This window comes from Streptomyces sp. NBC_00224, from assembly GCF_041435195.1.
Lineage (GTDB): Bacteria > Actinomycetota > Actinomycetes > Streptomycetales > Streptomycetaceae > Streptomyces.
Map to the genome: position 1 here is coordinate 167,416 of NZ_CP108107.1, position 52,835 is coordinate 220,250.

The following is a 52,835-nucleotide window of genomic DNA, read 5'->3' on the forward strand; positions in this document are numbered from 1 at the left end:
ACCTACGCGCCCCAGGTGGACGCCGGACGCTACCCGGGCGACGACGCCACCGTCGACGTGCAGATCGCGGCCATCGACCATCTCATCCACGCCGCGGCGGCCCGCGGCATCGACAACGCCCTGCCCGAACTCCTGAAGTCCGCCATGGAACGGACCAGGGCTGCGGGCCACGGCTCCGACAGCTACGCGAGCGTGATCGAGGTCCTGAAGAACCCGGCGGACCACACATGACCTGACACCGACAGCCGCCGCTCATCCCGCGCCGGACCCGACGGGAACGGAGTCACCGGCATCCTGGTGCCGGTTTCGAACCCGACTCCGTGGAGGTCCAACCTGCCCACGGTCCGGGCTGCTGAAGCACCTGCATTCAGGCGGCGTCCTATCGGCGGAAGTGGGCGCGGTGTTCGTGCAGGAAGGCGTCGACGGTACGGGGCGGGCGGCCGAGGATGTCGGTGACAGTGGTGGTGGGGGTTTCGGGTCTGGTAACGGCGAGTTGCTGGATCTCCGTCACGTGGTCGGCGAGCCAGGTGGGCATGTGGGCGCTGTGGATGAGGTTGTCGCGCAGTTCGTCCGGGGCGAGGTTGACGTAGCGGACCTGATTGCCCGTCAGGGTGGTCAGTCGTGACGCGAGTTCGGGGTGGGAGACGGCTTCGGGTCCGGTCAGGGAGTAGGTGCCGCCGACGATGTCGGGTCTGGTGAGGGCGGCGGCGGCGACGTCGCCGATGTCGCGGCAGTCGATGTAGTTGCAGGGTGCGTCGCCCATCGTGCCGAGGATGACGCCCTGGGCGACGGTGGGGGCCAGGCGTAGGAGGTTTTGCGTGAACGCGTAGGGGCGCAAGATGGTGTGGGGGAGGCCGCTGGCGCGCAGGTGTTCCTCGACGGCGTGGTGTCCGCGGGAGATGGCGACCGGGGAGTCGGGTTCGGCGGCGGGTGCGGAGATCTTGACGATGTGTCCGATGCCGGTGTGGGCGGCGATGTTGATGACGCGGGTTTCGAGTTCGACCTGTGCGGGGCTGTTGGCCATGGCGAGGAAGAGCTGGCTGGCGCCCTTGAAGGCGGTGCGCAGGGAGTGGGGGTCGGTGGCGTCGGCGTACTGGATCTCGACGGGCGGTTGGTGTGCGCCGGTTATGCCGGGGATCGGCCTGTGCGGGGTGCGGGTCAGTGCGCGGACGGGTGTGCCGAGTGTCAGGAGGCTGTGGAGCAGGGCATTTCCGGTTGCACCGGTCGCTCCCATGACAACGATCATCGTGTGCTCATTCCTTGGTGACTTCCCGGCGGCGGGTGCTGCCGGGGTGGGCTCGGTCGGGCTTGGGCTCGGTTGGGCTTGGGCACGTGGGGTGGGCGGGCCCGATGCAGGGGTGGGCTATACCGGGGATGCTGTGGCGGTGCTGCGCCAGCGCAGGGTGACGATGGCGGTGGCGAGGGCTGCGGAGACGGGCAGGTCGATGCGCAGGCGCTCCAGCCACGGGGTGGCGGGGACCGGGGTGTGGGCGGGTAGCCATTGGGCGGTGAACCATCCCAGCAGGGCCGCCGCGCCGGCGGCGATGATGACGAGTGCGGCGGTCAGGGCGACGCGCGGCGTGGTGGTGGTCCACCGTCGGGGCTGCCCTCCGTGCCGCAGCCAGGTGCCGGCCAGGAACGCCACCACGGCGGAGGTGCCGGCGATGGAGGTGCAGGCGGCCACGGCCAGGTCCTGCTGCCCGGTGACGACTCCGGCGGTACCGGCCATCAGCGCGGGGGCGGCATAGGCGGTCAGCACCTCGCGCCACAAGGTGAACGGCCGGGAGGCTGCCCGGTTTCGGCTGGTTCTGTCCTTCGTTGCGGGCATGCTTGGCCTCTTTCTCGTTCGTGTGAGGGAAGCGAAGAGTTGGGGTGGGGAGCGGCAGGCCTACTCCGCCAATATAATTAGGCAGCTAACTATTGCCTCGTAGAAAGGGCCCTGCCCGGTGGGCGGGGCCAAACCGGCCGAGAGTAAGAGTCAGTCGGCGGCCAGGGCCGCGCTGCCGCGCACCACACGGGCGAGCAGATCCAGGAACACCGCACGCTCCTCGACGGAAAGCCCGCCCACCATCGCCTCCAGCCGCCCGAAATGCTCGGACGCCATGTCACGCAGGCGCTGCGCGCCGCGCGCGGTCAGGACGGCCACCGTGCCCCGGCCGTCCTCCGTGGACGGGCGGCGGGCGATCAGGCCCTCGCGCTCAAGGCCGTCCAGCAGGCCGGTGACCGTGGCCCTGGAGACATCGAGGTCGAGCGCGAGGCGCGAGGGGGATTTCTCCCCGCCGTGGTCTTCGAGGTCGGCGAGCAGGCGGTAGCGCCCCGTCGACAGGCCGAACTTGGCGAAGTGCGCCTCGGCCGCCCGGCCGACCCTCGCGCCCGCCGAGATCAGCCGTACCGCGACCAGCACCGCCTGCGGATCGACCTCCAGGCCGTAGTGCTCGACCTGTCGTCGGGCCTGGTCCAGCGTGGGGGCCTCGCCATCGATGTCTGCCCTCGTCATGCAAGTAATATGGCGGCTAATCACTCTGACTGTCAAGGGCGATCTGCTACGGCAAGCGCGACCGCATCCAGCAGTCCTTTCGCCAGGGTCAGGAGGACCAGTGACGCCAGGGGGTGGGTGAGTGGCTTCGTGTGGTGTGGTGGTGGACGGCCGCAGGCCAACGGCCTTGTGGGCCGGGGCCTTCCGGCCGGCCGAATGCGCGACCAGACAGCAGTGAAGGCCGAGGGAATCTGCGACCTGTTCGAGCAGTATCCCCAGGTCAGGGCCAAGGTCGACGCGGGCTAGCGCGGACTTGCCAAGCAGTTCCCCGACCAGGTCCAAGCCCCGCCGCTCAAAACGAAGAAGGGCGCCCCACCCGAAGACATCACAGCCTGGGACTCGGCCCGCCATCAGCAGTCCTCGGAGCGCATCTGCGTCGAGCACGCCAACGCTGAACACAAGCAGTGGCCAACCCTCCAGCGCTACGGCACGACGAACCTCGACGAACTGAGCGAGTCCTTCCACGACTGCTTCACCAGCGGAGACCCCGGGTGCGTGGGCGACATGCTGTTCGGCGGTACCACCCGCGACCACCGCTGACCAGCGGGTTCCGAGAAAGCGGCGATCTCGGAGTTGCGGGCCCCAGCCGTTTCAGGCCGCGTTGGTGGGGTTGGTCGTCTGGGTGGTGCGGCGGTGTTCGGCGTTGATGCGTTGGGCTTCTTGGAGTTGGTCTTCGAGGATGATGATGCGGCAGGCGGCTTCGATGGGGGTGCCCTGGTCGACGAGTTCGCGGGCGCGGGCGGCGATGCGCAGTTGGTAGCGGGAGTAGCGGCGGTGTCCGCCTTCGGAGCGCAGTGGGGTGATGAGGCGGGCGTCTCCGATGGCGCGGAGGAAGCCCTGGGTGGTGCCGAGTATTTCGGCGGCCCGGCCCATGGTGTAGGCGGGGTAGTCGTCGTCGTCGAGACGGCCGTAGGAGTCGTCTGCTGTCATCTGCACCTCTCTGGGGTTCCTGTGGTGTCTGTGGTGTCCGTGGAACGCGTTGAGGGGCCCTGGTGCCATTTGGCACCAGGGCCCCGAAGGAACTACTACACCATCTGCCGGCCCTAGTGCCGCACCGGCCTTCTGTGTCCGCAGAGCCGGCCGACATGCTGCCGGGGCTGCGGGGATCGCGGTTGCTTGACCGGAGACCACCTCACTATCGATGTCCTGCGGTACCCGGGCTCAAGGCTTCCGCCCGGGCGATCCTGATGGCGCTCGGCTCCTCCGTTCTTCCCTCTGAACCAATCACTTACCAAACGGGGTACTGCGAACTGCTTGCACTGCTGATACCGCGTACTGCACTAACTGGTACTGCCACTGCGTCAACTGCCGTACTGCTCACGGCGGCCCCTGATCACTGCGGGCCACCCGGTCCGGTCGTCAGCCCCGTCGCCGTCCTGCGACAACCTGGCTTCGCGACTCCACCACCGCACCGTCCTGCCAACTACACCTACAAGTACTGCTCCCCGGCAGTTCGTCTCTGCCGGGCCCTGCTTGTCTCTCTGGGCTACGAGAGAAACCATAACCACACCACCGACGAATGTCTACTCCGGCGAAGATAGATTTCCGCATGTTCGAAAACGAGGTAATCGCCCTCGAACAGAGACGCAGGCAGGGCGCAGGGGCGGCCGACGACGGGGTGTCAGCCGAAGATCGCGGTGGGTTCGCCGGTGAACCAGGTGTTGTCGATGCGGAGCCGGCGGATGACCCAGCGCTCCCCGTCGCGGACCAGGTCGACGTCGTACGGGTTCTTCAGCAGTGCGTGCGTGGTGGGGTCGGCGGTGAGCAGGTGCTGGGCTTCCACCAGGGCGGTGAGCCGGGCGGTGTCACCGTCGACGGTGATCCGCACGTTGGTGATCTGGTGGGTGGTGTCCACCCGGCCGGTGAACATGGCCAGGATGGTGGTGACGATCGTGTCGCGCCCCGACATCAGCGGCGGCTCGGCACCCCACCTGGCGGCGGCCGGACGGAAGTCCAGCTCGGCGTCGGCGGCGAAGGCCGAGGCGAAGAGCTCCTTGTCCTTGAGGTCCTGGCCGAGACCGAAGCGGTAGAGCGCGTCGGTGATCTCCGTACGGTCCCGGAGCTCCGCGACCACTGCGGCGTCGTCGTGGGCCGGGGTGGTGAGGGCGCGGTCGTGGGTGACGTACATGATGTTCTCCTGTGCGGGTCGGGCGGTGTTCCAACGCCTTTGATCCTGCTGCGGGCCGGAGGGGGCATCAATGCGCACCTGCGCAACGATCGTTAAGCCCCAGTTGACGAGGGATGACGAGGGATGACGAGGGATGACGAGGGAAGGGCGCGGCGATGCTGGAGCGACACGAGCTGGAGGCGTTCCTGACACTCGCCGAGGAACTGCACTTCGGTCGCACCGCCGAGCGGCTGCACCTGTCCACGGCCCGGGTCAGCCAGACCATCGCCAAGCTGGAGCGCCGCATCGGCGTGCCGCTGTTCCACCGCACCAGTCGCCGGGTGGAACTGTCCGCGGTGGGGCGACAGTTGTACGAGGAGGTGCGGCCCGCCTGGGGCCTGATCACCGACGCGTTCGCGCGGGCCGTCGACGCCGGGCGCGGTCTGACCGGGCTGCTGCGGGTCGCCTTCAACGGACCGGCGGCGGGCCAGCTGCTGGTCGGCGCCACGCAGGTGTTCCGTGGCCGGCACCCCGACTGCGAGGTCCAGATCCGTGAGGTGCACCTGCCGGACGTCCTGCCGTGGCTGCACAGTGGCGAGGCGGACATCGCGCTGACCTGTCATCCGATGCGCGAGGAGGGAATCGCCATGGGGCCGGTCCTGGTACGGGAGGCACGCATGCTCGCCGTACCGATGGGGCATCCGTTCGCCCGCCGCACGACCGTCTCCGTCGAGGAGCTGGCTCGCGTGACCGTGCTGCAGATGCCCGAGACGCTGCCGCAGTCCCTGCGCGACGATCGCTCACCGCGCCGGACACCCTCCACAAGGCCCGTCGGACTCGGCCCGTCGGCCACGACGTTCAACGAAATGCTGACGCAAGTCGGCGCGGGGGAGGGCGTCTTCGCCGTCAGCGCCCACGCGAGGCGCTACTTCGCCCGCCCCGACATCGTCTATGTGCCCTTCGCGGATGCCGCACCAGTGGAATGGGGCCTGGTATGGCTCGCTGACGGCGCCACCGCCCGTATCCGCGCTTTCAGCGAGGCCGCACTCGACGTGGTCCAGGGGGCCGAGCTGTCCCCCTGACCGTGCCGAACATCCGCTCCGCGGAGTCCGCCACGGCGGTCAGCCGCGTACGTGCAGCCCGAAACCCGTGCGGCCCGCGGGCTCCAGTCCCTCTTTCAGGTGCAGCGAGGGGATCTCGTAGTCGCCGAAGTTCTGCCGCCGGAACGCGATCGGCTCGGTCGACTCCAGGGTGAGCAGGCGCTGCTCCCAGGCCTTGGCGACGTCCGGGTACTCCTCGTTGGTCATCCGGTCGCTGCCGTGCAGCACGAACGGCGGCAGCACATCGATGCCGGGGTAGTAGAGGATGCCGTGGTGGATCGGGAACAGCAGGTCCTCGATGGGGCCGTTGATCCCGCGGGCGGCGTAGTGCGACTCCGGGCCGCCGACGGTCACCGACAGCAGCGCCCTCTTGCCCGCGAGGGTGCCCTCGCCGAAGCGCTCGCCGTACTTGGTGGCGCTGTGCTCGCCGACGCCGTACGCGAAGCGGTAGGTGAACACCCGGTCCACCCAGCCCTTGAGGATCGCGGGCATCGAGTACCACCACAGCGGGAACTGGAAGATGATCGTGTCGGCCCACAGCAGCTTCTCCTGCTCGGCGAGGACGTCCGGGGTGAGTGTCCCGGCCTCGAAGGCGCGGCCCGAGTCCCGGGCGACCCGCAGCGGACTCGATGCGTCGGGGCCGTAGTCCGCGGCGTCCACGGCCGCCTTCCAGTTCATCGCGTACAGATCACTCACCCGTACCTCGTGCCCGGCGGCCTCCAATGTGGACACCGCGAGGTCCTTCAGCGAGCTGTTGAGCGACTTCGGCTCCGGGTGGGCGTGGACGATCAGCGTCTTCATGGGAACTCCTTGGGATCGGATGCCTTCGATTGCCTTCGACTGCTTTCGATCCTGGGCGCTGCGGCGCCCGGCGTTCAGGGGCGCCGCTTCCATCGGACGGGACTTCCTGGTATTGGCAGGGCCACCCTTCACAGGCAGCGGCGCGGCCATACTGGGGGGCATGGACGATCTTGCGGGTTTCCTGCGGACCCGGCGTTCCCGGGTCGACCCGGCGGCCGTCGGCATACCCACCGACAGCCGCCGCCGAGTCGAAGGGCTGCGCCGAGAAGAGGTCGCGCACCTGTCCGGAGTCAGCGTCGACTACTACGTACGCCTGGAGCAGGGCCGCGCGACCCAGCCCTCCGAGCAGGTCCTCGACGCGCTCGCCGGCGTCCTCGGCCTCGACGAGACCGAACGCGGGCACCTCTACCGGCTCGCCCGGCAGCGCCGCCGCCGCGCGAAGGCGCCGGGCGGGCGGGTCCGGCCGGAGGTGCTGCGCGTCCTCGACCTGGTCGCCGGCGCACCCGCGCTGATCATGGACCACCGCCTGGACGTGCTCGCCGGGAACCGCCTCGCCGGGCTCCTCTTCGGCCGGCCGATGCCGGGCCTGAACACCGCCCGGCACCTCTTCCTTGAGGAGGCCGAGCGCGGCCTCTACGCGGACTGGGAGACATGCACCCTCGACGTGGTCGGGCACCTGCGCCTGGCCGCCGGCCAATACCCCGACGACCCCCGCCTGGCCTCGCTCATCGGCGAACTGGCGATGGGCAGCGAGCGCTTCCGCCGCCTGTGGGCCCGCGCGGACGTGCGCGCCCGCACCCATGGACGCAAGGCGTACCGGCACCCGCTGGTCGGCCTCCTCGAACTGCACCAGGAGAACTTCGCGCTACCGGAGGAATCCGGCATGGAGCTGGTGGTGCTGTCCGCGGCCCCCGCCAGCCCCGCCGAGGACGGGCTGCGCCTGCTCGCGGGCCTGGGCGCGGACAGCGGTGCCGCGCATCCCGCGGTGAACGCTCGGGTCCGCGAGTGACTTCAGCGGGTGCGGATATGGCTGACCTGCGGCGATGGGCTACTCGGCAGGTTGCGCGGCCCCGGGGAGTCCTGGTGAGCCCATGGCCTCGGCGAGCGTGATTCGTCGCCCTCGTTGGTGCCCTGAACGATGAGTTCGCGGATGAACTCGGCGAGGGCGACGAAGACGTGGAAGACGAGTCGGCCGCCGGGGGTGGTGGTGTCGAGTGCCTCGTGGAGCGAGGTGAAACCGATGCCGCGCTTGCGCAGGCCGGAGCCGTTGGCTTTCGAGCCGTCAGAGCCCGTAGCGCTCGGGTTTCGGGGTGCGGGACATCAGCAACTCAGCGGCTTGCGCGGCGGTGAGCTGCCCGTTGATGACGCCAACGACGACCTCAGTGATGGGCATCTCCACGCCGTGCCTTTGGGCCAAGGAGAGAAGCGCTGTGGACGACTTGACGCCCTCGGCGGTCTGGGTGGTGGCCGCGGTTGCCTGTGCGAGACTCAGGCCTTCGCCCAGATACCGACCGAAGGTCCGGTTGCGGGAGAGCGGCGAAGAGCAGGTCGCGATCAGGTCGCCCACCCCAGCCAGTCCGGAGAACGAGATCGGGTCGGCGCCGAGTACCGCGCCGAGCCGGGCGGTCTCCGCAAGTCCCCGGGTCATCAGCACGGCGGTCGCGTTGTCGCCGAGGCCCAGCCCACCTGCCAGGCCGACGGCCAGGGCAATGACGTTCTTGACCGCGCCGCCGAGCTCGCAGCCCACGATGTCCGTGTTGGTGTACGGGCGGAAGTACGAGGTGAGGAACGCGCCTTGTAGCCGCTCGGCCACCATGTGGTCGGGGCAGGCGATGACGGAGGCGGCAGGCCGACGGGCGGCGACCTCCCGGGCCAGGTTCGGTCCGGAGAGCACCGCGACGCGTTCGGCGGGTAGGCCTGCCACCTGGCGGATCACCTGCGACATGCGCAGGCCGCTGTCGGTCTCGATGCCCTTCATCAGGCTGACCACGATGGTGGACGGGCCGATCAGGGGCGCCCATGCGGCGAGGTTGGCGCGAAGGGTCTGCGCGGGAATCGACACCACCGCGATGTCGGCTCCGGCGAGCGCCTGGGCGGGGTCCGTGGTCGCGCGCAGCGAGGCGGGCAGGTCGATGTCGGGCAGGTAGTCGGGGTTCACGTGGCGGGTGTTGATCGCGTCGGCGATCTCGCTGCGGCGGGCATGGACGGTGACGTCGGTGCTGGCGTCGGCGAGTACGGCCGCGACCGTTGTGCCCCACGAACCGGCTGAAAGGACCGCCGCCTTCATCGTCTTCGTCTTCCTCTCGTCGGTGACGTACGGAGCCTATAGACCCGCGGGTCCCTGAGGCTGCGGGCGGCGCAGGGTCAGCGTCAGAGCCCGGCGGCCTGCGAGGCGGTCAAGCATGCGGTGCGCCTCGCCGAGCATGTTCTGGGCTTGCGTGTCGCCCAGCTCGCGGCGCAGCTCGTCTGCGTGCGCGATCCACAGCCGGTACAGGCGGGCCCACATGGCAGGCTCGCCGGGCCTCTCGTCCACGTACTCGACGGTGAAGCCCGCGGCCTGCTCCTGCTCGGTGACGGTGGTGGTGTCGCGGCGTACGGCGCGGGTGAGGACGGCGCGGCCGCCGGGCTTGAGGATCCGGTGCATCTCCCGCAGAGCCGCCGCGCGGTCCGCGGCGCAGCTGAGGGCGTCCACGCAGATCACCCCGTCCGCCTGGGCGTCGGGCAAGCCGGACGCCTCCAGCGTTCCCACGGCGAAGGCCGCCTGGCCCGGGGGGACGAAGGTGCATCTGCGGGTGGTGGCGAGCTGGATGGCGACCGGGGAGAGGTCGATGCCGATCAACCGCACGGCCAGGGCGCGAGCGAGCCACAGGCCTACCCCGCCGCTCCCGCACCCCATGTCCACGAGGAGTTGGCCGGGCCCCAGACGCAGGCGGCCCACGAGCGTGGCGAGCAGCCGCCAGTCGCACGAGCTGTCCGCGGCGACTTCGGTGGCGTAGGCGTCTCCCATGGCCTCGGCGTACAGCGCGGCCACCAGGCAGGTGCGGGACCGTGCGCGGTGGAAAGCGTCGAAGCCCGCCCGGAGGTGGTGCTCGGTGGTGCTGTTCACCGGGGCACCGCCTTGCGGATTCTGGAGCGTGCGCCGGGACAGATGACCTTGACGGCGGCTACCCGGTCGTCGGCAGCGGACAAGATCAGGCGGATGGGTTCGTGCCCGGTGACCTGGTGGATGCGGCGGGCGACGCGGGCGCTCTGCTTGGGGAAGGAGGCGGCGAACCGCAGAGGCGCGGCGTCGGCCGCCCACGCTGGCCACGGCATGTGCGGCCCTGGGGAGGAGGTGAAGCGGGGCGGGCCGGTGGTGGCGTCGTGGTGGGAGGGCAGGTCGTCGCGGGTCCCGGCGATGGAGGTGAGGCGGGACTGCACGGCCTCGGTGATGGCACGGGAGAGCGCGATGTGCGGAGTCCCGTGGCATCCGCTCCCGGCGAAGACAGCCGCCGGGTAGTCCTCGCACCACACGAACGCCAGGCACACCGGGACGGCGTAAGCGTTGTCCACGGCCGCGATTTCGACCGCCACGCCTGCTTGCCGGAGTCGGTCGAGGAGCGTGCGACAGTACGGATCGTCGACCGAAGCGGGGTCGATCAGCTGACGGTGGGTGCCGCCTTTGATCTCATCGGCGAACAGGGCGTCGCGCTCGACGACTTCGTACAGGGCGTGCAGCAGTGCTTCGGGGCGGGTGGTGCCGCAGGCCAGGCCGGTGCTGGTGGCGCGGAACAGGTCCGGCTCCCACAGCGGCCGGCACCCGTGGCGGCGCACCAAACCCAGGGGCACCGGCACCTGGCGCCCGCTGATCAGTCCGGTGCCGTACATCCACTCCAGCTGCACCTTCTCCGCGCCAGTCAGGGCCTCGCCGCTCACCTTCACCGGCAGGGCCGCCAGCGGGTAGGGCAGGTCGATGTCGGCGGCGGCCGCCCGCAACTCGACTGTCCGGGGCTGCTCGACGTGCCATAGCTCGATGGCTTCCATCACGGCGGAGGTCTTCGCCAGCAGGTCGGTGGCGCCCTTGCCCTGGGTGGCGACCAGGGTTTTGGCGGCGGGGCGGATCGCCGTCCACACCGGCAGACCCAGATGGTCGAGGCCGGTCAGCCGGGCGACGCGGGTGATCCCGTAGCGTCGCAGCAGGGGCTTTAAGACCGCCCACGTCTCCTCCGGGCTTCGCGCCCGTACCGTCCCGTCCAGCGTCAGCACGTCATCGGGCATCGGTCAGCTTCCTTGTCTGCTCCTGGTCGTGGACGAGCCCGGCCATGAAGACCTTCAGCTCCTCGGTCGCATGCGCGCTGCTCCGGAATCCCCGAGAGGCCGCCGCCTCCTCCAGACGGGCGGGCGCTATGTCCCACAGGCGCAGCAGCACCCGGCGCGTCGTGTCCTCGTCCACGGCCTGCGGACAGAACCCGGCTTGGGCACGGCGGGCGGTGTCGTTGCACGCCGTATACCGGGTGATGGCTGCCCGGTCGGCGGCCGTCTCCCGCTCCAGCAGGCGCGCCACCGTCCCGCTGTCACGCAGGTCCGGCTGAGGGCGGAAGAGGACATGCGCGGGCGGGGCGCCCTCAGGTGCCACGCTCCGGATCCGCTCCGCCAGTGGCATCCCCCGCGTCCCGTCACCGGGGTGGCGGGAGAGGTGGTCCAAGAAGCCGGACCACACCTGTGGGAAGACGGGATCGAACAGCTGCTGGTAGGCCACGCGCTGAGCGGTGTGAAGGAGCACGCCGTCGACGTTCTGCGTGGCGAATGCGTTGCCCCACCGCCGGAAGTAGCCGCTCTCCCCCGCCCCCGTCGTCGAGCGCCAGAGCGGCAGCGGGCCGGCCAGCGCCACCTGGACGGCTTCGAGCGCGTCGTCGCGCTTGACGTCGGCGAAGAACGGATCCGCGGCCTTGTGTTCTTCGAGCCAGGCCGCCAGCGTTCGCGCGCCGCGTCTGCGGCAGACGGCCAGGACCGCGGCGACCGTGCGCTGCGGGTAGTAGACCGCCCGCGCAGCCTCCAACAGCGCGGCTGCGGCCTCGCGCGTCACCACCCTCTCACCGACGGCGAGCCTGAAGGCCTGACGGACGTTCACCAGTGGCCAGGTCAGCGCCCGCAGATCACCGTCCGGTGCCTGGCCGACCGCCACCTCGTCGTCCCCGTCGATCTCTCCTCGCCGGTAGGCGCGGAAGACGCGGCCCACTCCGGTCATCCCGAACCGGTGGAGCTCGGCCGCGCGCAGCGCCCCCACGGACGCGGCCCCGATCACGCGGACGCCCCGGTCGAGCAGGCCCACGAGTTCCTTGTGGCGTACGGCGGGGGCCTGGTGCCAGGCCCCGTCGATGACCACCACCGTGTCTTCGCTGACGATCGCCGGGTCGAACAGGTCCCCGTGGCGCACCGGCTGCAACACCCGGATGCGGGGCGTGGCCAGGACCGGCTCCGCGCGGCCCAGGGTCGGGCCGACGTACACGTGGATCACCGTGCAGCACCACCTTCGAAACGGGCCTGCGGTGCCGGAGGGACCTCGTCTCCGGCACCGCAGGGCCGATGGGAGGGTCAGGGACCCTCGTCCTCCACGTCCTCGATGCGCACCACGCCCGACAGCGCAACGATCGAGATGACGCCGCCCGGCGCGTCCACCACGACGGGCCCCTGCAGGGCTTGTTCGGACTTGGACTGCTCCATGGATTCCTCCTCTCGTAGGGCGCGGACCGGATGCCCGCGCCCTATGGGTGATGGATGCCGCCCCCTCGGGGGAAGGGGCGGGAAGGGGGCCACCGGATCCGCAGCGGGCGGGCCCCTCCGGCGCCGCCCCGGCGAAAAAGGGTCGCCGGGGCGGCAACGCTCCGCGCCGGAGGGTGGAGAGCGGCGCCGGCGCGGAGCCGTCTCAGGTCCGCGACACCGCGTATCGCAACAGCTGTTCCACCGCGCCAGCCCGCCGCAGTGCCGACCGGACGGGCACGCGCCAGGGTCCTGGCGAGCCGGATGTCGCGGGAGATGGTCGTGGGGGAAGGGGGCGTTCCCTGCTGTTCGGGTGTGGCGGTCATCGGGGTCCTTCCGCAGGCTTCGGCGTGGCTCTCGGGCCCGCGCGCCGTACGCAGTAAGTAACCGCCGTTACCGGTGGGCCGGCCATGACCAACCGTCGGTGGCCTGCTTGCACGCACCCTGTCGTATTGACCGCTTCTTTACCCGTTGAGGGTGGGTCTCCGGTTCTACGGTGGAGCCATGGACCGCAAGCGCAACGCGGCGCTGATCCGCTGGATGGCCAAGTACACGATGACGACCCGCGAGTTCTCGGACGCCCTCAACGGCTACATCGGGGAACTGACCGGCCGCCAGGGGATCGTCACCGAGCGCACCGTCCTCAAGTGGCGTGCGGGCGAGATCCGCTGGCCCCAGACCGTCCAGCGCGCCGCGATCCAGGCCGTCACCGGGCAGGCGCCCTCCGACTTAGGGTTCGTCGCCCCCACGCGCAGCACCCGACGGCAGAAGGAGGGCTCGGCCGTGCACCGTCGCCGTTTCGTCACTGTCACCACCGGAACGGCCCTCGGCGCCCTCATGCCCGTCCCCGTCAAGGGCCCAAGCCCGCGCGTCGGCGCCCCGGATGTGGAGCTGCTGACCGCCAAGCTCGCGGCGGTCGTGGCGTCCGACAACCGGCACGGCGGCACTACGAAAGTCGAAGTCCGCGCCGCCCAGCTCGCCCGCCAGACCCTTGCCCTTCAACAGCACGGCACCGTCACTTCCCGGGTCCGCGGGCAGCTGTACTCGCTTGCCGCCGCGTTCACCTCCTCCGCCATGTGGGCCGCCATCGACGGCCACCGCCTGGACGCCGCGCAACAGCACATGCAACAAGCCGTCACCCTGGCCGGCCTGTCCGGCGATACCGCCATCGTCTTCCGCGTCTGGGGGCACGCCGGAGCGCTCTACCGCCACCTCGGCCGCTACACCGACGCCCTCGCCGCCGACGACGCCGCCCGCTCCACCAGCATCGTGCGCCGCGACCCGCTCTACGCCTCCCTCGCCCACGCCCGCACCGCCGTCCACCATGGCGACCTGCGCGACCACAACGCCGTCAAGCGCAGCATCGGCCACGCCCACGATGCCCTCACCCGCGCCGACACCACGGCCCCGCGACCGCCCTGGATGCTGTTCTACGACCAGGCCGAACTGGAACTCCTCGGACTCATCGCGCACGTCTCCCTCCACCACTGGGCCGACGCCGAAGCCCACGCCCACCGCCACCTCGCCCTGCTGCGCCCCGACCTTGTACGCAACCGCTCCCTGGCCCTGGCCCACATGGCCCGCGCCCAGCTCGAACAAGGCGCCCTCGAAGCAGCCGTCTCCTCCGCACACGCCATCCCGCCCGACGCCTGGCACGGCCGGACTGGAAAGCTCGTCAAAGGCTTCACCGGCCGCCTGTCCGGCCTCACCTCCAACGACCCGGCGGCCCGGTCCTGGGCCGACTACACCCGAGAGAAAGGCATGTTCACGTGACCGTTGAGCTGCGCCACTACCGCGATGTCGAAGAAGTCCGGAACACGATCGTGGACATCCACGTCGAAGTACGGCAACGGGACTTCAAGCTCGTCGGCGACTTCTATAGCGCGGAGCGGTTCAACGACCGGCTGACCAACCACAGCTCGGCACCCGGCTGGGAGGCCGTCATCGCCTGCGACGACGGCACACCGGCCGGATTCGCCTACGCCACCCCCCTCGGCCCCAAAACCCGCTGGTGGTCCGCCATGACCACACCATTGCCCGACGGCTACACCGAGGAGAACGGCACCCGCACCCTCGCGCTCAACGAGATCGTCATACGCCGCACCTGGCGCGGCACCGGCCTCGCCCACCGCATCCACGAGGACCTGCTGACCGGTCGCACCGAGGAACGAGCGACGCTGCTGGTCAACCCGAAGGCCGGCGATGGGAAAGTCCAGGCCGTCTACGAGCGGTGGGGCTACGAGAGGATCGGCGACCAGCAGCCCTTCCCCGACTCTCCCGTCTTCGCCGCCATGATGCGATCCTTGCACTAAGGGTTCGAAACTGGCAGGAACCGTGCCACGAGCCACCCACGAGGGGATCGCTACTCCGGCACGACGCCTTGCACGGCGTCGGCTTCGCTGCGCAGGGTCCGCCATGCAGCGCGGACCCGCTGCTCAGGAGTTGCCTCGTTCAGGATGCGCTTCATCTCGGCGACCTGGAGCTGGACCTGGATGGAGCGGAACGTCAGGTCACCGGCAGCGGTCTCATCCACGGTCGCGATTTCCTCTATGCGCCGTTGGTAGCCGTTGGCGAGAAGGAGGCCCAGACGGTCAACTGCCTGGGCGTCGGGCAGGACGCCCCACTCATCCGCTTGCGGCGCTGCGGCAGATGCTGGCCGCAGGACCTTGTTCGTGCTCCGGTCGATGACCTCGCCCCAGTACTCTGCCGCGACCGTGCCGGGGCTGACATACCAGCTATCCGGCTCTCCCCACGGCTCCAGGGCTCCGGCGTTGGGTACCAGGTGTCTCCACATCCTCCAGTAGCGGATGCCCCCCTCCGGGGCCACGGTTATGCGGATCTGTGTGCGTCCCGGGTCGCTCAAAGCGGTGTCCGCCGGGTTCGTACTGTCTGTGAGCCACAGCAGCGGCATGGCGCAGTCGATGTGCTCGGCAGCCAGGGATGTCGGCCGTATTTGCCCGGCGGCGGCGATCTCCTTCCAGGAGGCGAGGCTGGTGTAGTGGAAGAGCACGTGGGGTTCCGTCACGGGTGACAGTCTCCCGGACGCGCAATGCTCACCAGGACTTCGCCGTGGAAACCCGTCGGCCTCTCCGGCCTCGGCGGCAAGTTGGGCAGTGGTGTCGTTGTGGTAGCCGAGCATGCGGTCGATGACTGGAGCCAGGGCCATGACGGAGCCTCAAGAGCCTTACCCGACCGACGTGGACGAAGTCGAGCGCCCTGCCTGCAGGTGACGACCTCGTCCAACGACTCGCCATCGGACCCGGCGGCGGTACCGAAGGGGTCAACCCGGCCGACCCGTCAGTGGCCGGACCCGGCCCGGCCGGTGCCGGAGCCGGTGGCTGTCCGACGGATCGCGTCGAGCAGCGAGGCCTGGTCCAGCACCGGATCGTCGGACGGTGCGCCGCCCTCGCGCACCGCACGCGCGAAGGCGCTGACCGCCGCGGCCACCTGGTCCTCGGGCGCGAGGGCGATCTCCTCGGTGCGGGTGCCGCGCTCCAGACGCAGTACGGGCCGGTGGTCGGCGGGGGGTGTGAAGGCACGGTCCACCGTGATCCGGCCCTCGGAGCCGCGCAGTTCGTACCCCGAATGGTAGGCGTGCCCGATCCCGAACGTCAGATGGGCGACGGCGCCCGCCTCACTCCGCAGGAGCGCGGCCCCCGAGGTATCGACCTCGCGGCCGGGGTCGGACATGAGGACCGCCCCGGCGACCGTGAGAGGGGAGCCGAGCAGGTACAGAGCCGCCCGCACCGGATAGACGCCGACGTCCCACAACGCGCCGCCGCCGAGCGCCGCCCGGTAGCGGATGTCGTGCTCGGGCCGGGCCGGGACGGCGAACGAGGCTTGCAGCGAGCGTGTCTGACCGATCGCGCCGTCGCGGACCAGCGCGCGCACCGCGGCGTGCTGTCCGTGGTGCACGAACAGCACGTTCTCCACGAGGGCCAGACCGCGGGCCGACGCGAGCCGCAGGAGCTCGGCCGTACGCACCTGGCTGGTGGTCAGCGGCTTTTCCGCCAGTACGTGTTTACCGGCGCGCAGAGCCGCCTCCACCCAGACGTCGTGGAGCGCGGCGGGCAGCGGCACGTACACGGCGTCGACATCGTCGCGTGCCAGCAACGCGTCGTATCCGTGCACGGCCGCGCACCCGAAGCGCCGCGCCGTCTCGTTCGCCTTGTGGGCGTCCCGGCTGGCGACGGCGATCAGCTCCACGTCCGCCGAGGCGGCCATGGCGGGGAGCATCCGGCGCAGCGCGATGTCCGCGCAGCCGAGGACGGCGACCCGTACGCGGGACGTCACGGGCATGCGCGCCTGCCTTCGTGGAGCGGGGAACGGCCGGCCATCAGCCGCGACTCGCGATGAACTCCTTCACCGTGGAGACGACGTAGTCGATCATCTCGTCGGTGATGGCGGGGTAGACGCCGATCCAGAAGGTCTGGTCGGTGATGATGTCGCTGTTCGTCAGGTCACCGACGACGCGGTGCCGCTGGTCCTGGTAGGCCGGGTGGCGGGTCAGGTTGCCGGCGAACAGACGCCGCGTGCCGATCTTGCGCTCCTCCAGGTGGTCGACGAACTCGGCGCGGCTGAACGGCGCTTCGCGGTCGACGGTGATCGCGAAGCCGAACCAGCTCGGGTCGCTGCGGTCGGTGGCCTCGGGCAGCAGCAGGTGCGGGACGCCGTCGAGGCCCTCGCGCAGACGGCGCCAGTTGTGCCGGCGCGCGTCGCAGAAGTCGTCCAGCTTGGCCAGCTGCGTCAGGCCCAGCGCCGCCTGGATGTCGGTCGCCTTCAGGTTGTAACCGACGTGGGAGAAGATGTACTTGTGGTCGTAGCCCTCCGGCAGGCTGCCCATCTGGTACTTGAAGCGCTTGAGGCACTTGTCGTTCTCGCCCGGCTCGCACCAGCAGTCGCGGCCCCAGTCGCGCAGCGACTCCACGATCCGGGCCAGCGCCAGGTTCGAGGTGAGGACGCAGCCGCCCTCGCCCATCGTGAGGTGGTGCGCGGGATAGAAGCTGACCGTGGTCATGTCGCCGAAGGTGCCGGTCAGCTGGCCGTCGTACGTGGAGCCCACCGCGTCGCAGTTGTCCTCGATCAGGAACAGCCCCCGGTCGGCGGCCAGTTGGGCGATCTCGGCGACCTCGAAGGGGTTGCCGAGGGCGTGCGCGATGATGATGGCCCGGGTACGCGGGCCGATTGCCTGCTCCACCCGGGCGGCGGTGGTGTTGTACGTGCCGAGCTCGACGTCGACGAAGACGGGAGTGAGGCCGTTCTGCAGAATGGGGTTGACGGTGGTGGGAAACCCGGCGGCGACCGTGATGATCTCGTCGCCCGGCCGCAGCCGCTCGTCCTCCAGCACGTGCGAGGTCAGTGCGGACACCGCCAGCAGGTTCGCGGAGGACCCGGAGTTCGTCAGATGCGCCTTACGGCGCTTCATCTTGCGGGCGAAGGACGACTCGAACTTGCGGGAGCTGACGCCCGCGGCGATCCGCATCTCCAGCGCCGCCTCGACCAGCGCGACCCGGTCCTCCTCCTCCAGGACCGCGCCGGACGGCCAGATCTCGGTCACGCCGGGAACGAAGCCGCCCTGCGGCTGGGTGTCCTGGTGGAACTTGCGGACCTCGTCGAGCACGAGGTTCTTGTGAGCGCTCACGTGCGCGTCCTTTCTTGCTCCGGCAGCCGGACGGCCGCGAGCAGATCTGTCAGTGATGTGTCCAGGTCCACGGCGGGCTGCCAGCCGAGAAGGCGCCGCGCCCGCGAGATGTCCAGCTGCTGCCATTCCAGGTCCGCGCGCAGTACGCGGGCGTCCTGGCCCGGCCCGGCCCGGCCGGGCACCGGCGGCGGCCGGTGCTCGGTCAGCCGCACGGGCCGGTCCGCCAGGGATATGAGCCGTTCGACCAGCCGGCGTACGGGTACGGCCTCGCCCCGGGCGATGTTGATGACGCGGCCGGTGACCTCGCCGGCCGGGGCGGTCGCCGCGAGCACGGCGGCGGCCGCGACGTCCCGGACGTCCACGAAGTCGCGCTGAGCGCGCAGCGGCGCGAGCCGCAGCTCCGCCCGCTCGGCGCCGTCGTGGGCGGGCTCCGGTGCGGCGAGGCGGTGCGCGACCGTTCCCAGGAGGCTGTTGGCCGGCACGCCCGGTCCCGTGGCGTTGGCGACCCGCAGCACCACGGCGGCGAGCCCCCGCTCGCGGACGGTGTCCAGCACCGCCTCGGTGGCGGCGAGCTTGGTGCGCCCGTACACCGAGACGGGCGCGCACACGGCGTCCTCGGCGGTGCTGGTGCCCGGCTCGCTCGGCCCGTACTCGTGGGAGCTGCCCAGCTGGACGAGGCGGGCCGGGGTCGCCAGCGCCGCCGTCGCACGGGCGAGCCGCTCGGCGAAGCGGGCGTTGAGGGACCACATGCGGTCCTCCTCGGCCTGCCACACCACACCGGCCGCGTTCACGATCACCTGGGGTGCCACGTCGGCCAGCAGCGCCGCCACGTCCTGTGTCGGCGCACCGAGTTCGTGGTGCAGATGCACCAGGCCGTCGTCGCCGGGCCGCGTCCGGGACCGGCCGCGCGAGACGCAGACGACACGGTGCCCCGCGGCGCGGAACGCGGCACACAGATGCCCGCCCATGAATCCGGTGCCGCCCAGCACCAGGGCCGTGGGGGCCATCAGGGTCTGTTCCCCTTCAGCGGCTTCCACCAGGCGGGGTTGTCGCGGTACCAGGCGAAGGTGTCGGCGAGCCCCTGCTCGAAGGAGACGCGGGGGGCGTACCCCAGCTCTTCCCTGATCTTCGTGTCGTCCAGGGCGTAGCGCAGATCGTGGCCCAGGCGGTCGGCGACGCGACGGATCACGGAGCTGTCGGCGCCGCCCAGTTCCACCAGGCGCTCCGCGATCTCGCGGTTCGTCCGCTCGTTGCCGCCGCCCACGTTGTAGACCTCGCCGGCCGCCCCGTTCAGGAGCACCAGGCAGATGGCCCGGCAGTGGTCGTCGACGTGCAGCCACTCCCGGATGTTCAGGCCGTCGCCGTACAGCGGGAGCGGGATGCCCTCGATGAGGTTGGTGACGAACAGCGGGATGAGCTTCTCGGGGTGCTGGTACGGGCCGTAGTTGTTGGAGCAGCGGGTGATCGACAGATTGAGGCCGTGGGTGCGCCAGTAGGCCCGGGCGATCAGGTCGGAGGCGGCCTTGGAGGCGGCGTACGGGGAGTTGGGCAGCAGCGGTTCCTGCTCCGTCCAGGAGCCGGAGTCGATGGAGCCGTACACCTCGTCGGTGGAGACGTGCACGACCCGCTCCACGCCGGTGCGCCGGCACGCCTCGAAGACGTTCTGGCTGCCCTCCGCGTTGGTGCGGACGAACACGTTCGCGTCGTCGATGGAGCGGTCCACGTGCGACTCGGCGGCGAAGTGCACCACCGCGTCGTGCCCGGGGAGCAGGTCAAGCAGCAGCGGAAGATCGAGGATGTCGCCCTGGACGAAGTCGAGGCGCGGGTCGGCGGCGGGCAGGTTGGCGCGGTTGCCGGCGTAGCTGAGCGAGTCGAGGACGGTGACCGCAGCGCCTTCGAGCCCGGGGTAGCCGTCTTCGAGCAGGGTGCGGACGAAGTGGGAACCGATGAAGCCGGCCCCACCGGTGACGAGCACTCTCACCGCGTCTCCTTCTTCACGAGGGCACCTGTCCGGCACCGGGCTGCAGTCATCGTTGAGGTCTCCTCGTCGGGTTCGATCTGCGGAGGGACGAGCCGGGGGCTCACCGGGGCGCGGCGGCTGTGCCGTGGCGCGCCCCGGCCGCCGGGTTCAGCGGACGGCGAGCTTCTCCAGGACGCTCGCCACCTCGGCCGGTGCGGGAAGCACGGCCATCTCGTGTGCGAGGACGCCCGCACGCTGCGTGTAGCGCGCATCGGACAGGAGCTCCCGGCAGCCCGCCAGGATCGCCTCGGTGGAGTCCTGTTCCGCGCTCGCAACGGTGAGGCCGGCGCCGAAGTCCGTCAGGGCCTTCGCGACGATCTCCATGTAGGAGGCCTCGGGGGTGATGAGCTGCGGCACCCCGGCGTTCATGGCGGTCATGGCCGTGACGCCGCCACCGTGGTGGACCAGCAGGTCGCACGTCGGCACCACGACGTCCAGCGGGAGCCAGCCAATGCGGGTGTCGCCCAGCTCCGGGGCGAACTTCTCGGTGACCTGCTCGGGCGCCGCGATCAGCACCTCGGCCCCGGTCCGGCCCAACTCCTCCACCAGACGCCGCATCTCCTCGGCGGACTGGAAGGCGAGGGCGCGGGTGCCCGTGGTGATCACCACGCGCTTGCGGTCCTGGGGACGGGTGTACATCCACGGCTCCAGGCGGCGCTGGCTGTTGCCGGGGAGCCAGTGCATCGGCTGCGCCCCGTCGGCGTGCGGCGACGGCAGGTGCGGCCGCAGCGAGGGCGGGCACACGTCGATGTGCAGGGCGGGCACCGGCAGCCCGGCGAGGCCCAGGCGCTCCAGCTCGGGCCTCAGCTCGTCCTCGGCCCCGGGGTCGGCCTCGGTGGTCGGGACCACGTCCCAGTCCTGGCGTACGTAGGGGACGCCGATCTCGGCGGCGAACAGCCCCGCGGCGTAGGTCATCGAGCCGCCGACGACGACATCGGGCCGCCAGTCCGCTCCGAGGCGGCGCAGGGTGTCCAGGCCGGCTATGCCCATCCTGGCGAAGGACCGGGCGGTGTGCAGCATGTTCTCCCGGTGTCCCTTGGGCGGGTCGACGGGCTTGCCGGCCCGGTCGAACCGCATGAAGTGGAAGACCGGCTCGGGGTTGAGCGAGACCGACGGCAGCCCGACGCTCGACGCGGTGTCGGTCAGCGGCTCGTTGGCGGCGAGGAGCACCTCGTGTCCGGCGTTGCGCAGGGCGGTTGCCAGCGGGACGACGGTGAAGACGGTCGCCGGGCTGCCGCCGGCGATGAACAGGAATTTCATGGGGGTCAAAGGCTTCCGGTGAGAGGGCATGGGTGGCGTGCGTTCACGTGCGACGTGTCAGTCGGTGTGCTCCAGGCGCACCGCGCCCGTGCTGAGGCAGGACAGCAGCGTCCGGGCCTGGACGTTGACGTAGTGCCCGTGCGAGGTGAGCGCACTGAGCTGGTCCTGGGTGCACCACCGGAATCCGGGCGGGGCATCCAGTGGCGCCACGGCTTCGTCGGCCTCGACGAACATGTAGCGGCTCTCCGCGTACAGGAAGCGCCCGCCCTCCTCGGAATGCACCGCCTCGTAGCGGACGCGTTCGGGGGAGGCACTGAGCACCTCCTCCAGGAAGGGGGGCCGCTCAGCGGGGTCCAGGTGGTCCCAGTTCCCCGGAGTGCACTGCACGGTGGGGCCGAGCTCGATGGTGTCCAGGAAGCCCGCCTCCGCGCGGGCCCGCACCAGCAGGTGCACGACGCCGTCGATGCGGCGGAAGAGGAAGGCCGCGACTCCCAGGCCGACGGGTTCGAACAATGGCTGCGACCAGGCCGGCACTTCGCGGCTGCCCGCCTGCACGGCGACCGCGACCACACGGAAGAACCGGCCGTCGGTCCGGGCGAGTGTGTCCTCGCCCCGCTCCCAGCCGTCGATGCCGGAGAGGGGGACGAGCCGGGTCACCACGTCCTGGCCCGAACGCTCGGTGGTGATCCAGGACTGGAACTCGGCGTCGGAGTGCAGCGCCCGTGGTTCGACGTCCCCGGCGGGAAGGCAGGCGAGCACGGTCCGCGCGTCCATGTTGACCACGTTGTCCTGCCGCAGCAGCTGCCCGATCTGACCAAGCGTCAGCCAGCAGAAGTCGTCGTGCTCCGCCACGTCGCCGACGGCCTCGACGAGCATGTTGCGGTTGGCCTTGCGGTAGAACCACGAGCCGTGCTCCGACTGGCGCACGTCGTAGAGGATCCGGCCCCGGTCGGGCCGGGTGAAATGCTCCAGGTACCGCACCTGCGCGCCCTGGTGCACCCGCAGGTAGTTGCTCCGGGTCGCCTGCACGGTGGGCGACAGCTGGAGCAGATTGCGGTTGCCGGGTTCCAGCTTCGCCTGCATCAGGAAGTGCAGTACGCCGTCGAACTCCTTCACCACGATGCCCAGGATCCCGGCCTCGGGCTGGTTGATCGTCGGCTGCTCCCAGCGGTGGAAGGGCCCCTCGGAACTGGTGACGGACAAACCCTCCACCGAGAAGAACCGGCCGCTGCGGTGCACCAGGTTTCCCGTGTCCTTCGCGAAGGACCATCCGTCCAACTCGGCGAACGGAATGCGCTCCACGGCGAAGTGATGGGCCTGTGTGCGCTTTTCGAGCCACTTGGCGACGTCTTCCGTGCGCAGGCTGTGCCCCGTGTCCCGCACGCTCGCCGACCTCGCCAGCCGCTCTCGCAGGTCGTGTTCCGTCCGCGGGCGAAGCCGCGTCGTCGCGTTCATCCCGTGCCCTCCCCAGGTCCGGTGAACAGCGGCCTCATCCGGAGAGGGCCACTTCCATGACGTACTGGCCATAGGGCGACTTCGCCAGCCGGCTGCCGAGCCGGTAGCAGGCGTCGCGGTCGATGTACCCCATGCGCCAGGCGATTTCTTCGAGGCAGGCGATCCTCACGCCCTGCCGGTGCTCCAGGATCTGCACGTACTGCCCGGCTTCGGTCAGGGCGTCGTGGGTGCCCGTGTCCAGCCAGACGAAGCCGCGGCCGAGCGGTATCAGCGTGGCTTGGTCGCGCTCCAGGTAGGTGCGGTTGACATCGGTGATCTCCAGCTCGCCCCGCTCGGAAGGCCGCAGCCCCCGGGCGATGTCGACCACGTCGTTGTCGTACAGGTAGAGCCCGGTGATCGCCATGTTGGTGCGCGGCTGGGCGGGCTTCTCCTCGATCGAGATGAGCTTTCCCCGCTCGTCCACCTCGCCGACGCCGTAACGCTCCGGGTCGCGCACCGGGTAGCCGAAGAGGACGCAGCCCTCCACGTTCTGAACGGCCCGGTACAGCAGACTGCCGAACTTCGGGCCGTGGAAGATGTTGTCACCGAGGACCAGGGCGACGGAGTCGTCGCCTATGTGGTCGGCGGAGACGAGGAACGCGTCCGCCAGACCACGGGGCTTGTCCTGCTCGGCATAGCTCAGCGAGATGCCGAGTTCGGATCCGTCTCCCAGCAGAGCCCGGAAGTTCTCGACATCGTGCGGCGCGGAAATGATTTGTATATCGGTGATTCCCGCGAGCATCAGCACCGAAAGCGGGTAGTAGATCATGGGCTTGTCGTAGACGGGGAGCAGTTGCTTGGAAACGCCGATCGTAATCGGATGCAGCCGTGTTCCGTGCCCACCGGCAAGGATTATCCCCTTCATGCTGCTCCCCTTTGTTTTTTTCATGTCGATTCAACGGACATCGGCATCAATGATCACTTCCAGACAGTACGGATACAAGCCATCTGCAGTCACATGATCGTCAATTTACTGTCAGATTTCTGCAGGCTTGCCGATGGATTTCTGGGAATGAATCGGGTGGAAAACCCAAAGGGCGAGCCAGCACCCCGTGCATGGGAACGGTGTGTGATCGACTCGCCCCGCTGGGCGTGTAGGCAAGAGGGTCGCCCCTGAACTCCGCCCGTTTCGGTGCCGGAGGAAGCCGGCCCGGAGAAGGCCGGCGGTGGCAAATGAGGAATTAGACGTTCCGGCTCATGACCCGGTCGACGGCGATCTCGATGACCACCGGGTTGGGCGGGTTGAGCCAGTCCTTCTTGTAGCGCTCGGCGTACCTGCGCGACCCGTCCGCCAGGCGCTCGGCGTCGTCGAAGACCGTGCCGGTGCCCTCAAGCGTCACCCAGGAGGAGATGTTGTCGCGCTGGCACAGGGAGACCCGCCCGCCCGGCACCTGGATCAGGTTCCGGGCCTTCTTCGACATGCCCACCGTCATGACCCGGGCCAGCCGCGCCTCGCCGTCCCAGGTGAAGCTGACGGGCACCGAATGCAGGGTGCCGTCGGGCCGCAGAGTGGTGAGAATGCCCTGGCCGTCCGCCGCGAGGAATTCCTCGATCTCGGGGCTGAGGGGCCAGCCCTGCGTGTCACGGTGACCCGCAGGCATGACGCCCACCTTCGGCTTGTGTGCGGCATCAGTCGTCATTGATTTCCAACTCCTTGAGGCAAATCGTCGGCGGCCCCGTGTGCGGCGTTTTCCGGTCCATCGGTACAGGAAAGTGCATCCGCCACCGAATTCGGCAGAAATGTCCATTTCTGCCGTCTGTGGGGGCATTCATCGGCTATCGTTTCCGTCGCCCGGCCGGGGGCGATTTTCGGACGGCGCCAAGATTTACATAGTGGCGCATGCGACAGGGGAGCGCGTTCAACTGCGAAATACCGCGCTTGCACACGTACGGCCTTGAACATTGCATGATCCAGCCCGTTGTGATCATAGTCGCCGATGTCGGCGGGTCGTTCTCGTACCGAATAAAAGATTTGACAACGCGCTATACCGGGCGACGGAAGAGCCTGAAGTCCACCGGTATCGGCCGTGACCGCCACGCACCGAACCCCGGCGCTCGTGGACGCGCCGACCGAGCAGAGGAGAGCCCCCCCATGAAGAGACCGGTAGTGGCGGTCACCGCGGACGCGGTTCCAGCGAACTGGGGCATCTGGGGCACCATTCCGGCGGCCGTGCAGCCCTGGGCCTACATCGCCAGGGTGACCGAGGCGGGCGGCTCACCGCTGCTGCTGCCACCGGTACCCGAAGCCGTCGAGGACGTGATGGAGACCGTGGACGCGCTCCTCATCACCGGCGGCGGCGACATCGACCCCGCGCGTTACGGCGCCGAGCGCGACCCGCACACCTTCCCGCCGGACAAGCTGCGCGATGTCACCGACTTCGCCGCCCTGGCCGTCGCCGAACGGCGCGGCATCCCGGTGCTCGGCATCTGCCGCGGCCTGCAGGTGATCGCAGTGTCCCGGGGCGGGACACTGCACCAGCACCTGCCCACCCACGGTCCCTCCGTCCCGGGCCGGCACACGGACCGCGAGATCAAGGTCCTGTCCGAATCCCTGCTGGGGAGCGCCGTCGGCGCCGTCACCAGCGGAAAGTGCCACCACCACCAGGGCCTGGCCACGGTCGGCGAGGGACTCGTCGCCACCGCCTGGGCGGAGGAGGACGGTGTCATCGAGGCGGTGGAGGACCCGTCCGCGCGCTTCCTGGTCGGGTTCCAGCCGCATGCCGAAGAGGGCAGCTCCGAGATCACGGGCCTGTTCAAGGCCTTCGTCAACGCGGCGTACTGAGTGGCGTACTGAGCGGTCCATGCGGCGGACTGAGGGGCGCCCTCGACCGGCCGCGCTCAGCCACCGGTGCTGATGCCCGGAAACCGAATACCGCCGCTCGGGCGGTCACCACAGGCCCTCACCCTGTGGTGGCCGCCCTTCGGCGTGTCCGGGGCCGGGCCCCGGACACGCCGGGGTCAGGCCGGCGCGGGCAGGTCCACCCGCGCGAGCTTCGCCGGGTCGACCACCGCCCTGATCTCGGTGATCCGGTCGTCGGTGACGGTGAACGCGAGCAGCGCCATCGGAGTGCCGTCCTCGTGCCAGGAGAGCACCCCCGGAAGCCCGTTGACGAGCACCGGCCGGCCCAGGGCGGCCGCGCTGGCGGACAGCCGGGCACCGGCCGCGACCTCGGTGGCGCCGAGGGTGACGACCGTACCGGCCGGGGTGTCCACGGTCAGCTTCACCTCGGGGTCGAGCACCCGCAGCAGCCCCTCGAAGTCGCCGTCGCGGGCCGCCGCGAGGAACGCCTGGACCACGGCGCGCTGTTGGGGTCCCGCGGCCCCCGGCCGCTCGGTCGCCTGCACCTTCCGGCGGGCGCGGCTGGCGAGCATCTTGGCCGAGTCGGTGGACTTGCCGAGGATCTGGCCGATCTCGCTGAACGGCACGGCGAACAGATCGTGCAGGACGAAGGCGAGCCGTTCGCTGGGCCGCAGCGAATCGAGGACCACCAGGAGAGCGAGCGCGACCGAGTCGGCCACCTCCGCGTTCTCCTCGGGAGCGGGCCCGGCGTCGAGAGCCACCTCCAGCTCGGGCAGCCGGTCGTCGTAGGAGGCCTCCGGACGGGCCTGGCGCGAGCGCAGGACATCGAGACTGATCCGGCCGACCACCGTGGTGAGCCATCCGGTGAGGTTGTCGATGGTCGCCGCATCCTGGCGGGAGAGCCGCAGCCAGGCGTCCTGCACGACATCCTCGGCGTCGGCGTGCGATCCGAGCACACGGTAGGCGACGGCGCGCAGCCGGTCGCGCTGGGCCTCGAACGCCTCGGCCACGGAGTCTGTCGGGCGGGTGTCGGACATCTTGTTACCTTCCTCGGTCCTGCTTCGTCATAAGGAGTGAGAGCACAGGTAATCCGATCAGCTAACCCGATGAAGGAGCAAGGACCATGGAATCCCGCGTCAAGAACGCCAAGCTCAGCCCCGACCTCTACTCCGCGATCCAGAGCCTGCACAAGGCGATTGCCGCCGGTGGCGTCGACCAGAAGCTCCTTGAGCTGGTCCACCTGCGCGCCAGCCAGATCAACGGCTGCGCGCCGTGCGTCTACGCGGGTATCGCCGGGGCGAAGAAGGCCGGCGAGACCGATGAGCGGCTGCACAGCGTCGTCGCCTGGCGCGAGTCGCCCTTCTACACCGACGAGGAGCGCGCGGCGCTGGCGCTGGCCGAGGCCGCCACCCGCCTCCAGGACGGCGCGGCGGGTGTCACCGACGAGATCTGGGACGCCGTTGCCGACCACTTCACCGAGGAGCAGCTCAACGCGATCATCCTGGAGATCGCGATGACGAACTTCTTCAACCGCATCAACCGCACCACCCTGGAGCCGGCGGGCAACACCTGGTCCTGACTCCGGGCCGGAGGCGTCGCCCGGGTATGCCCCGACGGCGCTCCGGTACGGCGGCACGGCGGTCGCACCCATCGGGACCACTGATCGTCGCCGCCATGTCCGCGTGACGCGCACGACGCTTCACCGGACAGGCAGCACATTTGGCGGGAGGCCCCCAGAGACGTCGAAGTTTCTGGGGGCCTCCGTCTCGCGCGGCGCCGACGGCACGACCGGCCGCCGCGGCGAGCTGAACGGCGGTACCTCGACCCGGGCCCACGGCCAAGCCGCCGCCCCACTCGCGCGCTCCCGGCACGCTCCGGAGCCGGTGCCCCCCGACCCGTGCGGCAGTACCTGCCTCGCCCGCGGAGGGCACCACACGCACCCCGCATCAGCGGGGCAACCACGCGCTCACCGGCGCGAGTCGGGCAGGACGCGGTCGAGGCCATCGCAACCCCCTGCACCGTACGGCCGCGGGGACTTCGACGGCGCGGGTCCTGGGCCCGCGACCATGAGGGTGGGAAACGACGGCATGGCAAACGATCACCCGGAGGGCGTCCGCGCCTCGACAACGACCCGGCAGCCCACCGGCACACCCGCCGCCTCCGCGGCGACCGCTCCGCCCACGCGGCGCGCCACCGACCGCACGAGGGCGAGCGCGCCCCCGGCCGCCCCCGCCGACGACACCAGGACATCCGCCCCGGCCGGCCCCAGCCACCGGCAGATCCTGACCATCCTCAGCGGTCTCATGCTGGGCATGTTCCTGGCCTCGCTCGACCAGACGATCGTCTCCACCTCGATCCGGACCATCGCGGACGACCTGCACGGGCTCGACCAGCAGGCGTGGGCGACGACCGCCTACCTGATCACGTCGACGATCACAACGCCGCTCTACGGCAAACTCTCCGACCTGCACGGGCGCAAGCCGTACTTCCTGGCCGCGATCTCGGTCTTCATCGTCGGCTCCGTCCTGTGCACCTTCGCCACCTCGATGACCGAGCTGGCCGTCTTCCGCGCGGTGCAGGGTATCGGCGCCGGTGGTCTCATGTCCCTGGCCCTGGCGATCATCGGCGACCTCGTGCCGCCTCGCGAACGCGCCCGCTACCAGAGCTACCTGCTCGCCACGTTCGCCGCCTCCAGCGTCGCGGGCCCGCTCATCGGCGGGTTCCTCGCCGGGCAGAGCAGCATCCTCGGCGTGGTCGGCTGGCGGTGGGTGTTCCTGGTCAACGTGCCGGTCGGCATCATCGCGTTGTTCGTCGTCGCCAAGGTCCTCAACCTTCCGCACACCCGGCGCGACCACCGCATCGACTGGTGGGGCGCGCTCACCATCGTGCTCGGCGTGGTGCCGCTCCTGCTCGTCGCCGAGCAGGGCCGTGCCTGGGGCTGGGGTTCGGCGCGGTCGCTGGCCTGTTACGGCATCGGCGTGGCCGGCATCATCGCGTGGATCTTCGTGGAGCGGAGCATGGGCGACGACGCGCTCATCCCGATGCGTCTGTTCCGCAGCGGCATCTTCAGCAAGACCAGCCTGCTGGCCGTGCTGGTCGGCGCCGGCATGTTCGGCGGGATGCTGATGATCCCTCAGTACCTGCAGATCGTGAAGGGCGCGAGTCCGACCCGCTCAGGCCTGCAGATGCTGCCGCTGATGGTCGGCCTGATCGTCGCTTCCCTCGTCAGCGGCCGGCTCACCTCGAAGACCGGGCACTACAAGATCTTCCCGGTGGTCGGCAGCGTCTTCATGGGTGTGGCCCTGCTGCTGTTCCACTTCCAGGTGCAGTGGGACACGCCGCTGCCCAAGACGATGGCGTTCATGGTGCTGTTCGGGCTGGGGCTCGGCGCGGTCATGCAGACGCTGGTTCTCGTGGTGCAGAACGGCGTGCCGCCGCAGGACATGGGTGTGGCGACGGCCTCCTCCACGTTCTTCCGGCAGATCGGAGGCACCCTCGGTACCGCGGTCTTTCTCTCCATCATGTTCAACAGCGTCGGTGACAAGATCGCCTCGGCCTTCAAGTCGGCAGCGCAGACGCCGGAGTTCCAGGCGGCGCTGCACGACCCGGCCGTGCTGCAGAACCCGGCCAACAAGCCGGTGCTCGACCTGGTGAACAACCCCGGTTCGGGCGGTTCGGCCGCGCTCAACGACTCCTCATTCATCCAGAATCTGGACCCGCGCCTGGCCGTGCCCTTCAAGGAGGGCTTCGCCGACTCCATGCAGGGGGTCTTCCTCCTCACGGCCGGGGTGATGGCGCTCGCGTTCCTGACCGTCCTGTGGACCAAGGAGGTTCCGCTGCGCAATGTGTCGGACCCGCAGGCGCCGACGGCCGAGGAGGACCAGGCCGACGCGACCGCGGTACGCGGCACGTCGGGGCCGGTACCGGCGAAGTAGCCCACCGGGGTCGGCCCGAGAACGCGGAAATGGCCTGACGCCGGCTGCTGGCAGCCGGCGTCAGGCCAGTCCTGGAAGTGCGGGGGCAGGGGCTCAGGCCGTCGCCCCGGCCCTTTCCGCTCTGGCCTTCCGGGAGGTGGCGAAGAGGCGGTAGACCGGCCGTTCCAGCACCGCGTACACCATCCAGGAGAACAGCACGGCGATCGCCGTCAGCATGATCTCCAGCCCTATCGTCTGCGGTATGGAGTACAGGTCGTGGCCCAGCAGTTTGCGCCCGTACTGCAGGACGAGGAAGTGGCACATGTAGAAGGCGAAGGACACCTCGCCCAGCCACACCATCGTTCTGTTCCGGAAGACGGTGAACTCGCCCTTGACGTCCTTGGTGGCGGCCGCGGCGATCAGCAGCGCGATCGGGATGATGGAGACGGAGCGCTTGGCGTAGAGCATGTCCACGTTCTGGGAGACATACCAGCTGACCGCGACCAGGAAGGTCGACCAGATGAGGCCGATGTTGCGCCAGCGGCCCCGCATCACCGCGTGCGCCACCAGCATGCCGAGGGCGAAGTCCAGCAGCCGGACCGGCGGCAGGAAGACGGCGACCCAGTACTGCGTCACCGAGGCGTCCCCGGCCGACGCGGTCTGGTCCGAGGTCATCTGCGTACCGTTGCCGGGCAGGAAGGTGTAGGTGAACCACGGCGTCAGGATGATCGCCGCCGTCACACCGGCGATCCAGTACTTCAGGTGCTCGTCCCGGATGCGGACGAACAGCCGGTGCAGCAGCGGGAAGCAGAGGTAGAAGATGAGCTCGCACGCCAGCGACCAGCTCACCGGGTTCACGCTGTACATGTACGCGAAGTCCGGCTTCCACACCTGGACCATCAACACGTTGGCGATGGCCACCCGGGTCGGGGTGTAGGTAGAGGCGAACAGGATCAGCGCCAGGGCCCACGCCAGCACGTAGTTGGGGTAGATCTTGACGAACCGCCGGCGCCAGAAGGCGGGGGCGGTGTCCTTCGTCCGTGCGGACCAGGTCAGCACGAAACCGCTGAGGACGAAGAAGAAGGCCACGCCCAGCGCGCCCGCGTTCTCGGTGAACTTGGCGAGATCGGACGCCGCCCCGTCGGATTTCAGCAGACGCAGCTGGGGAAGCGCCAGACCGACATGGCTCAGGAAGACCAGGAACGCGGCGGGGAACCGCAGTCCGGTCAGGGAGGGCAGCCGCGAGAGAGCGGGGCGCTGCCCCTGCTCTGACGACCCCTCAGTGGGCGACTCGGTAATGCCGTGCGTCATGACCAACCTTTCAGTTGGATGGGGACGGGGGGTGGCAGCGACGAACCACCGCTCAACCGCGTCGCGCGGTTCGCGGCGGTCGCCGGGACATACGGGCGACATGGCTGTCGCCGGGGACGGTCAGAGGGCCGTGCCGAACCAGCGCTCCAGGGCGTCGCGGAGTTTGCCGCCGCCCGGTGCGGCCCAGGCGACGTGTCCGTCGGGGCGCAGGAGTACGGCTTCGGGGTCGTCGCCTGTGGGGTTGTCGGCGGGGACCCAGCTGCCGCTGACGACGTCGACGCGGTCGGCCCAGCCTTCGGCGAGTTCGGCCGCTTCGCGCGAGTCGCCGGTGGTGATCAGCACGCCGCGGGCGGTGTGGAGCAGCTCCGCGATGCGGGTGCGGGTGCCGTCGGCGAGCGTCAGCTCGCGGTCCGGCGAGAGGCGGAAGCCGAGGAGGGGGTGGCCGGTGGCGCCCATGTCGTACTGCACGTCGAGGCCGCTGACCTGGCCGGCGAGGTGGCGGGCGACGTCGGGAGAGGTGACGAGCTCGCGCATCACCGCACGCAGCGGCTCCATCTCATCGCCGGTGAGGTAGAGGCGGGTCTGGGCGCGGGTGTTGCGCATCAGCTTCTCACCGACCGGGTGCCGCTCGGACTGGAAGGTATCCAGCAGGCCCTCGGGCGCCCAGCCGTTGATGGCCGCGGCCAGCTTCCAGCCCAGGTTCACCGCATCCTGCACCCCCACACTCATCCCCTGCGCACCCGCCGGCATATGAATGTGCGTGGCGTCCCCGACCAGGAAGATGCGGCCCTTGCGGTACTGGGAGGCCTGGCGGGTGGTGTCGGTGAACGCACTGATCCACCGCACCTCCGCATGATGCAGCGACTCCCCCGTCATCCGCTGCCACGCATCCGCCACAACCTCGAACGTCAGCTGGCTCTTGTCCTCATGCGGACGCAGCTTCTCGTCATGGATGACGATCCGGTCGACACCGTTCTCCAGATTGAACGCCATCACCATGCCCCCGGGCACCTGCTCCCCGATCGGCCGCTGACGCACCCCCGCACCGACCAGATCGGCCATGTACATACCCCGGGTGGCATCCCAGCCCGGGAAGTCGATCCCCGCGCTCTTGCGGACGATGGAGCGGGCACCGTCACAGCCCACCACGTACCGGGCCTCGGCCTCGCCCGGCCCGTCAGGGCCCTCGAAGGAGACCACGACACTGTCCTCGGTCTCCCGGAACCCGGTGACCTCGTGGTTGCGGTGGACCTGCACACCGAGCTCGCCCAGCCAGGCCTCCAGGATCTCCTCGGTACGGAACTGCGGCACACCCCGCACACTGAAGTGGTTGTCCTCCAGCCTGGAGAAATCGATCCGCACCCCCCCGAAGTGGCCCTGCGCCCACTCGACGTCACCGAACCGGGCCAGCAGCCCCCGCTGATCGAAAACCTCCGCGGCACGCCGGGTGAAACCCACACCACGCGACTCACCACTCGGCGCGGGCAACCGGTCATAGACCGCCACCTCCACACCACCCAGCTTCAGCTCACCGGCGAGCATCAACCCAACCGGACCGGCCCCAACCACTATGACGTCATGCTTCATTGGTTTCTCCTCCCCGTTGATCGCACCGTCTACTGTGCGAGAAAACCGAGCAGCTCACGGGAGACCAACTCCGGGTCGTCCTCGGCGAGCCAGTGCAGGGACTTGTCCACCCGCACCATGCGTACGTCGGTCGCGATCTGCGACAGCTGCTCCTGCACCTGGTCGTACTGGGTGGGAGCCGCGAGCGCGAGCAGCGGCAGCGACACCTTGTCGTAGGTCTTGAGGTCCTCGATGTCCTGGTGGTACGCCTGGTACCAGCCGTTGGCCGCGCGGATGCCCTCCGGTGTGTCGTACGCCCGCGCGTAGACGGCACGGTCGAAAGCCGTGACGGACTCCGGGTCCTTGAGGGAATTGCTGTACAGCCAGTCGATCAGGTGCCAGCCGCGGCCGGCGAAGACCTGCTCCGGCAGGCCCTGCACCTGGTTGAACGCCACCCACCACATGTTGAAACCGGTACGGGGGCGCCGCAGCATCGGCCGGTCGTAGTACGTCTCATCGGGGTGGACGACATCGAGCAGAGCCAGCCGACGTGTCGCTTCGGGATAGTTCGCGGCAAAGCTGTAGGCGACCATCGCCCCGAGGTCGTGACCCACGATGTGGGCGCTTTCGTACCCAAGTGAACGGATCAGCTCGTAGACGTCGCGCGCCATGTTCTTCTTCGTGAACCCGTCCGAAGGCTTCAGCTCGTCCGGAATTCCAATGCCCCGATGGTCTATCGCGACGACCTTGTAGTGTTCTGCGAGCTTCGGCATCAGCTTCCGGAATGCCCACCATGTCTCCGGCCACCCGTGCAGCAGGACGACGAGGTCTCCGGTGCCGCCCACGACGTAGTGCAGCTGCGTTCCATTCACGTTAGCGAATTCGCTGCGGAAGTCTCCGTCCAGTGACCGCGCCAGTTCTGCATTGTCCGGCACTGCGGGGGCCTCGATAGCGGATTCATTCGGCATGCAGTTCACCCATCCCCTTCATCGAATTTTCTCGACTATAGCTAGAACCGGTGGTGTTCAACCTTGGTGGAGTGATGGTTGAACAGTTTCCGTAATCCGCTCGACTTAGCCGCGATGATTCGCCAAGCTGGGCAATGCAAGGAGCGGCGGAATTCGCCGCGCCGACGGGGAGGAGTTCACTTCATGGGCAGACTTACTGACAAAACGGCTCTGGTAACCGGTGCAAGCCGGGGCATCGGACGAGGTATCGCCCGACGACTGGCGGGAGACGGCGCCCTCGTGGCCGTTCATTACTCGACCGGTGAGACCGAAGCCAAGGAAACCGTCGAGCTGATCAGCGCGGAAGGCGGGCGTGCGTTCACCGTGCGCGCCGACCTCGGCGAGCCCGACGAGGTCACGGAGCTCTTCGAGGTGCTGCAGCGGGAGCTCAGGGAGCGGACCGGTTCCGCCGCCCTGGACATCCTGGTCAACAACGCGGCGTACGGCGGCCAGACCGCGCTGCCCGAGGACGTCACCGTCACGGAGCTCGACAAGTACCTCGCGGTGAACGCGCGGGCGCCGTTCCTGGTCGCCCAGCAGGCGCTTCCGCTGCTCTCCGAGGGCGGACGCATCGTCAACATCTCGTCGGGGATCACCCGGAGCGCCCAGCCCGACATGATCGCCTACGCGATGTCCAAGGGCGTCATCGAGCAGCTCACCCTGCATCTGGCGCGCCACGTCGCCGAACGCGGCATCACCGTCAACAGCGTCGCGCCGGGCCTGACCGACAACGGCAAGCCGATGTTCTCCATCCCGGCTGTCGTGGAACGCCTGGCCGAGCTGTCCGCGTTCAAGCGGGTGGGCCAGGTCCAGGACATCGCCGACGTGGTGGCGTTCGTCGCCTCCGACGAGGCGCGCTGGATCACCGGCAGCTACATCGACGCCAGCGGCGGCACGCTGCTCGGCTGATCCCGGATCCCGACTCCGTACATGTGCCGGGGCCCGCAGCGGTTTCACCGCTGCGGGCCCCGGCATTTTCTTCCGTCCTACGCGGCCGGCTCACCGAACCATCGGGTGAGAGCGGCGCCCAGGTCACCGCCGTCCGGCGCGGTCCACGCGACGTGCCCGTCGGGCCGCACCAGCACCGCGTCCGGCAGCGGCAGCGCGCCCGGCCTGCCGTCGTCCTCGTCCGCCACCCACGTGCCGCGGACGGTGTCGACGCGGCCGGACCAGCCGTCCGCCGTGTACGCGGCCCCCGGACCGGTGATGAGCACGCCGCGTGCGGAGTGCAGCAGCTCGGCGGCGCGCCGAACAGTGCCGTCCACCGTGATCCGCCGGTCCGGCGACAGACGCAGCCCCAGCAAGGGGTGCGCCGCCTCCGCTCCGGCACCCATGTCGTAACGGATGTCCACGCCGGAGACCTGACCGGCCAGCTGCCGTGCGGCCGCCGGGATCTGGGCCAGCTCGCGCAGCACGGCGCGCAGCGGCTCCATCTCCTCACCGCTGAGGTAGATCAGGGAGGCGGCGAGGGTGTCACGCAGCAGTCGCTCTCCCACCGGGTGCCGCTCCGAGTGGTAGCTGTCCAGCAGCGCCTCCGGCGCCCGGCCGCCCGTCACCGCGGCCAGCTTCCAGCCGAGGTTGACCGCGTCCTGGATTCCCGTACTGACGCCCTGGGCCGCCAGCGGAGCGTGGTCGTGGGCGGCGTCACCAGCCAGGAAGACCCGGCCGCTGCGGTACTGCTCGGCCTGGCCCTGGGCGTTGGTCAGGGCGGCCATCCAGGTCGCGCTGCCGTGGTGGATCGAGTCGCCGGTCATGCGCTTCCAGGCGTCCGCGACTTCCTGGAACGTCGGCTCGCTCTCGCCGTGGTGCGGCGGGACATCGGGCTCGTGGACGACGATCCGGGAGACGCCGGGGCCCAGGGTGACCGAAAGGATCATGCCCCCGCCGTCGATGTGCCGGCCGATGGGGTTCATCGGCAGCTCGACACCCACCACGTCCGCGAGGAATATGCCGCGGGTGGCGGGCTGGACGGGGAAGGCGATGCCGGCCAGCTCGCGCACGGTGCTCTTGCCGCCGTCGCAGCCGACCAGGTACGAGGCGGTGTCCTCGCCCCGGCCGTCCGGCCCCTCGAACACGACGGTGACCGACTCGTCGTCCTGCCGCAGGTCGAGGACCTGGCAGCCGCGCCTCACGGTCACGCCCAGCTCCTCGACCCACTTGCCGAGGGCCTCCTCCGTGTGGGACTGGGCCAGCCCCATCACGCCGTAGTGGCGGTCCGGCACCTGGTCGAAGTCGACGCGCACGCCGCCGAAGTGGCCCTGCTTGCCCCAGCGGAACTCACCGAGCTTTTCCAGCAGACCGCGCTGGTCGAGGACTTCGGCGGTACGCCGGGTGAATCCAAGCCCGCGGGACTCGCCACTGGGCGCCGCCAATTTGTCATAAACAATGACGTCCGCGCCGCCGAGCTTGAGCTCCCCGGCAAGCATCAGCCCGACCGGTCCCGCGCCGACAACAATCACATCTCGGCCCATGGTTGTACTCCTTGCGGATGGGGCGAATAGAAGACGTCCAGTGAATCCTGCAGTGCACCCAGGAATCAATGATTTCGCACCACTTGCCCAAACATCGATGCGGGCGACGTTTGTCAATGCCGCAAAATCGCATACCGCACCCACATATTTGCGTACGCAAGCATCAAGAGTATTGCTGGGCCGCAATGTCGGATTTGTTCTCCGTTGGTAAAGCGTTCGACTCCGGATTGTCCGCCGTTGAACGGGTGTACATACTGTTTTCAACACTGCTATGAAGCCCGGTTGGGCGAGTGTGGCGATCCAGGAAAGGCAAGGAGGTATCGGCAAAGGGAGACCGACCAAGCCGGACCCCTTGCGGAGTAATTGCGACAGAGCGCTCCAAGGGGGCGCATGGAGACGATCCGCCGATTCCCGCGAATTCGGCACCGCTGACCGCCCCGCACGGTCGGTGCCTTCTATTGACAGGCCGTTCATCGTTCAAGAGCTTTGAGAAGTATGGCGGGTACGGTCAGGGGTGTACATCGATGTGACTACAGATCTTGGACAGATACGTCAGCGCTACGACAGCAGGAACTGCGAGAGGCGTAGGAGATCTTGGTACCGCCACATATGGAGTCCATTCGCGTACTCTCGGTAACCATCTTCTCTCGGTGTCAATCCGAGTGAGGGCGGGGCTGGTCTGCGTGGGGCGGTATCAGGCTGCGGTTCAGATTCCGGAGCGGCCCGGGAGTGGTTTATGAGCAGGTGAGGGTTCCCGCGGAGTCGCGCTGGCCGCAGGTGAGTGTCTTGGTGAGGGTGGCGGTGCTGATGGGCAGACCTGCGGCGGTGCGGTCGATGCCGATGAGGGTGACCACCACGTGCTCGCCGGGGGTGAGGTGTCCGGCGGCGATGGTTTCCGTGACCGTGATGGCCTGGGTGCCGTCCTTGAGGGGAACAGTCGTCTCCCCGATACCGGCCTCAAGGCCCGGGGCCTCCGACTCTCCGATCACCGTGGTGGTTGCTCCCACGAACGCGCCTTCGTTGCGGGTGTTCGCCAGGACGTTGAGCTGGATGGGGCCGTTGAGCATGTTGCGCAGGGTGAGGACTCTGGTCAGGTCGAGAAGAGTAGGTGCCGCGTGAGCGGTGGGGACGACGACGAAGGTGCTGGTCACGGCCAGGGCAGTGGCGCCGAGCAGCACCCCTGCCCGCGAGCTGTGGGTGAGGGAAGAGCGAAGGGGCATGGGGTGTCTGCCTTTCGGTCTACGGGTGCGCCTCGGCGGGGAGGTGCCGGAGCGGCACTCAGTGGGGGAGTCCGCGGTGTTGGTCACCGGTACTGCAGGATTTCCACATCGGCCCCTGCTGGACGGGCGTTCACGAGGGAACGTAGGTGAAGTCCGCCGACGCGGTCAGTGTCCGGCCGGCCGCCGTGGCGATCTGGACGGCCTCGGCCTTCTGCCAGGCGGGCATCGTGAAGGTGACGGTCGAGTCGTCGACCGCCTTCACGTCGTTCCCCTGGAGTCCGCTGAACCCGGTGGCGGTACGGGTGCCGACGAGCACGGTCGTCGTGCTGGACAGCCCGGCGCCGGTGAGGGTGACCGTATAGCCGCCCTTCGTGGAGCCGGTGGCGGGCGACACCTTGGTGATCGTCGCAGGAAGCCGGGTGAGGGCGACTGTGGACTTGACGAACTTCGCGGTCACGAAGTGGTCGCCGTCCATCGTGACCGTGAAGGCCGCAGGCCGCGTGGACTGGATCTTGCCGTCGACGGCCCAGTAGTCGAGCTTGTAGCCCGCTTTGGCGTAGGCGGTGAGGGTGACCTGGTCGCCCTTGTCGAACAGGCCGGTCGCCGCGGGCGTCACCGTACCGCCGTCGGTGTTGCTCGACGCCCCGGTCAGCGAATAGCGGGCCGGGACCGCACTCGTCGACGAGGCGCGGTAGCCGGCGAGGACGGGACCGGTGAGGTTCATGACGCGTACGCAGTCGGCCGGTCCCGGCTTGCCGAGCGGAACACCGCGCGGCTTGCCGTCGTACGTCTGCAGTGGGTTGGAGAACCACAGCTTGGTCTCGCACTCGTCCTCGTCGTCGCAGGCCATCGTGTAGCCCATGATGTCCGTCCACGTGCGGTCGGTGGGAAGGAAGCCGTGGTTGTCCGGGTAGTACGGGTTGTAGTTGCCTGCCTGGTACCCCTCTTCGCCCGGTTCGATGGGGTCGGTGTGGTAATCGTGGTTCAGGCCGAAGTTGTGGCCGATCTCGTGCGCCAGGTGATACGTGCCGAGGGTGTCGGACTGCTGTGCGCCGAAGGCCTGGCCCTCCGTGCTGTACGACGGTCCGGTGGCGGGCTTGGGGATGGGCAACGTCGGTGTGTTGGCGATGCCCGCGGTGTAGGTGGTGCCGGCGGCGGGAGTGAACTGGGTCAGCACGTGCAGCAGGTCAGCGCCCTTGTCCTCGCGCATCTTGCGGGCACCGACCCCGAAATCACTGGAGTACAGGGCGTCTTTCGGGTCCGACAGGGCGCTCAGCATGCCCTCCAGATCCTTGTCGTCGCCGTCCCACTCCTGGGTGGCGAAGGTCCCGACCAGGTTGAGCCGGGCGCTCACCGTACTGTCGGCATATGCCTTGTTCGCCCCTTCCACGGACGCCTTCACCTTCAGGTCCAGCGCCGCGGCACCACCCGTGGTGTGACGAACCGTCGCCGGTGTGTAGCCGATGAGCAGATCGATGACGGGTGCTGCGACGGCCGCGCGGGGAAGCGGCTTGAGCCGCGGTGCCGCGGGGCCGACCGGGGGTGCGATCCGCCGGATGTCGTCCTTGAGGGAAGCCTGCCGGTGTGACGGGAGCCGGCGCACGGTGGAGACACCGGGCTGGTCGGCGTCGATGGTGTACTCCGCAGTGCCCAGATGCACCTCCCCGGCCACCCGGGGAACCCCGCTCCCGCAGGCGTTGTCGGCGGCGAGGATCACCGGCAGGTCGGGGTGGCCGACGACGTGCCCGGCCCACAGCAGGGTGCCCTGCCGGTCCCGAGAAACCTTCGCGGCGACCGCCTCCACCTGGGTGCCTGCGGCGAGACGGAGGGTGCGGCGGTCGGGCTGTGCCCCCTGCCGGGCGCCGCACAGTGCGCGGAAGGCACCCTGCGGCCATTGAATCTGGTCCGCGCCGGCCTGTCCGGGCGGTGCCGTGGCGCCCTCGTCCGCCGGGACGGTCGCCGCCACGGCGGCCGGCAGGGCGGTGGAGGTGAGCGCGGCGGCGAGGAGCGCGGCGCCGAACAGATGCCAGGGACGGGGCACGGAAGGTCTCCTCATGGAAAGCGTCAGTGATCAACGCCCCCACATTCAGATACGGCGGCCATCGCGGCACGGCGGCAGCGGCGGACGGGTGGCGCCCAGATGGAGCAGCCTTCCCGGGCCACAATGCCGCGGGTTGCCCTGCCGCTACCCCACCACCGGCCTGGGGCAGGAGGTCACCCGTGGGCTCCCGCCAGCGTCAAGCCCGCCTCCGACGCCCGAACAGCAGACGGCGGTGAACGTGACACGGTCCGGGGGCATCTGCTCCAGGCCGACGGCGCCTGCACACCCAGCGCACCCACCCCGAAATCAACACCCCGCTCCACCCCGCGGGGGCGGGTCAGTCTGGAGTGGTGCCGGTGAGGACTGCGAGAATGGCGAGTCGGGTGCGGTTGTCTCGGCCTGTTTTCGTCATCAGGGTTGCCACGTGCGTCTTGACCGTGGTGGCTTCGTGCACTTCAAGCGACAGCATTTATCCACCGGTTCGGGAGACAGCTGGCGGCCGGCCGTGACCGGAATGTTCGCGGGAAATGACGTCACTGCGTGGGCGGCCCGCCGCCTATGAGCAAGCGACGCTGTATGGGACACCCGGCGAAGCGGGAGGTAACCCACACGGGGTACCGAGATCCTTCTTTCGTCTCTTGTTTCGGCAGTTGCGGCACATGCTCGGCAGAGCTGAGGACATGCTTGGGCGAATAGCTCTTACTACCCGGAATGGGGCCTCATGCGACTCTGCCGCTCTGTCGGCGCCGCCCTCGGCGCGCTTGCTCTGGTACTGACCCTGCCGACCTCCGCCAACGCCGCCACCGGCGACTTCTCCTACAAGTTCGTGGGCCTGGACGGCACCACGCAGTCGGCCACCCTCCACGACCCGGAAAGCCCCGCCTGCATCACGCTCCCCGAGGTCGCCGACCCGGACTCCTCCGAGCCCGCGTTCGCCCCGCACAACGACACCGACACCTGGGCGATGGTCTTCACCGAGGAGGACTGCACCGGCGACTCCTGGACCCTGAAGCCCCACGGCAAGCCCGCCACGGAAAGCCTCAAGCTGCGCTCGGTGTACCTCAGCGACCGGCACTGATCCACCCTTTGCCCCGATGCAGGCCCAGGTGCCTGCATCGGGGCATCCGCATGCATCGGGGGCAACAAGAGCCTTGGCGTCCCCGACGCTCGCTGCTGAGGTTCCGACAGCGTCGGAGCCTCAAGCTTCCCGGCCAAGCCAACTACGAAGGGCGGCGGCCCTGCGGAGCGGAACCGTGGGTGTCAGCCTTGCGCGGCGCGTCCAGATCCGCCCGGAGCAGGGCGGAGTACGCGCGGATCGCGGGCGCGATCACGATCGTCAACGTGCCCGCGGCAGTGTCCCCGGTCCGCCGCCCATCCTGTGTCAAGGAGGTTCTTCGGTACTGGTTGTTGCCGCGCCATGTCTGGGGGTCTCGCAGGCGCTCTACAAGGCCCTGTACAACCTGCACGTCGCGCACCGGCGTGGCCACGATCAGCAGGAGCCGCTGGCCCGGCTTGTCTCCATGGATCCCGTGCGGGTCAGGCTCCCGGACAGGGAGGAGGGCCGTCGGCTCTGGGCCGCCCTCCGTGCCGTGCGTGGCGCCTGATCCCCGCCCACCGGTCGGCCGTGAGTGCGACGTTGTCTAGGGCTCCGGTTGAGGATGCGCGCTACCCGCGACCGCAGACGTTCGAGCGCCGTATCGACAAGATCAGGGCTGGGCGGGGGACTGGCCACCCGCTGCGGCAAGGCACCTGAAGACGGCCTTGCCGGACTGGACTTACGTGGAGCGGTCCGCTGGATCCGCAGCCTCCGCCCCGCCTGGGCCGTGCGGCGGGAGGCCGAGGCTGCGTCGCATCTCGCTGAGCTGGTCCCAGAGCCCCACGATCTGCGGGTGAACCTGCCCGAGGGACTCGCCCTCCTGATGCGGCGGGATTCCGCCGTCGAGGCGCTTGAGGACTCCGTACATCCGGTTGAGCCTTCGGTGGACAGTGTCGGCAGCGGCGAGCACGTCGTCCGGGATCTGCATCTGCGCCTCGGAGTAGCGTGCCCGGTGCTCGCGCCGCGCGTCGTCCAGACGCGACCGGAGGCCGTCGGTGACGTGGCCGGCCCGCAGTGCGTACCAGAAGGTGTTCAGCTCGGAGTGGTACTCCAGGGAAGCGGTGTTCAGTATGACGCAGCAGGCCCGGACAGCCTCCGCCGTCGCACGCTTCGTCTCGAACTGCCGCTCCGCAGCACGCTGCCGCGCAGAGTGGTCCCACTCCTTGGACTTGGCCTTCTCGGCGAGCCGCTGCGTCATGAGCCCTGAGGCGAGCGTGCCGGCGATACCCAGGAACGCGATCACCAGTGCAACCACCGCACTGCTCATCTGGAACCTCTCTTTCCCGCTCCGGGCAAGCAGTCTCCACCCCGCTTCGTGATCTCGGCCAACGGCAGACCTTAATCGTCTGCCGGTTGACGGCTGGCCAGGCGGCGGGCGAGGTTCTGGGCCAGGTTTTCCGCCTGCCAGGCCCACTCGGGGCTGTCGCTGTGTTCGGCGTAGTGGCGCAGCACGTCGACGATGTCCTGCGCCTCGTCGTGGGGAACGCGGATGTCGTTGTCGCGGCTCGTGTCCGTACGCGATGAGTGCCCGTCGGACCGACGGTTCGAGGCCGGGATCGGTGACGACGGTCACCTGGTGGCCATGGGCCATGCCGGCCAGGGCGGGGCCGAGTCCGGGGGTGGCGCTGGAGGACTCGACGGTCGGGGCGCCGTCGGTGGGCTCGCCGCGCGCCCGCGCTCGGACGGCCATGTGCGGGGCGGGGGGCCTTGATTCCACGGGGGTTGGCGCCCTGCGGCTTGGCTCAGAAGCCCCGGCTGTCCGGGGCGAACGGCTCGCCGATCCACAGCACCGGGGTGTGGCCCACCGGCGTGGCGGGGCCGTGGGCGGCTGTCGGCGCGCAGGCGTACGTGCTGGCCGGGCCGGTGGTGGGATTCGTGGGCTCCATGGCGTCCATGAACGGGCCGCAGCCGCTCTTCCAGGACCGGATGTGCGAAGAGTGAGCAGTGTCCGAGGACCGTCGCGCCGCCTGGTCAGGTCCTGCGCCACCCGTCCGTACAGCCCTGGAGCCACCATCGGTGAGGAAGCTCCGCGGAATGTGTCGCCGTTCCGGCTGATCCGGTCTGCCGGGCCGCCCGGTCTCCGGGTGGCCATGGCCGGCGGCGTGGCCGCTGTGTGCAAGGCCGCGACCCTGGAGCGAGAGCGCGACGGGGTCCGCGAAGAGCACGACACGTTGCCGGAGCGGCGAGCGGAGCTGCTGAGCCTGGCATGCCGAGTCCCTGAAGCTGTCGGGGATCTTGGGCGAGCGCTTTTCTGAGAGTCCGTCAAAGAGCATGGGCCGTCCCTGTCGTACGCGCTCCGCGGTCAGGGGCGGTGGCGGCTCGGGGGAGTGCCGGGGCTTCTTTTGGTGTTCCGCGCGGCAGGCGCGCGACCTGATCGTCTCGATCCGATAATGCCGCCATGAATGCCTGTCGGCGGTTGTCCGGAATCGTGAGGGCGGTGGCCCTGGTCGGCATCGGGGTTTGCCTTCTGGGGTCGGCGCCCCTGGGAGGTGGCGATGGTGACGCACTGCGGATGGCAGTCTCGACGAACAGCGTTCCCGTCGCGGGTGTCCCGGTCCGGATGGGGCAGGAATTGATCCGTACCTATCAGTTGCGTAATTTCGCGGAATACGGCCTGCACAGTGTCAAGGTGGTCGACGAGCAGGCCGTGGGGGGTGCGGCCCGGTGTCCCCGGACGTCGCTGCCGCCGTTGGGAACCATGGTGTGCCGTGCGGTGGTCCGCGCGGTGGCGGGTCGCCACGTGGGCCGTGTCAGGGCCTCGGGCGTCCCGACGTGGCAGGGGTACCGGTCCGCTTCTGTCGCCGTCTCGGCTGGCTACGATGCCCGCACCTCGGTGTTGACGCTTGAGCGTGCCGCTTCGCAGAAACGTCTCTCTTATCGGCTGGTGTACTCGGGCCCGGCGGCTTTGGAGAACCTCCAGTTGCGGGACCCGCTGCTCGACGCGGCGGCCCTGCGGTGTGCTTCGGGCGGGGGACTTCCCGCTGTGTTGCCGGCGGGTACGGAACTGGAGTGCTGGGCTCCGGCGCCGGATCGGCCCGGTCGGCACGAGTCCGTGGCTCGGGCCTCGGGAACGACCGCGGACGGAGCTGTGTCCCCGGAAGGAAGGCCGCTGCCCCTGCTGGCTCTTGCCGCCCAGGCGGCCGCGGGATACACCGTGCCGGCTCCGCCCGAGCGGGTACGCCCGGTCCGCCCGGCCGGTCCGTCCGGGCGTGCGGACGGGGGGAAGCGCCGCTCTGCCCGGGAGGCGGTGCCACGCGGTGCGCCGGCCCGGCGCCCCCGGCCGAATCCTCCTGCCGCCGGCCCCCGGCGGCCGGGAGCGCTGTCCGCACCGGGCCCGGCCGGGCCGGCGGCCGCTGCGCTCTCCCCGGGAATTGTCGCGCGCCTCGGTGTCCCCGTCGCGCCGGGTGCTCCGATTGCCCCCGGCGATCCGGTGGCGGGGGACTTCCTCGGCCCGGCTCCGGCCGGTCGGACGCCGGGGCGAGCCGTGCCCGTCGTACCCGCCGTGCCTACCGCAGGGGCACTGCCCCCAGGTTCCGGGGCGGCCGAGCGCCGCCTCCCGCCGCGTAGCGCCTCGCTCGGAGAGGGGATGGACTGGGCGTTCATCTCGCTGCTGGTCGTGAGTTTCCCGGCCCTCCTGGTGGCCGTCACCTCCGTATCGCGCACATCGAAGCCCCAAGGGGGGAAGGACTGACATGTTCGGCGTGGGAATTGTGTGCGCACTGGTGGGTGCGGCGGCGGCGTTCGTTCTGACGTGGGCGCTGTCGCGGAGCGAAGCATCGAAGCAGGCGCACCTGGAAGCTCCGGCGCTGGCGTTCGTGGGGAGCGCGACGCTGGCGCTGTTCGTCCTGACGGCGGCCTTCCTGGTGGCCAGCTCGTGGCAGCAGCGCAACGCGGCGAGCGATCACACCTACCAGGAGGCCCGCGGCCTGGAGTCCGCGTATGCCGCTGCTGGTGCGCTGCCCGCCGTCCAGGGGCAGCCGGTCCGTCGGCAACTGAGGGCCTACGTCCCGGAGGTGGCAGGGCCCGAATGGGCTCTCATGCGGCGCCAGGAGATGAGCCCGCGCGCCTCCCGCGTGCTCGACCAGGCGCGGCTGACGGCCGCGCGCGCCCAGAGTACGAGCGAGGAGGACAAGGCCGCGAAGGAGACGCTCACTACCGCCCTGGACACCGTGACCACCGCCCGCAACCAGCGGTCCAGCGACATGCGGTGGAGCGTTCCGGACCCGATCTTCTACGCCCTGATCGCCACGGCCGTGCTGGTCGTCCTGTTCCCCGCGCTGGTCGGTATCAACGCCGGCCCGCGGCACATGCTGGTGATGATCATGCTGGGAACCGTCCTGGGGTTCGGTGTGTATCTGGTATCGAGCCTCCAGCATTCTTTTGCTCCGCCGCTGGGGGTCGAGCCGGATGCCTACCGTCAGACCCTGACCCGATTCGACCAGCTCGACGTGTCCACCCCGCACGGGCCGGGGCCCCAGCGGACAGGCGTGGGCCATTCGGGCTAAAGACGAGGACGCGTGTGAGCGTGGCCGGTGCGGTGAGCGACGGGTGTGACTGCATGGTGAGGCTATGCATTCGCCTCACGCCTCCGGGACACCGCCCCGCTCCAACTCTCTGTCCCGGCGCGGCTTTACCGCCACCACGGTGGCGAGCGCGGTCGGCCTCGCCACGACAGCAGCCGGTCCCGCAGCCGCTTCCCCTTCCCTTACGGGAGGTGCCCTCCGGGCTCCCGCAGCCGGGAACGCGCTCTCGCACCGCTGCCTGGAGGTGGCGCGAGCGCTCCTGCTGCGGGGGCCCGACGGCCAGGATCTGGTGCCGTCCTACCGGCAGGTGCTGGTAGACGGTGGCCTTCCCCGGTCGGCGACCGCCCCGAAGAAGATCCTCGTGGTCGGGGCCGGCCCGGCGGGCCTGGTGGCCGCCATGCTGCTGCGGCGTGCCGGGCACACGGTCACCCTCCTTGAGGCCAACGGCAATCGCGCGGGCGGCAGGATCAAGACCTTCAGGACCGGCGGCCACGAGCGGGCCGCCCAGCCGTTCGCCGATCCACGGCAGTACGCGGAGGCCGGAGCCATGCGGATTCCGCAGAGCCACCCCCTGGTCATGGCACTCATCGACCACCTGGGAGTGCCGCGGCAGAAGTTCCGCCTGGTCGACGAGCACGCCGACGGGACACCGGCCCAGCAGACCTGGATCCACGTCAACGGACTGCGGGTCCGCCGCGCCGACTACGCGCGCGACCCGCGGCAGGTGAATCGTTCCTTCGGTGTTCCCCGCGCACTCTGGGACACCCCCTCCGCCACCATTCTCAGCAACGCCCTGGACCCGGTCCGGAACGAGTTCAGCACGCGCGGCGCCGACGGGCGCCGCATGGACAAACCGTCCGAAGAGATGATCGCCGGCTGGGCGCGGGTCATCGAGCGCTTCGGCGACTACTCGATGCGCCGCTTTCTGAGCGAGGTCGCCAAGCTCGACGAAGCCACCATCGACCTGGTCGGCTGCCTGGAAGACATCACCTCCCGTCTTCCCCTCTCCTTCCTCCACAGTTTCCTCGACGCGGCGCTCATCAGCCCCCGGACCACATTCTGGGAACTGGACGGAGGAACCGCCGCGCTACCGGACGCGCTGCTCAAGAAGGTGGGACCGTGCATCCGCTTCGACCGGCGCGTCACCCGCATCGAGTACTGGGACCCGGACCGCTCCCACACCGACACCCCGCACGTGAGCGCGAACGGTCCACACGTATGGGTCGACACCGTCTCCGAGGGGCGCGGCGCAACGCCGGTCCGTGAGCAGTTCACCGCGGACCTCGCCCTCATCACCGTGCCGTTCTCGGGGCTGCGCCACATCCAGGTCGCCCCGCCCATGTCGTACGGCAAACGCCGGGCCGTCACCGAACTCCACTACGACAGCGCCACCAAGGTGGTGCTCGAATTCAGCCGCCGCTGGTGGGAGTTCACCGAGACCGACTGGCGACGCGAGCTCGACACCATCGCGCCCGGCCTGTACGACTCCTACCGCAAGGGCCGGACCCCCGACGACGGGAGTCTGCTCGGGCGGCACGACTCCGTCACCGGCGAGCGTCTGTCCGAGAGTCAGCGTACGTACTACGCCGCCTACCGCTCCGCCACCCGCGACCAGCCGGCAGCGGTGGCCAGCCTGGGCGGGGGATCGGTCAGCGACAACCCCAACAGGTTCACCTTCAACCCCTCCCACGCCGTGCCCGGCAGCCCCGGCGGGGTCGTCCTCGCCTCCTACACCTGGGCCGACGACGCCATGCGCTGGGACGCGTTCGACGACGACGCCCGCTACCCGCACGCCCTGGCCGGACTGCAGGACATCTACGGCCAGCGCATCGAGGTCTTCTACACCGGAGCGGGGTGCACCCAGAGCTGGGCACGCGACCCCTACGCCTACGGTGAGGCCTCGGTCCTCCTGCCCGGCCAGCACACCGAACTGTTCCACGACATCGCCGCCCCCGAAGGCCCCCTGCACTTCGCCGGCGACCACACCTCCCTCAAACCCGCCTGGATCGAAGGAGCCGTGGAATCGGCGGTCCGCGCCGCGCTGGAGATCCATGTCGCACCCTGACCTGAGCACCGGGCCGGCACGGGGCAGCCCGGCGTCCGTCGGTGCGGCTGAGCCGGGCCGACGGATCCGGCGTGAGCGCCGTGCCGCGAGAACCCACCCCCGCGACAGCGAGAACACTCCCGCCTACGTGCATCGCAGTTCCTACGTGCACTCGCAGTTGCTGCCGTAGAAGAGGAACCACAGGGCTACAGCGCTGACCATGCTCAGCAACGCCGATCCCAGCAGCCACGGCCACCGACGGCCCGGATGACTGCGGGCCTCGACGGCGGCGACAGCGGCGACCGTGCCGGCCAGCAGGACGATCACAGTGCTCAGCGTGAGTGCGGGGCTGCGGCCCCAACCCCAGATCAATCCGAAGAGGACGCCGATGAGCAGCGCGCAGCTCACCACCTGAGCGACGATTTCGGCGAGGAACTCCCCGATCTGCTCAGCTAGGAACTCCAAGACACCGCGAAGGATTCCGTGCTTGTGGCTGTGGCCGTAGGCGGAGTCGGTTGCTGGGGTGGGGTGATCGTGATCCGGTAACGGGCCCTCGGACGTCGCTGTCACAGCAGCCTCCGCTGGATGAGTCACGGCTCCGTACACCGTCTTCACCGGGAGCCTAGCGCCGAGCGAGCCGGAACCCGCGGTCGAGGAGGCTCAGGGCGCTTGATACCGGCCGGACCGGTAGACGGGGTACACGGCGGTGTTGCTGCTCGCCGCCGCCCCGGGCGGCGGGAATCCCCAGGCCGCAGCCGTCGGCAGCGAGCGCTCTCGCCGCCAACGGCGGGGCCGTCCGATCGTCGCGCTCAGACGACCGGCCGACGGGCCGACGGGCGACCGGTCGATCAGAAGAGGTCGCGGTACTGCTGGAAGCCGTAGCCGATCTTGGCCTTGGCGCGGAAGGGCGCGGCAGCATTGCCGGTCCCCTTGTACAGGTAGAGGTCGCCCCTGGTGTCACGGGCGATCAGGTCGCTGTGGCCGTCGCCGTCGACGTCCCCGGTGGCCACCAGCTTGTTGAACTGGTTCCAGCCACCGCCGATACGGACCCGCGGGGCGAACGGCTTGCGCAGGTCGCCGGTGCCCTTGTACAGCCACAGCACGCCCTGCTTGTCGCGGGCGACGATGTCCGGCTTCGTGTCGCCGGTCAGATCGCCGACGCCGGTGATCTGGGAGTACTGATTCCAGCCGCCCCCGATCTGCGTACGCGGAGCCAGCGAGCCGTCCATGCGGGTCTGCCAGCGCCACAGGACGCCCTGCTTGTCGCGCGCCAGCAGGTCGGGGTGCTTGACGCCGCCGAGGGCGCCGGGCACGAAGACGCTGTCGTACGGACTCCAGCCGCCGCCCACCCGCTTGAGCTCCCCGTGACGCCACAGGTTCAGCGTTCCGTCGTCCATGACGTGGTACCCGCCGTCCTGGGAGCCGGTCATCTCCAGGTCGATCGACGCCCCGTACTTGAAGTGCTTCCAGACGTAGGCACCGGACCGGGCCTCGAAGCCACCCTTCCCGTCGGTCATGTACACGTACATCTGCCCCGACGGGAGGATCCCGGACAGGAAGTAGGACGGCGCGGCGGGCGTCGGCTTGTGCGCCCCGGCCGCGACAGCGCCCACGGCGCTGTTCTTCGCCGAACGTGACGCGGCTGGGCTGTCGGCGACGGCCGTACCGGCGGCCGTGGCGGCCACGGCGACGGACGTCGCCACCGTGGCCACGCGTGCCAGCACGCGTCGGCCGCGGGAGGATCTCTTCACAAGGAACTCCGGACGATGGAATGGCGGGGCGGAACCAGCGCCGACGCACGGCAGTTGACCTGCCGCGCCGACAGACGCGAGCGCGCGCTGCTACGCCGACCCTGCGGATCCCCCCACGAGGTCTAGACCGGAAGGATATCGCTGCCGGGCGGGGCCGGGGCGGCCGGTGGGGCCCGCACGCGGTGGCGGGCGTGGTGCGGCCTGCCGCTCGCCCGGCGGGACCGCGCCTGGCCAGAACGGGCGGGGTGCGAGGCGCCGGGCCGACGGAAGGGCCGCTTCCGCAGATCTGTTAGCCGGTTGCTAGGGGCTGTTGCCAGGCTGTTCCCGTTGGGTTTCCCGACGTTGTGCATGGGTGCGGCCGGCTCTTGCGGCCGCACCGATTCCGTTGGTTCCGCGTGCCCCGGGTGACCGCGGGGAAACGCGGAGTCCGTTTCAGAAGGGGGAATGTCATGAAGCGACTGCGCATGGCGGGGTCTGTGTCCACCGCGCTGGCGTTGGCGGCCGGGGCGATGCTCTTCGCCGCGCCGTCGGCGAGCGCGTCGAGCAGCTGCCACGCCTACAACCGTAACGACGGCGCCGGTGTGGGCTGGTGCGACAGCGGCAACGGCCGCTGGCGTGGCCACGGGCTACTGCGCCAACGTCGGCGGCGTGCGCGGCCCGTACACCGGGTCCGAGGGTGGCCGTTCGCTGGGCAAGGAGTGGGCGTCCATCCTCGGCTGCGGGATGGGCGGCGGCGCCGTGAACATGTGGGTCGAGACATACGGCTGAGTCGGCACGGCCTGGTGGACCGGCCCGTTCCCTCCGCATTCGGCGGTGGGGGCGGGCCGGTTCCGCGTTGCGGGTGCGGAAGCGGTAGGTGAACATCGCTTTCCCTGCGAAGCCGCTGCCCTTGTACATGCCTTGCGGCCCGTACGCGCCGGGGATGGCCGGGGGATGGCCTGGTCGGCGCGTTCCTGCCTTGCCTCCTGTACTGCCCGGGGGCCCGTCCGAGGTCCCTGCCCCCGACCGGATCATTTGGTAGACCAACCACGTATCCGACCAAGTTGTCGTGGACCCCGACCATGGAGGCCCGACCACGGCCACGGAAGGGGTACGAAGCTCTTGGTGGGCCCGACCACGGGCCGACCAAGAGCGCGACCACAGGCCGGGAACAGAGCTTGGCCCACTGGTGGTCTGGCTCCACGCCGAAAGTGAGCCGGGCATAGGAGCCCCGCCCACCGCCGTAATGGCAATGGGCGGGGCTTCGCCATTCCGGCCCCGTTCGGCGGTCTCAACCCAGGTGGCTGCACCGGGGCATCGATGACGGCTTGGTGGTGGGCCGCTGGCGACATGGTGCAGCCGATACGCCGCGGCCATTGCGCAGTGTTGCGCACGGGTGTGCCCGGTGGTGCGCACTGAGCGATGCGCACAGTGCCGTACGGCGGTGCGGCTGCCTGTGCGCACATGTCGAGGGGCCGTTGAGTGCAGTCGATGCGCATGCGATGCGCACTGGCCTGGCGGAGTGCATCGGCGAGTGCGCACCGGCCGGTGTCTGCGCACTGTCTGCGTGGTGGTGCGGCTGCTGGTGCGCAACTCGCTGCGCAGCGGGCTGTGCGGCAGGTCGCATTCAGCGACCCACAGCGACTGTCCACTTGTGACAGGTGTCCTCGATGCGAGCGAGTGGTCGCCGATGGGAGCCACAGGGCCGACCGTGGCGTTGACCTGCCGTGTTCGGACTGGTGGTGCGTTGCCAAGTCGTGTGGGGCGGGTCTGGTGGGCAGTCCGGTGCGTGGTCGGCGTTGCTGGTGTCCGGGGTGGTCGTGTGGGCGTCCTGGTTGTGGTCGGCCCGACCACAACCACTCGGTCTCGGTGGCCGGGTGGTGTGGCGTCGGTCGCGGATGAGCCATCCGGCAAGCGGCGTAGCAGGCATAAGGGTTCGCGGTCGTGGTGAGCAGACCGTGGTGACGGGGAGTGCGCGAGGACAGGCCCGGGCCACCGCATGCCGCAAAGGGGCACGGCGCTGTGACACGGTGCGCCTCCGCCACGATGGGGGGCCTGGGCCCGAGCGCAGTCGACAACTTGGGAGCGGCCGGCCGCGCACGGCCCCGCAGCCAGCCCAACAGGCTTTTCCAGCGGGGTGCTCCGCAGCACCGCGACCTGTACAGCGACTGGCTCTGGAACTCGTCGAGGGCGTGCTGGTTACGCTGGCGGACATGGAGAACAGAACGGTCGCCGAGGGGCTCTACCTGCTACGGAACGTCGCGAGCGGGCTGGTCCTGGAGGTGTACGGCGGGGCGCGCGGCAGCGGGGCCAACGTCCAGCAGGGCAAGGAGAACGGCGGCGCCGGCCAGGACTGGCACATCTCACCCGTCCACGCCGGCGGCGGGCTCTACCACCTGGTGAACGCCAACAGCGGCAAGCGGCTCGACGTGGCTAACGCCTCGACCGAGAACGGCGCCAACGTCCAGCAGTGGAAGGCCAACAACTTCGGTGCGCAGGAGTGGCTGATCGAGCGCCACCTCGACGCGCCCGGCCGCGTCACCCTCGTCAGCTACATCAGCGGACTGCTCCTGGAGGTCGAGGACGGCTCGGGCGCGGAGGGGGCCAATGTGCGGCAGTGGGAGGACACGGACTCGCCGGGCCAGTGGTGGGAGCTGGAGCCAGTGGATCCGTAGCCGCCTCGGGGTGTCGCCCGGGCAGTGGCCCCGACGGGGCCGGTTAGCCGTATGAGGTGTCTTTCTCCGCGAGAGGTAGAGGTGGAGGCAGGGCGGGGCGGCGTGGTGTTTCCCTTGCGCCCAACCCCCGCGCTATCTCCTGAGCTATCTGCTGCGTTATCTCCTGACCTCGTCTTCCGGCACTCCCGTGAATGCTGCTGGTCACCACGGGTTTTGGTGTGGTGCGGGGGCCGGACATCCCCTCCAGAGCCCCTCGCCCGCCCCAGACAAGAAAAAAGGGAAGACAGGGAGGCAGGGGCGAGCGGCGCTGGAGGGGATCGGGGCGGCCGGTTTCCTGTTGCGCGGCGCCGGGGGCTCCGCGCTGCGCCCGCTGATGACGGGCGGGCGGCACGCGGCTGTGTGGAGCACGCTGCGCGGTCGTCTCTCGTGCTTCTGCCGTGCTCGGGCCTCCTCTGGTTGTCCGCGTTGGGGATCGGCGCTCACAGAGGCGGTGGTGGGGTTCATGGGTTGATGCGCTTGGCGAAGGTGTAGATGACGGTCGCGATGGCGAAGAGCGTGCCGACGCCTCCGAGGGCGGGGAGGGCCGCGGGGTGTTCGAACAGGACAGTGAAGGCGAACGCGGCGCCCAGGACGAGGAGTACGACCACTACAGCCTGGAGCTGGCGACGCAGCGAGGCATCCGCCGGCACCGGCACCGGCGAGGGTGTGGGTGCGGCGGCCGGGGGCTGGGCCGGGCTGGGGGACGGTACCGGGTTCGGGGTCGGGTGGGTGTCCACGATGGTCCTCTCGATGGATGTGTGGGTGGAACGGGGGCAAGATTCGGCGCTGGACGACGGGCATTCAAGAGTTCGCGAAAATCCGTGAAGTCGCTGGTAGCGGGGCTCTTTCGCAGGGTTGGGCGAGGATTCGCGAACCCTTGAACGGGCCGTGGCGACCTGCTAGGGCAGCACGATGACGGACGGGCCGGTTAGCCACGCAAGTCCGGCTGAAGCCGGTGCCAGACGGCGGAGTGCGCACCGATGTTGCGTACGGGCGTTGCGCCCGCTGGCCGTCCGGCCGTGAAGCCGCCCTCCGGTGGGCCGGTCGCGCCTCGGGCGGGGCCTGCGCGCTGCGCCCGCTGTCGCGGGCCGGGGTATCGCGTGGGTGGGGCTGTCGGCGTGACAGATCCTCTGCGACCTGCGGGGCGCCTGGCCGACCCCCGTGGCTCAGTCCGACGCGACAGGTAACAGCACAAGCCGCGCGGTGGTGCTTACGCCGTAAGCGCCCGCAGTCCGTCACAGCCTGGCCAACGCGTGCCGCGCGTGCCGCGCGCGAAGGGCCCCGGGCTCAGGTGTCCGTGAGTGGGTGTCAGGCGCCCGAGGGGGCGGCCGGGGCCTGGGGCGCGGCGTGATGGTCACTCGCGCGGGGGGTTGCGGGGGTTGCCGGGTGTGTGCCACGGTGGGCACTCAATTCGAAAAGGGAAGCAAGTTGGGAATGTGCTGGATGGTGAATCCGGTATTCTGGTCCGAGAATTGACGGGTCCTCAGAAAACGGAAAGCAGAAAACCGTCCGACCCTGCCCCCAACCCTTAACCAGACCAATACAATTCGCGGAGCGAATTGTATTCCGGCCGGATCGCGAAGCGATTCGCGCCCAGGGCCAACGGAGTTGGCCCCTAAATTCCGGCGAAGCCGGAATTCAACCGCGCGGAGCGCGGTAATCCTCCCGCCGCGTAGCGGCGGCGCGTCGTGTCTGCGGGC

Annotated in this window: 46 protein-coding genes and 2 pseudogenes (1 of these 48 running past the window's edge); 15 read left to right on the plus strand and 33 right to left on the minus strand. The window is 69.7% G+C overall.

From position 1 onward, the window contains the following. A protein-coding gene (locus OG965_RS40755) for an NAD(P)-binding domain-containing protein (protein ID WP_331723700.1) crosses the window boundary here: on the plus strand, positions 1 to 231 show its final stretch. Its footprint begins 654 nt before the window's first position; the window shows 231 of its 885 coding nt (coding positions 655-885); its start codon lies beyond the left edge, outside the window; its stop codon occupies positions 229 to 231. A 148-nt stretch (positions 232 to 379) separates the two neighbouring features. On the opposite strand, the gene OG965_RS40760 is transcribed toward OG965_RS40755, so the two are convergent. The 5 genes from OG965_RS40760 to OG965_RS40780 form a co-directional block, all read right to left on the minus strand. Continuing rightward, positions 380 to 1,246: an NmrA family NAD(P)-binding protein gene (locus tag OG965_RS40760; protein WP_331723701.1), complete on the minus strand. Its 867-nt coding sequence runs from the start codon at positions 1,244 to 1,246 to the stop codon at positions 380 to 382. 117 nt (positions 1,247 to 1,363) lie between these two features. Continuing rightward, a complete protein-coding gene (locus OG965_RS40765; RefSeq protein ID WP_331723702.1) occupies positions 1,364 to 1,828 on the minus strand; it encodes a hypothetical protein in 465 nt (154 codons plus the stop codon). 150 nt (positions 1,829 to 1,978) lie between these two features. Then, the gene (locus OG965_RS40770) at positions 1,979 to 2,497 is read right to left on the minus strand and encodes a MarR family transcriptional regulator (protein WP_331723703.1); all 519 of its coding nucleotides are present in this window, start codon (positions 2,495 to 2,497) and stop codon (positions 1,979 to 1,981) included. Between the two features lie 630 nt (positions 2,498 to 3,127). Continuing rightward, positions 3,128 to 3,466, minus strand: a complete 339-nt coding sequence (locus OG965_RS40775; RefSeq protein ID WP_331723704.1) for a MerR family transcriptional regulator — start codon at positions 3,464 to 3,466, stop codon at positions 3,128 to 3,130. A gap of 691 nt (positions 3,467 to 4,157) precedes the next feature. Further along, on the minus strand, positions 4,158 to 4,664 hold the full coding sequence (locus OG965_RS40780) for a nuclear transport factor 2 family protein (RefSeq protein WP_331723705.1): 507 nt from the start codon (positions 4,662 to 4,664) through the stop codon (positions 4,158 to 4,160). 155 nt (positions 4,665 to 4,819) lie between these two features. Here OG965_RS40780 and OG965_RS40785 point away from each other — a divergent pair, with 155 nt between their 5' ends. Then, positions 4,820 to 5,725, plus strand: coding sequence for a LysR family transcriptional regulator (locus tag OG965_RS40785; protein WP_331723706.1), 906 nt, complete (start codon positions 4,820 to 4,822; stop codon positions 5,723 to 5,725). A gap of 39 nt (positions 5,726 to 5,764) precedes the next feature. On the opposite strand, the gene OG965_RS40790 is transcribed toward OG965_RS40785, so the two are convergent. Beyond that, positions 5,765 to 6,544 carry an NAD(P)H-dependent oxidoreductase gene (locus OG965_RS40790; RefSeq protein WP_331723707.1) on the minus strand — a complete coding sequence of 260 codons (780 nt, stop codon included), beginning with the start codon at positions 6,542 to 6,544 and terminating at the stop codon, positions 5,765 to 5,767. A 160-nt stretch (positions 6,545 to 6,704) separates the two neighbouring features. Between OG965_RS40790 and OG965_RS40795 the strand changes: the two genes are divergently transcribed. Then, the gene (locus OG965_RS40795; RefSeq protein WP_331723708.1) at positions 6,705 to 7,553 is read left to right on the plus strand and encodes a helix-turn-helix transcriptional regulator; all 849 of its coding nucleotides are present in this window, start codon (positions 6,705 to 6,707) and stop codon (positions 7,551 to 7,553) included. A 107-nt stretch (positions 7,554 to 7,660) separates the two neighbouring features. Here the strand turns inward: OG965_RS40795 and OG965_RS40800 are convergent. The 6 genes and pseudogenes from OG965_RS40800 to OG965_RS40825 all read right to left on the minus strand — a co-directional run. Then, a pseudogene (locus OG965_RS40800) lies at positions 7,661 to 7,801 on the minus strand (recombinase family protein); the annotation flags it as partial. A 25-nt stretch (positions 7,802 to 7,826) separates the two neighbouring features. Next, positions 7,827 to 8,831 carry an NAD(P)H-dependent glycerol-3-phosphate dehydrogenase gene (locus OG965_RS40805; protein WP_331723709.1) on the minus strand — a complete coding sequence of 335 codons (1,005 nt, stop codon included), beginning with the start codon at positions 8,829 to 8,831 and terminating at the stop codon, positions 7,827 to 7,829. Between the two features lie 36 nt (positions 8,832 to 8,867). Continuing rightward, positions 8,868 to 9,650 (minus strand): class I SAM-dependent methyltransferase, encoded by a 783-nt coding sequence (locus tag OG965_RS40810; protein WP_331723710.1) that lies wholly within the window; start codon positions 9,648 to 9,650, stop codon positions 8,868 to 8,870. After that, a complete protein-coding gene (locus tag OG965_RS40815) occupies positions 9,647 to 10,801 on the minus strand; it encodes a YcaO-like family protein (protein ID WP_331723711.1) in 1,155 nt (384 codons plus the stop codon). Before OG965_RS40815 ends, OG965_RS40810 begins: the two co-directional genes overlap by 4 nt. After that, positions 10,791 to 12,041 (minus strand): TfuA-like protein, encoded by a 1,251-nt coding sequence (locus tag OG965_RS40820; RefSeq protein WP_331723712.1) that lies wholly within the window; start codon positions 12,039 to 12,041, stop codon positions 10,791 to 10,793. Before OG965_RS40820 ends, OG965_RS40815 begins: the two co-directional genes overlap by 11 nt. Positions 12,042 to 12,118: 77 nt before the next feature. Further along, the gene (locus tag OG965_RS40825) at positions 12,119 to 12,247 is read right to left on the minus strand and encodes a hypothetical protein (protein ID WP_331723713.1); all 129 of its coding nucleotides are present in this window, start codon (positions 12,245 to 12,247) and stop codon (positions 12,119 to 12,121) included. 540 nt (positions 12,248 to 12,787) lie between these two features. Between OG965_RS40825 and OG965_RS40830 the strand changes: the two genes are divergently transcribed. Then, positions 12,788 to 14,056 carry a Tat pathway signal protein gene (locus tag OG965_RS40830; protein ID WP_331723714.1) on the plus strand — a complete coding sequence of 423 codons (1,269 nt, stop codon included), beginning with the start codon at positions 12,788 to 12,790 and terminating at the stop codon, positions 14,054 to 14,056. Then, positions 14,053 to 14,595 carry an N-acetyltransferase gene (locus tag OG965_RS40835; protein WP_331723715.1) on the plus strand — a complete coding sequence of 181 codons (543 nt, stop codon included), beginning with the start codon at positions 14,053 to 14,055 and terminating at the stop codon, positions 14,593 to 14,595. The genes OG965_RS40830 and OG965_RS40835 overlap by 4 nt, the downstream gene beginning before the upstream one ends. A 50-nt stretch (positions 14,596 to 14,645) precedes the next feature. Here OG965_RS40835 and OG965_RS40840 read toward each other — a convergent pair whose 3' ends face one another. The 9 genes from OG965_RS40840 to OG965_RS40880 all read right to left on the minus strand — a co-directional run bounded on the left by OG965_RS40840 (position 14,646) and on the right by OG965_RS40880 (position 24,338). Beyond that, positions 14,646 to 15,308, minus strand: a complete 663-nt coding sequence (locus OG965_RS40840) for a hypothetical protein (RefSeq protein WP_371657223.1) — start codon at positions 15,306 to 15,308, stop codon at positions 14,646 to 14,648. 272 nt (positions 15,309 to 15,580) lie between these two features. Continuing rightward, positions 15,581 to 16,582 carry a Gfo/Idh/MocA family oxidoreductase gene (locus OG965_RS40845; RefSeq protein WP_331723717.1) on the minus strand — a complete coding sequence of 334 codons (1,002 nt, stop codon included), beginning with the start codon at positions 16,580 to 16,582 and terminating at the stop codon, positions 15,581 to 15,583. Between the two features lie 37 nt (positions 16,583 to 16,619). Then, complete coding sequence (rfbH, locus tag OG965_RS40850; RefSeq protein WP_331723718.1) at positions 16,620 to 17,924, minus strand: lipopolysaccharide biosynthesis protein RfbH; 1,305 nt, start codon at positions 17,922 to 17,924, stop codon at positions 16,620 to 16,622. After that, complete coding sequence (locus OG965_RS40855; protein WP_331723719.1) at positions 17,921 to 18,931, minus strand: NAD-dependent epimerase/dehydratase; 1,011 nt, start codon at positions 18,929 to 18,931, stop codon at positions 17,921 to 17,923. The genes rfbH and OG965_RS40855 overlap by 4 nt, the downstream gene beginning before the upstream one ends. Then, positions 18,931 to 19,905 carry a dTDP-glucose 4,6-dehydratase gene (rfbB, locus tag OG965_RS40860; RefSeq protein ID WP_331723720.1) on the minus strand — a complete coding sequence of 325 codons (975 nt, stop codon included), beginning with the start codon at positions 19,903 to 19,905 and terminating at the stop codon, positions 18,931 to 18,933. Before rfbB ends, OG965_RS40855 begins: the two co-directional genes overlap by 1 nt. 147 nt (positions 19,906 to 20,052) lie before the next feature. Then, positions 20,053 to 21,204, minus strand: a complete 1,152-nt coding sequence (locus OG965_RS40865; RefSeq protein WP_331723721.1) for a nucleotide disphospho-sugar-binding domain-containing protein — start codon at positions 21,202 to 21,204, stop codon at positions 20,053 to 20,055. A 57-nt stretch (positions 21,205 to 21,261) separates the two neighbouring features. Next, complete coding sequence (locus tag OG965_RS40870) at positions 21,262 to 22,659, minus strand: NDP-hexose 2,3-dehydratase family protein (protein WP_331723722.1); 1,398 nt, start codon at positions 22,657 to 22,659, stop codon at positions 21,262 to 21,264. 34 nt (positions 22,660 to 22,693) lie between these two features. Then, complete coding sequence (gene rfbA, locus OG965_RS40875) at positions 22,694 to 23,563, minus strand: glucose-1-phosphate thymidylyltransferase RfbA (RefSeq protein WP_331723750.1); 870 nt, start codon at positions 23,561 to 23,563, stop codon at positions 22,694 to 22,696. Between the two features lie 316 nt (positions 23,564 to 23,879). Further along, complete coding sequence (locus tag OG965_RS40880) at positions 23,880 to 24,338, minus strand: pyridoxamine 5'-phosphate oxidase family protein (RefSeq protein ID WP_331723723.1); 459 nt, start codon at positions 24,336 to 24,338, stop codon at positions 23,880 to 23,882. A gap of 452 nt (positions 24,339 to 24,790) precedes the next feature. On the opposite strand from OG965_RS40880, the gene OG965_RS40885 reads away from it, so the two are divergent. Beyond that, on the plus strand, positions 24,791 to 25,480 hold the full coding sequence (locus tag OG965_RS40885; protein WP_371657224.1) for a gamma-glutamyl-gamma-aminobutyrate hydrolase family protein: 690 nt from the start codon (positions 24,791 to 24,793) through the stop codon (positions 25,478 to 25,480). Positions 25,481 to 25,656: 176 nt separating this feature from the next. Here OG965_RS40885 and OG965_RS40890 read toward each other — a convergent pair whose 3' ends face one another. Continuing rightward, the gene (locus OG965_RS40890) at positions 25,657 to 26,535 is read right to left on the minus strand and encodes a sigma-70 family RNA polymerase sigma factor (protein ID WP_331723725.1); all 879 of its coding nucleotides are present in this window, start codon (positions 26,533 to 26,535) and stop codon (positions 25,657 to 25,659) included. Positions 26,536 to 26,621: 86 nt separating this feature from the next. Here OG965_RS40890 and OG965_RS40895 point away from each other — a divergent pair, with 86 nt between their 5' ends. Next, a complete protein-coding gene (locus tag OG965_RS40895) occupies positions 26,622 to 27,077 on the plus strand; it encodes a carboxymuconolactone decarboxylase family protein (protein WP_331723726.1) in 456 nt (151 codons plus the stop codon). Positions 27,078 to 27,810: 733 nt separating this feature from the next. After that, positions 27,811 to 29,433 carry an MDR family MFS transporter gene (locus OG965_RS40900; RefSeq protein ID WP_371657229.1) on the plus strand — a complete coding sequence of 541 codons (1,623 nt, stop codon included), beginning with the start codon at positions 27,811 to 27,813 and terminating at the stop codon, positions 29,431 to 29,433. A gap of 93 nt (positions 29,434 to 29,526) precedes the next feature. Here OG965_RS40900 and OG965_RS40905 read toward each other — a convergent pair whose 3' ends face one another. The 3 genes from OG965_RS40905 to OG965_RS40915 form a co-directional block, all read right to left on the minus strand. Then, complete coding sequence (locus tag OG965_RS40905; protein WP_331723727.1) at positions 29,527 to 30,723, minus strand: acyltransferase; 1,197 nt, start codon at positions 30,721 to 30,723, stop codon at positions 29,527 to 29,529. 120 nt (positions 30,724 to 30,843) lie between these two features. After that, on the minus strand, positions 30,844 to 32,310 hold the full coding sequence (locus OG965_RS40910; RefSeq protein WP_331723728.1) for an FAD-dependent monooxygenase: 1,467 nt from the start codon (positions 32,308 to 32,310) through the stop codon (positions 30,844 to 30,846). A gap of 29 nt (positions 32,311 to 32,339) precedes the next feature. Beyond that, positions 32,340 to 33,161 carry an alpha/beta fold hydrolase gene (locus OG965_RS40915; RefSeq protein ID WP_371657225.1) on the minus strand — a complete coding sequence of 274 codons (822 nt, stop codon included), beginning with the start codon at positions 33,159 to 33,161 and terminating at the stop codon, positions 32,340 to 32,342. 279 nt (positions 33,162 to 33,440) lie between these two features. Here OG965_RS40915 and OG965_RS40920 point away from each other — a divergent pair, with 279 nt between their 5' ends. Continuing rightward, a complete protein-coding gene (locus OG965_RS40920; RefSeq protein ID WP_331723730.1) occupies positions 33,441 to 34,205 on the plus strand; it encodes an SDR family oxidoreductase in 765 nt (254 codons plus the stop codon). Positions 34,206 to 34,282: 77 nt separating this feature from the next. Here the strand turns inward: OG965_RS40920 and OG965_RS40925 are convergent, their stop codons facing one another. The 3 genes from OG965_RS40925 to OG965_RS40935 all read right to left on the minus strand — a co-directional run bounded on the left by OG965_RS40925 (position 34,283) and on the right by OG965_RS40935 (position 39,028). Next, positions 34,283 to 35,767 (minus strand): FAD-dependent monooxygenase, encoded by a 1,485-nt coding sequence (locus tag OG965_RS40925; RefSeq protein WP_331723731.1) that lies wholly within the window; start codon positions 35,765 to 35,767, stop codon positions 34,283 to 34,285. Between the two features lie 734 nt (positions 35,768 to 36,501). After that, positions 36,502 to 36,987, minus strand: coding sequence for a hypothetical protein (locus OG965_RS40930; protein WP_331723732.1), 486 nt, complete (start codon positions 36,985 to 36,987; stop codon positions 36,502 to 36,504). Between the two features lie 130 nt (positions 36,988 to 37,117). Continuing rightward, positions 37,118 to 39,028 (minus strand): zinc-dependent metalloprotease family protein, encoded by a 1,911-nt coding sequence (locus OG965_RS40935; RefSeq protein WP_331723733.1) that lies wholly within the window; start codon positions 39,026 to 39,028, stop codon positions 37,118 to 37,120. 721 nt (positions 39,029 to 39,749) lie between these two features. Here OG965_RS40935 and OG965_RS40940 point away from each other — a divergent pair. Next, entirely contained in the window at positions 39,750 to 40,106 is a 357-nt protein-coding gene (locus OG965_RS40940) for a hypothetical protein (RefSeq protein WP_331723734.1), read from the plus strand. 697 nt (positions 40,107 to 40,803) lie between these two features. On the opposite strand, the gene OG965_RS40945 is transcribed toward OG965_RS40940, so the two are convergent. Continuing rightward, positions 40,804 to 41,391 carry a hypothetical protein gene (locus tag OG965_RS40945; RefSeq protein ID WP_331723752.1) on the minus strand — a complete coding sequence of 196 codons (588 nt, stop codon included), beginning with the start codon at positions 41,389 to 41,391 and terminating at the stop codon, positions 40,804 to 40,806. A 470-nt stretch (positions 41,392 to 41,861) separates the two neighbouring features. On the opposite strand from OG965_RS40945, the gene OG965_RS40950 reads away from it, so the two are divergent. The 3 genes from OG965_RS40950 to OG965_RS40960 all read left to right on the plus strand — a co-directional run bounded on the left by OG965_RS40950 (position 41,862) and on the right by OG965_RS40960 (position 46,712). Then, the gene (locus tag OG965_RS40950) at positions 41,862 to 42,065 is read left to right on the plus strand and encodes a hypothetical protein (RefSeq protein WP_371657226.1); all 204 of its coding nucleotides are present in this window, start codon (positions 41,862 to 41,864) and stop codon (positions 42,063 to 42,065) included. Between the two features lie 1,751 nt (positions 42,066 to 43,816). Beyond that, positions 43,817 to 44,629: a hypothetical protein gene (locus OG965_RS40955; RefSeq protein ID WP_331723735.1), complete on the plus strand. Its 813-nt coding sequence runs from the start codon at positions 43,817 to 43,819 to the stop codon at positions 44,627 to 44,629. Between the two features lie 64 nt (positions 44,630 to 44,693). Beyond that, positions 44,694 to 46,712 (plus strand): FAD-dependent oxidoreductase, encoded by a 2,019-nt coding sequence (locus tag OG965_RS40960; RefSeq protein ID WP_331723736.1) that lies wholly within the window; start codon positions 44,694 to 44,696, stop codon positions 46,710 to 46,712. A gap of 141 nt (positions 46,713 to 46,853) precedes the next feature. Here the strand turns inward: OG965_RS40960 and OG965_RS40965 are convergent, their stop codons facing one another. Both OG965_RS40965 and OG965_RS40970 read right to left on the minus strand, forming a co-directional pair. Continuing rightward, positions 46,854 to 47,156, minus strand: coding sequence for a hypothetical protein (locus OG965_RS40965; RefSeq protein ID WP_331723737.1), 303 nt, complete (start codon positions 47,154 to 47,156; stop codon positions 46,854 to 46,856). Positions 47,157 to 47,539: 383 nt separating this feature from the next. Continuing rightward, positions 47,540 to 48,442 carry a VCBS repeat-containing protein gene (locus tag OG965_RS40970; protein ID WP_331757668.1) on the minus strand — a complete coding sequence of 301 codons (903 nt, stop codon included), beginning with the start codon at positions 48,440 to 48,442 and terminating at the stop codon, positions 47,540 to 47,542. Positions 48,443 to 49,057: 615 nt separating this feature from the next. Here OG965_RS40970 and OG965_RS40975 point away from each other — a divergent pair. Further along, the gene (locus OG965_RS40975; protein WP_331723753.1) at positions 49,058 to 49,210 is read left to right on the plus strand and encodes a hypothetical protein; all 153 of its coding nucleotides are present in this window, start codon (positions 49,058 to 49,060) and stop codon (positions 49,208 to 49,210) included. 63 nt (positions 49,211 to 49,273) lie between these two features. On the opposite strand, the pseudogene OG965_RS40980 reads toward OG965_RS40975, so the two are convergent. Then, positions 49,274 to 49,375: pseudogene (locus tag OG965_RS40980) on the minus strand (SAM-dependent methyltransferase); the annotation flags it as partial. A gap of 1,259 nt (positions 49,376 to 50,634) precedes the next feature. Here OG965_RS40980 and OG965_RS40985 point away from each other — a divergent pair. Further along, entirely contained in the window at positions 50,635 to 51,096 is a 462-nt protein-coding gene (locus OG965_RS40985; RefSeq protein ID WP_331723751.1) for an RICIN domain-containing protein, read from the plus strand. Positions 51,097 to 51,596: 500 nt separating this feature from the next. Here OG965_RS40985 and OG965_RS40990 read toward each other — a convergent pair whose 3' ends face one another. Beyond that, the gene (locus OG965_RS40990) at positions 51,597 to 51,872 is read right to left on the minus strand and encodes a hypothetical protein (protein ID WP_331723739.1); all 276 of its coding nucleotides are present in this window, start codon (positions 51,870 to 51,872) and stop codon (positions 51,597 to 51,599) included. Positions 51,873 to 52,835: the final 963 nt, after the last annotated feature.

What these genes read in the sequence shown, in the direction of transcription:
- OG965_RS40760 (WP_331723701.1), bottom strand. Translation starts at nt 1,246, where the DNA reads ATGATCGTTGTCATGGGAGCGACCGGTGCAACCGGAAATGCCCTGCTC.
- OG965_RS40765 (WP_331723702.1), bottom strand. Translation starts at nt 1,828, where the DNA reads ATGCCCGCAACGAAGGACAGAACCAGCCGAAACCGGGCAGCCTCCCGG.
- OG965_RS40770 (WP_331723703.1), bottom strand. Translation starts at nt 2,497, where the DNA reads ATGACGAGGGCAGACATCGATGGCGAGGCCCCCACGCTGGACCAGGCC.
- OG965_RS40775 (WP_331723704.1), bottom strand. Translation starts at nt 3,466, where the DNA reads ATGACAGCAGACGACTCCTACGGCCGTCTCGACGACGACGACTACCCC.
- OG965_RS40780 (WP_331723705.1), bottom strand. Translation starts at nt 4,664, where the DNA reads ATGTACGTCACCCACGACCGCGCCCTCACCACCCCGGCCCACGACGAC.
- OG965_RS40785 (WP_331723706.1), top strand. Translation starts at nt 4,820, where the DNA reads ATGCTGGAGCGACACGAGCTGGAGGCGTTCCTGACACTCGCCGAGGAA.
- OG965_RS40790 (WP_331723707.1), bottom strand. Translation starts at nt 6,544, where the DNA reads ATGAAGACGCTGATCGTCCACGCCCACCCGGAGCCGAAGTCGCTCAAC.
- OG965_RS40795 (WP_331723708.1), top strand. Translation starts at nt 6,705, where the DNA reads ATGGACGATCTTGCGGGTTTCCTGCGGACCCGGCGTTCCCGGGTCGAC.
- OG965_RS40805 (WP_331723709.1), bottom strand. Translation starts at nt 8,831, where the DNA reads ATGAAGGCGGCGGTCCTTTCAGCCGGTTCGTGGGGCACAACGGTCGCG.
- OG965_RS40815 (WP_331723711.1), bottom strand. Translation starts at nt 10,801, where the DNA reads ATGCCCGATGACGTGCTGACGCTGGACGGGACGGTACGGGCGCGAAGC.
- OG965_RS40825 (WP_331723713.1), bottom strand. Translation starts at nt 12,247, where the DNA reads ATGGAGCAGTCCAAGTCCGAACAAGCCCTGCAGGGGCCCGTCGTGGTG.
- OG965_RS40830 (WP_331723714.1), top strand. Translation starts at nt 12,788, where the DNA reads ATGGACCGCAAGCGCAACGCGGCGCTGATCCGCTGGATGGCCAAGTAC.
- OG965_RS40845 (WP_331723717.1), bottom strand. Translation starts at nt 16,582, where the DNA reads ATGCCCGTGACGTCCCGCGTACGGGTCGCCGTCCTCGGCTGCGCGGAC.
- OG965_RS40855 (WP_331723719.1), bottom strand. Translation starts at nt 18,931, where the DNA reads ATGGCCCCCACGGCCCTGGTGCTGGGCGGCACCGGATTCATGGGCGGG.
- OG965_RS40865 (WP_331723721.1), bottom strand. Translation starts at nt 21,204, where the DNA reads ATGAAATTCCTGTTCATCGCCGGCGGCAGCCCGGCGACCGTCTTCACC.
- OG965_RS40870 (WP_331723722.1), bottom strand. Translation starts at nt 22,659, where the DNA reads ATGAACGCGACGACGCGGCTTCGCCCGCGGACGGAACACGACCTGCGA.
- rfbA (WP_331723750.1), bottom strand. Translation starts at nt 23,563, where the DNA reads ATGAAGGGGATAATCCTTGCCGGTGGGCACGGAACACGGCTGCATCCG.
- OG965_RS40880 (WP_331723723.1), bottom strand. Translation starts at nt 24,338, where the DNA reads ATGACGACTGATGCCGCACACAAGCCGAAGGTGGGCGTCATGCCTGCG.
- OG965_RS40885 (WP_371657224.1), top strand. Translation starts at nt 24,791, where the DNA reads ATGAAGAGACCGGTAGTGGCGGTCACCGCGGACGCGGTTCCAGCGAAC.
- OG965_RS40890 (WP_331723725.1), bottom strand. Translation starts at nt 26,535, where the DNA reads ATGTCCGACACCCGCCCGACAGACTCCGTGGCCGAGGCGTTCGAGGCC.
- OG965_RS40895 (WP_331723726.1), top strand. Translation starts at nt 26,622, where the DNA reads ATGGAATCCCGCGTCAAGAACGCCAAGCTCAGCCCCGACCTCTACTCC.
- OG965_RS40900 (WP_371657229.1), top strand. Translation starts at nt 27,811, where the DNA reads ATGTTCCTGGCCTCGCTCGACCAGACGATCGTCTCCACCTCGATCCGG.
- OG965_RS40905 (WP_331723727.1), bottom strand. Translation starts at nt 30,723, where the DNA reads ATGACGCACGGCATTACCGAGTCGCCCACTGAGGGGTCGTCAGAGCAG.
- OG965_RS40910 (WP_331723728.1), bottom strand. Translation starts at nt 32,310, where the DNA reads ATGAAGCATGACGTCATAGTGGTTGGGGCCGGTCCGGTTGGGTTGATG.
- OG965_RS40920 (WP_331723730.1), top strand. Translation starts at nt 33,441, where the DNA reads ATGGGCAGACTTACTGACAAAACGGCTCTGGTAACCGGTGCAAGCCGG.
- OG965_RS40925 (WP_331723731.1), bottom strand. Translation starts at nt 35,767, where the DNA reads ATGGGCCGAGATGTGATTGTTGTCGGCGCGGGACCGGTCGGGCTGATG.
- OG965_RS40930 (WP_331723732.1), bottom strand. Translation starts at nt 36,987, where the DNA reads ATGCCCCTTCGCTCTTCCCTCACCCACAGCTCGCGGGCAGGGGTGCTG.
- OG965_RS40940 (WP_331723734.1), top strand. Translation starts at nt 39,750, where the DNA reads ATGCGACTCTGCCGCTCTGTCGGCGCCGCCCTCGGCGCGCTTGCTCTG.
- OG965_RS40945 (WP_331723752.1), bottom strand. Translation starts at nt 41,391, where the DNA reads ATGAGCAGTGCGGTGGTTGCACTGGTGATCGCGTTCCTGGGTATCGCC.
- OG965_RS40955 (WP_331723735.1), top strand. Translation starts at nt 43,817, where the DNA reads ATGTTCGGCGTGGGAATTGTGTGCGCACTGGTGGGTGCGGCGGCGGCG.
- OG965_RS40960 (WP_331723736.1), top strand. Translation starts at nt 44,694, where the DNA reads ATGCATTCGCCTCACGCCTCCGGGACACCGCCCCGCTCCAACTCTCTG.
- OG965_RS40985 (WP_331723751.1), top strand. Translation starts at nt 50,635, where the DNA reads ATGGAGAACAGAACGGTCGCCGAGGGGCTCTACCTGCTACGGAACGTC.